57 protein-coding genes and 1 pseudogene (1 of these 58 only partly in view) are annotated in these 55,977 nt (G+C 61.7%); 22 read left to right on the top strand and 36 right to left on the bottom strand.

Going from position 1 to position 55,977, the window contains the following annotated elements; translation table 11 throughout:
- Both dnaB and WA157_RS14955 read left to right on the top strand, forming a co-directional pair.
- A protein-coding gene (dnaB, locus tag WA157_RS14960) for a replicative DNA helicase (protein WP_422621723.1) crosses the window boundary here: on the top strand, positions 1–560 show its 3' end. 847 nt of this gene lie to the left of the window's left edge; 560 of the gene's 1,407 nt are visible here — the last part of the coding sequence; its start codon lies off the left edge, out of view; the stop codon is at positions 558–560.
- A complete protein-coding gene (locus WA157_RS14955; protein WP_422621722.1) occupies positions 523–954 on the top strand; it encodes a YbaN family protein in 432 nt (143 codons plus the stop codon). The genes dnaB and WA157_RS14955 overlap by 38 nt, the downstream gene beginning before the upstream one ends.
- On the opposite strand, the gene WA157_RS14950 is transcribed toward WA157_RS14955, so the two are convergent.
- Positions 951–1,556 carry a CHRD domain-containing protein gene (locus WA157_RS14950; protein ID WP_422621721.1) on the bottom strand — a complete coding sequence of 202 codons (606 nt, stop codon included), beginning with the start codon at positions 1,554–1,556 and terminating at the stop codon, positions 951–953. The genes WA157_RS14955 and WA157_RS14950 overlap by 4 nt on opposite strands.
- 265 nt (positions 1,557–1,821) lie before the next feature.
- Here WA157_RS14950 and WA157_RS14945 point away from each other — a divergent pair, with 265 nt between their 5' ends.
- The 5 genes from WA157_RS14945 (at position 1,822) to WA157_RS14925 (ending at position 5,484) form a co-directional block, all read left to right on the top strand.
- A complete protein-coding gene (locus WA157_RS14945; RefSeq protein WP_422621720.1) occupies positions 1,822–2,247 on the top strand; it encodes a CopG family transcriptional regulator in 426 nt (141 codons plus the stop codon).
- A 44-nt stretch (positions 2,248–2,291) separates the two neighbouring features.
- Positions 2,292–3,482: an alpha/beta hydrolase family esterase gene (locus WA157_RS14940; protein ID WP_422621719.1), complete on the top strand. Its 1,191-nt coding sequence runs from the start codon at positions 2,292–2,294 to the stop codon at positions 3,480–3,482.
- A 196-nt stretch (positions 3,483–3,678) separates the two neighbouring features.
- Positions 3,679–4,380 carry a pirin family protein gene (locus WA157_RS14935; protein WP_422621718.1) on the top strand — a complete coding sequence of 234 codons (702 nt, stop codon included), beginning with the start codon at positions 3,679–3,681 and terminating at the stop codon, positions 4,378–4,380.
- Positions 4,381–4,421: 41 nt separating this feature from the next.
- A complete protein-coding gene (locus WA157_RS14930; RefSeq protein ID WP_422621717.1) occupies positions 4,422–4,832 on the top strand; it encodes a DoxX family protein in 411 nt (136 codons plus the stop codon).
- A gap of 97 nt (positions 4,833–4,929) precedes the next feature.
- On the top strand, positions 4,930–5,484 hold the full coding sequence (locus tag WA157_RS14925; RefSeq protein WP_422621716.1) for a flavodoxin family protein: 555 nt from the start codon (positions 4,930–4,932) through the stop codon (positions 5,482–5,484).
- A gap of 125 nt (positions 5,485–5,609) precedes the next feature.
- On the opposite strand, the gene WA157_RS14920 is transcribed toward WA157_RS14925, so the two are convergent.
- From WA157_RS14920 to WA157_RS14890, 7 genes are all read right to left on the bottom strand, one after another.
- Entirely contained in the window at positions 5,610–6,749 is a 1,140-nt protein-coding gene (locus WA157_RS14920; RefSeq protein WP_422621715.1) for an exonuclease domain-containing protein, read from the bottom strand.
- A gap of 103 nt (positions 6,750–6,852) precedes the next feature.
- Entirely contained in the window at positions 6,853–7,398 is a 546-nt protein-coding gene (locus WA157_RS14915; RefSeq protein ID WP_422621714.1) for an NUDIX hydrolase, read from the bottom strand.
- A 23-nt stretch (positions 7,399–7,421) separates the two neighbouring features.
- Positions 7,422–8,513 (bottom strand): TRAP transporter substrate-binding protein, encoded by a 1,092-nt coding sequence (locus tag WA157_RS14910; protein ID WP_422621713.1) that lies wholly within the window; start codon positions 8,511–8,513, stop codon positions 7,422–7,424.
- An 18-nt stretch (positions 8,514–8,531) separates the two neighbouring features.
- A complete protein-coding gene (locus tag WA157_RS14905; RefSeq protein ID WP_422621712.1) occupies positions 8,532–9,875 on the bottom strand; it encodes a TRAP transporter large permease in 1,344 nt (447 codons plus the stop codon).
- The gene (locus tag WA157_RS14900; RefSeq protein WP_422621711.1) at positions 9,872–10,354 is read right to left on the bottom strand and encodes a TRAP transporter small permease; all 483 of its coding nucleotides are present in this window, start codon (positions 10,352–10,354) and stop codon (positions 9,872–9,874) included. Before WA157_RS14900 ends, WA157_RS14905 begins: the two co-directional genes overlap by 4 nt.
- A gap of 26 nt (positions 10,355–10,380) precedes the next feature.
- Entirely contained in the window at positions 10,381–11,076 is a 696-nt protein-coding gene (locus WA157_RS14895; RefSeq protein WP_422621710.1) for a fumarylacetoacetate hydrolase family protein, read from the bottom strand.
- A gap of 33 nt (positions 11,077–11,109) precedes the next feature.
- Positions 11,110–11,412 carry an antibiotic biosynthesis monooxygenase family protein gene (locus WA157_RS14890; protein ID WP_422621709.1) on the bottom strand — a complete coding sequence of 101 codons (303 nt, stop codon included), beginning with the start codon at positions 11,410–11,412 and terminating at the stop codon, positions 11,110–11,112.
- A 100-nt stretch (positions 11,413–11,512) separates the two neighbouring features.
- Between WA157_RS14890 and ycaO the strand changes: the two genes are divergently transcribed.
- Both ycaO and pgeF read left to right on the top strand, forming a co-directional pair.
- On the top strand, positions 11,513–13,243 hold the full coding sequence (gene ycaO, locus WA157_RS14885; RefSeq protein WP_422621708.1) for a 30S ribosomal protein S12 methylthiotransferase accessory factor YcaO: 1,731 nt from the start codon (positions 11,513–11,515) through the stop codon (positions 13,241–13,243).
- A gap of 48 nt (positions 13,244–13,291) precedes the next feature.
- Positions 13,292–14,071: a peptidoglycan editing factor PgeF gene (gene pgeF, locus WA157_RS14880; protein ID WP_422621740.1), complete on the top strand. Its 780-nt coding sequence runs from the start codon at positions 13,292–13,294 to the stop codon at positions 14,069–14,071.
- On the opposite strand, the gene WA157_RS14875 is transcribed toward pgeF, so the two are convergent.
- Positions 14,003–14,293, bottom strand: a complete 291-nt coding sequence (locus WA157_RS14875) for a hypothetical protein (RefSeq protein WP_011464848.1) — start codon at positions 14,291–14,293, stop codon at positions 14,003–14,005. The two genes, pgeF and WA157_RS14875, sit on opposite strands and share 69 nt — an antisense overlap.
- A 103-nt stretch (positions 14,294–14,396) precedes the next feature.
- Here WA157_RS14875 and WA157_RS14870 point away from each other — a divergent pair, with 103 nt between their 5' ends.
- The 3 genes from WA157_RS14870 (at position 14,397) to phbB (ending at position 18,225) form a co-directional block, all read left to right on the top strand.
- Positions 14,397–16,121 (top strand): PHA/PHB synthase family protein, encoded by a 1,725-nt coding sequence (locus WA157_RS14870; RefSeq protein ID WP_422621707.1) that lies wholly within the window; start codon positions 14,397–14,399, stop codon positions 16,119–16,121.
- 48 nt (positions 16,122–16,169) lie between these two features.
- Entirely contained in the window at positions 16,170–17,348 is a 1,179-nt protein-coding gene (locus WA157_RS14865) for an acetyl-CoA C-acetyltransferase (protein ID WP_011464846.1), read from the top strand.
- A gap of 139 nt (positions 17,349–17,487) precedes the next feature.
- Positions 17,488–18,225, top strand: a complete 738-nt coding sequence (gene phbB, locus WA157_RS14860) for an acetoacetyl-CoA reductase (RefSeq protein WP_422621706.1) — start codon at positions 17,488–17,490, stop codon at positions 18,223–18,225.
- A 27-nt stretch (positions 18,226–18,252) separates the two neighbouring features.
- Here phbB and WA157_RS14855 read toward each other — a convergent pair whose 3' ends face one another.
- The 14 genes from WA157_RS14855 to WA157_RS14790 form a co-directional block, all read right to left on the bottom strand.
- Complete coding sequence (locus WA157_RS14855; protein WP_422621705.1) at positions 18,253–21,147, bottom strand: molybdopterin-dependent oxidoreductase; 2,895 nt, start codon at positions 21,145–21,147, stop codon at positions 18,253–18,255.
- Positions 21,148–21,413: 266 nt separating this feature from the next.
- Positions 21,414–21,761 (bottom strand): nitrite reductase small subunit NirD, encoded by a 348-nt coding sequence (gene nirD, locus WA157_RS14850; RefSeq protein ID WP_422621704.1) that lies wholly within the window; start codon positions 21,759–21,761, stop codon positions 21,414–21,416.
- 146 nt (positions 21,762–21,907) lie between these two features.
- Positions 21,908–24,379: a nitrite reductase large subunit NirB gene (gene nirB / locus WA157_RS14845; RefSeq protein ID WP_422621703.1), complete on the bottom strand. Its 2,472-nt coding sequence runs from the start codon at positions 24,377–24,379 to the stop codon at positions 21,908–21,910.
- Between the two features lie 93 nt (positions 24,380–24,472).
- Positions 24,473–25,309 (bottom strand): ABC transporter ATP-binding protein, encoded by an 837-nt coding sequence (locus WA157_RS14840; RefSeq protein ID WP_422621702.1) that lies wholly within the window; start codon positions 25,307–25,309, stop codon positions 24,473–24,475.
- A 70-nt stretch (positions 25,310–25,379) separates the two neighbouring features.
- Entirely contained in the window at positions 25,380–26,324 is a 945-nt protein-coding gene (ntrB, locus tag WA157_RS14835) for a nitrate ABC transporter permease (protein WP_422621701.1), read from the bottom strand.
- Positions 26,325–26,334: 10 nt separating this feature from the next.
- Complete coding sequence (locus WA157_RS14830) at positions 26,335–27,579, bottom strand: CmpA/NrtA family ABC transporter substrate-binding protein (protein ID WP_422621700.1); 1,245 nt, start codon at positions 27,577–27,579, stop codon at positions 26,335–26,337.
- 325 nt (positions 27,580–27,904) lie between these two features.
- Positions 27,905–28,552: an ANTAR domain-containing response regulator gene (locus WA157_RS14825; protein WP_422621699.1), complete on the bottom strand. Its 648-nt coding sequence runs from the start codon at positions 28,550–28,552 to the stop codon at positions 27,905–27,907.
- An 81-nt stretch (positions 28,553–28,633) separates the two neighbouring features.
- Positions 28,634–29,044, bottom strand: a complete 411-nt coding sequence (gene gloA, locus WA157_RS14820; RefSeq protein WP_011464837.1) for a lactoylglutathione lyase — start codon at positions 29,042–29,044, stop codon at positions 28,634–28,636.
- A 33-nt stretch (positions 29,045–29,077) separates the two neighbouring features.
- A complete protein-coding gene (locus WA157_RS14815) occupies positions 29,078–29,896 on the bottom strand; it encodes an anti-sigma factor family protein (RefSeq protein WP_422621698.1) in 819 nt (272 codons plus the stop codon).
- Positions 29,897–29,912: 16 nt separating this feature from the next.
- Positions 29,913–30,464, bottom strand: coding sequence for an RNA polymerase sigma factor (locus WA157_RS14810; protein WP_422621697.1), 552 nt, complete (start codon positions 30,462–30,464; stop codon positions 29,913–29,915).
- 13 nt (positions 30,465–30,477) lie between these two features.
- The gene (locus WA157_RS14805; RefSeq protein WP_318665310.1) at positions 30,478–30,906 is read right to left on the bottom strand and encodes a hypothetical protein; all 429 of its coding nucleotides are present in this window, start codon (positions 30,904–30,906) and stop codon (positions 30,478–30,480) included.
- A gap of 91 nt (positions 30,907–30,997) precedes the next feature.
- Positions 30,998–31,471, bottom strand: a complete 474-nt coding sequence (gene smpB / locus WA157_RS14800; RefSeq protein WP_422621696.1) for an SsrA-binding protein SmpB — start codon at positions 31,469–31,471, stop codon at positions 30,998–31,000.
- Between the two features lie 44 nt (positions 31,472–31,515).
- Positions 31,516–32,712 carry a lytic murein transglycosylase B gene (mltB, locus tag WA157_RS14795; protein WP_422621695.1) on the bottom strand — a complete coding sequence of 399 codons (1,197 nt, stop codon included), beginning with the start codon at positions 32,710–32,712 and terminating at the stop codon, positions 31,516–31,518.
- A gap of 107 nt (positions 32,713–32,819) precedes the next feature.
- Complete coding sequence (locus WA157_RS14790; protein ID WP_422621694.1) at positions 32,820–34,016, bottom strand: GGDEF domain-containing protein; 1,197 nt, start codon at positions 34,014–34,016, stop codon at positions 32,820–32,822.
- Between the two features lie 466 nt (positions 34,017–34,482).
- Between WA157_RS14790 and WA157_RS14785 the strand changes: the two genes are divergently transcribed.
- From WA157_RS14785 to WA157_RS14775, 3 genes are all read left to right on the top strand, one after another.
- A complete protein-coding gene (locus WA157_RS14785) occupies positions 34,483–35,994 on the top strand; it encodes a sensor histidine kinase (RefSeq protein ID WP_422621693.1) in 1,512 nt (503 codons plus the stop codon).
- Positions 35,991–36,677, top strand: a complete 687-nt coding sequence (locus WA157_RS14780; protein ID WP_422621692.1) for a response regulator — start codon at positions 35,991–35,993, stop codon at positions 36,675–36,677. The genes WA157_RS14785 and WA157_RS14780 overlap by 4 nt, the downstream gene beginning before the upstream one ends.
- A gap of 73 nt (positions 36,678–36,750) precedes the next feature.
- The gene (locus tag WA157_RS14775) at positions 36,751–38,628 is read left to right on the top strand and encodes a potassium transporter Kup (protein ID WP_422621691.1); all 1,878 of its coding nucleotides are present in this window, start codon (positions 36,751–36,753) and stop codon (positions 38,626–38,628) included.
- Between the two features lie 9 nt (positions 38,629–38,637).
- Here the strand turns inward: WA157_RS14775 and WA157_RS14770 are convergent, their stop codons facing one another.
- From WA157_RS14770 to WA157_RS14750, 5 genes are all read right to left on the bottom strand, one after another.
- On the bottom strand, positions 38,638–39,207 hold the full coding sequence (locus tag WA157_RS14770) for a hypothetical protein (protein WP_422621690.1): 570 nt from the start codon (positions 39,205–39,207) through the stop codon (positions 38,638–38,640).
- A 1-nt stretch (position 39,208) separates the two neighbouring features.
- The gene (locus WA157_RS14765) at positions 39,209–39,868 is read right to left on the bottom strand and encodes an alpha/beta hydrolase (protein WP_422621689.1); all 660 of its coding nucleotides are present in this window, start codon (positions 39,866–39,868) and stop codon (positions 39,209–39,211) included.
- Positions 39,868–40,659, bottom strand: coding sequence for a DODA-type extradiol aromatic ring-opening family dioxygenase (locus WA157_RS14760; protein WP_422621688.1), 792 nt, complete (start codon positions 40,657–40,659; stop codon positions 39,868–39,870). The genes WA157_RS14765 and WA157_RS14760 overlap by 1 nt, the downstream gene beginning before the upstream one ends.
- Positions 40,660–40,690: 31 nt before the next feature.
- Complete coding sequence (locus tag WA157_RS14755; RefSeq protein WP_422621687.1) at positions 40,691–41,101, bottom strand: DoxX family protein; 411 nt, start codon at positions 41,099–41,101, stop codon at positions 40,691–40,693.
- Positions 41,102–41,186: 85 nt separating this feature from the next.
- Positions 41,187–41,819, bottom strand: a complete 633-nt coding sequence (locus WA157_RS14750) for an NADPH-dependent F420 reductase (protein ID WP_422621686.1) — start codon at positions 41,817–41,819, stop codon at positions 41,187–41,189.
- Between the two features lie 152 nt (positions 41,820–41,971).
- Here WA157_RS14750 and WA157_RS14745 point away from each other — a divergent pair, with 152 nt between their 5' ends.
- Entirely contained in the window at positions 41,972–42,871 is a 900-nt protein-coding gene (locus tag WA157_RS14745; protein ID WP_422621685.1) for a LysR family transcriptional regulator, read from the top strand.
- A gap of 143 nt (positions 42,872–43,014) precedes the next feature.
- On the opposite strand, the gene WA157_RS14740 is transcribed toward WA157_RS14745, so the two are convergent.
- The 3 genes from WA157_RS14740 to WA157_RS14730 are packed head-to-tail and all read right to left on the bottom strand — an operon-like array spanning position 43,015 to position 46,973.
- Complete coding sequence (locus WA157_RS14740; RefSeq protein ID WP_422621684.1) at positions 43,015–45,036, bottom strand: transglutaminaseTgpA domain-containing protein; 2,022 nt, start codon at positions 45,034–45,036, stop codon at positions 43,015–43,017.
- 16 nt (positions 45,037–45,052) lie between these two features.
- Entirely contained in the window at positions 45,053–46,039 is a 987-nt protein-coding gene (locus WA157_RS14735) for a DUF58 domain-containing protein (protein ID WP_422621683.1), read from the bottom strand.
- Between the two features lie 13 nt (positions 46,040–46,052).
- On the bottom strand, positions 46,053–46,973 hold the full coding sequence (locus tag WA157_RS14730; protein ID WP_422621682.1) for an AAA family ATPase: 921 nt from the start codon (positions 46,971–46,973) through the stop codon (positions 46,053–46,055).
- 42 nt (positions 46,974–47,015) lie between these two features.
- Here WA157_RS14730 and WA157_RS14725 point away from each other — a divergent pair, with 42 nt between their 5' ends.
- From WA157_RS14725 to WA157_RS14705, 5 genes are all read left to right on the top strand, one after another.
- On the top strand, positions 47,016–47,969 hold the full coding sequence (locus tag WA157_RS14725) for a histone deacetylase family protein (RefSeq protein ID WP_422621681.1): 954 nt from the start codon (positions 47,016–47,018) through the stop codon (positions 47,967–47,969).
- On the top strand, positions 47,962–49,242 hold the full coding sequence (locus WA157_RS14720; RefSeq protein ID WP_422621680.1) for a mechanosensitive ion channel family protein: 1,281 nt from the start codon (positions 47,962–47,964) through the stop codon (positions 49,240–49,242). The genes WA157_RS14725 and WA157_RS14720 overlap by 8 nt, the downstream gene beginning before the upstream one ends.
- A gap of 23 nt (positions 49,243–49,265) precedes the next feature.
- Positions 49,266–50,117 (top strand): SirB1 family protein, encoded by an 852-nt coding sequence (locus tag WA157_RS14715; protein ID WP_422621679.1) that lies wholly within the window; start codon positions 49,266–49,268, stop codon positions 50,115–50,117.
- A gap of 112 nt (positions 50,118–50,229) precedes the next feature.
- On the top strand, positions 50,230–50,619 hold the full coding sequence (locus tag WA157_RS14710; RefSeq protein ID WP_422621678.1) for a PA2779 family protein: 390 nt from the start codon (positions 50,230–50,232) through the stop codon (positions 50,617–50,619).
- On the top strand, positions 50,616–51,569 hold the full coding sequence (locus WA157_RS14705) for a PA2778 family cysteine peptidase (protein WP_422621677.1): 954 nt from the start codon (positions 50,616–50,618) through the stop codon (positions 51,567–51,569). Before WA157_RS14710 ends, WA157_RS14705 begins: the two co-directional genes overlap by 4 nt.
- 41 nt (positions 51,570–51,610) lie before the next feature.
- On the opposite strand, the gene WA157_RS14700 is transcribed toward WA157_RS14705, so the two are convergent.
- The 5 genes from WA157_RS14700 to WA157_RS14680 form a co-directional block, all read right to left on the bottom strand.
- Complete coding sequence (locus WA157_RS14700) at positions 51,611–52,600, bottom strand: GlxA family transcriptional regulator (RefSeq protein ID WP_422621676.1); 990 nt, start codon at positions 52,598–52,600, stop codon at positions 51,611–51,613.
- Entirely contained in the window at positions 52,597–53,226 is a 630-nt protein-coding gene (locus WA157_RS14695; RefSeq protein ID WP_422621675.1) for a glutathione S-transferase family protein, read from the bottom strand. The genes WA157_RS14700 and WA157_RS14695 overlap by 4 nt, the downstream gene beginning before the upstream one ends.
- 2 nt (positions 53,227–53,228) lie before the next feature.
- Positions 53,229–53,846, bottom strand: a complete 618-nt coding sequence (locus tag WA157_RS14690) for a DJ-1/PfpI family protein (RefSeq protein ID WP_422621674.1) — start codon at positions 53,844–53,846, stop codon at positions 53,229–53,231.
- Entirely contained in the window at positions 53,843–54,391 is a 549-nt protein-coding gene (locus WA157_RS14685) for an isochorismatase family protein (protein ID WP_422621673.1), read from the bottom strand. The genes WA157_RS14690 and WA157_RS14685 overlap by 4 nt, the downstream gene beginning before the upstream one ends.
- Before the next feature lie 207 nt (positions 54,392–54,598).
- Entirely contained in the window at positions 54,599–55,726 is a 1,128-nt protein-coding gene (locus WA157_RS14680) for a transposase (protein ID WP_422621672.1), read from the bottom strand.
- 127 nt (positions 55,727–55,853) lie between these two features.
- On the opposite strand from WA157_RS14680, the pseudogene WA157_RS14675 reads away from it, so the two are divergent.
- Positions 55,854–55,977 (top strand): annotated as a pseudogene (locus tag WA157_RS14675) (branched-chain amino acid ABC transporter substrate-binding protein); the annotation flags it as partial.

Below are 55,977 nucleotides of genomic sequence, written 5' to 3'. Positions count from 1 at the left end.
GCAAGCTGACGGACGAGGAATGGCCGCGTCTGACCGAGGCGATCGAGAAGCTGCGCACCATTTCCCTGCACATTGACGAAACGGCGGGCTTGACCTCCAGCGAACTGCGCGCCAACGCACGGCGTCTGTCGCGCCAGTGCGGCAAGCTCGGTCTGATCGTGGTCGACTATTTGCAGCTGATGAGTGGGTCCAACAGCGACGGCGAAAACCGCGCTACTGAGCTGGGCGAGATTTCGCGGGGCCTGAAAATGCTGGCCAAAGAATTGCAATGCCCGGTGATTGCGCTGTCGCAGCTCAACCGAAGTGTGGAGACGCGGCCCGACAAACGCCCGATGATGAGTGACTTGCGCGAGTCCGGCGCCATTGAGCAGGACGCCGACATCATCATGTTCATCTACCGCGACGAGTACTACACCAAGGACGCCTGCAAAGAGCCGGGCGTGGCCGAGATCATCATTGCCAAGCAGCGTAACGGCCCCACCGGCGTGGTCAAGCTGGCGTTCCTGAACACCATCACCAAGTTTGAGTCGCTGGCGTCTGGAGGGAGTGGCGATTTTTAAGCCTGCAGCAACAGGGTCACGTCCGCGCTGGCAGCGCTGGATCTGGTTGGTCTGCGGCGCCATCTTTTTGGCCATCGGTGTCATCGGCATCGTGTTGCCCGTATTGCCGACCACCCCGTTTGTTCTGCTGGCGGCGTATTGCATATCCCGTGGCAGTCAGCGTTATGAGCAGTGGTTGCTGACGCATCACCGCTTTGGCCCGATGGTGCGAGACTGGCGCGCCAACCGCGCCGTGCCTTTGCGTGCCAAGCAGTTTGCCTTGGTCATGATGATCCTGAGTTCGGCGCTCGCGTGGTGGATGATGCCTGTGCAGGTGCGCTGGATCCCCGGGATTTGCTGCTCCGGGGTGGCAGCCTGGTTGTGGAGCCTGCCAACGTCGCGCGAGCCCAGCTAATGAAGTGAGGTGCGGTGATTGCGTCTGCTGAGGGCGAGCCCCGCCAGCCCCAGCCCGAGCAACGCCAGGCTGCCCGGTTCGGGCACGGCCTGAACGGCGTGCAGGAATCCGCGAATCTCGCCGCCCGGGAACTCGGACGTGTGGATGTTGAAGTAGGCGCTGTCGGCGAACATGCCGGCGAACAACGCCGCCTCGGCCTGGCTGACACCAGCTTGCGCTGTGATGAAGGCGGGGTTGTAGGAGGCTGCGTCGCTCATGTCAAACAGGTGGCTGTAGGAGCCGGCGGTAACCCCCGATGGGAATCCGGGGAAGGTCGGCGTTGATGTGGCCACGCCGGCGGCGCCGCTGTCCGGGGCGGCGGTGCAGCAGTGAATGTGGGACGTGGTGGTGAGGCCGACAAGCCCCGAGAAGGTGACTGAGACGTCCATGGTGTGCGCCGCCGCGTCAATGATGACGGTTGCGCTGCCGGTCCCCGGCGATGCATTCGGGATTGCCTCGCTTGGTCCGTCCAGGACGGCGGTGAAGGCCACCGGGGATGCCTGGGATGCAGGGGCGCCGAAAAACGCCGCGGCGAAGGCAAAAATCGTCAGAATTTTTTCCATGGCTGATCTCCTTGGTGTCGGGGTGCAGGTCCAGAATTTCACACGCCCTTGAGGACGCCGGCACAAGCAAATTTCACACCAAGGCAGGCCCCTTGTGGCCGCAAGCCAAGCTGGACGGGCCTCGCCGGGCTTTTTGCCGTCAAACGCTGGCTGGCCCCAATGACAGTGTGTAAGCCAATCCGACAAAATGTCTTGGATTTATGACGTGTATTGACCCTTAATGCCATCCATTAACCATCCACATGGATGGTGATAAGATGGCATCATGAATCAAAACATCACACCCCTTGCGGTCAAGCCCAAGCTGGCGGACTCGGAGAAGATCACCATCAACCTTGGATTTGTCGACTTGGGGCACGTTGACCTGATGGTTGCCGAGGGTTTTTACAGCAACCGGACCGACTTCATCCGCACTGCCATCCGCAATCAGCTCGGGGCCCACTCGGAAGCGGTGCGGCAGGTGGTGGCGCGCAAGATGCTGGTGCTGGGTCTGCAGCATTTCAGCGCCGATGACCTGCGCGCGCTGCAGGCGGCCAGGCAGACGCTGCAGATTCGCGTCCTCGGGCTGGTGACGATCGCGCCTGACGTGACGCCTGAGTTGGCCCTGGCCACCATCGACTCGCTGGAAGTCCTGGGCGCGTTGCAGGCCAGCCCGGCGGTGAAGGCTGCGCTGGCCAATCGCCGGCGCTGATCTTCCCCTTGAAGCCCTCGCCACTCCAACCCAAGAAAGTTTGTATGAACAAGACCCTTCAGGAGCTGATGCGCACCGCCACACGATTGACGCAAGCGGGTCGCTTGAATGAAGCGACCCAGGCCATCCAAAGCGCGTTGCGTGGCACGGCCGCCGCGAGCGTGGCGCCCGGCCCCGCCAACCCGTGGGCGGATGCCGGGTGTTACCTGCTCCCCGGCGCCGCGATGCAGGTGCCGTCGCCGTGGATGCTGGATAGCCGTGCGTCCAAGGTGGATGCGCGCAAGCCGGGCGCCCCCGATGCCGGCGCCGGCCAGTTCATCAGCGGCACACACACCCATGCGGCGTTGACGTGCCACTTCAAGCTCTATCTACCGCCGGGTCGTGCCGGCAAACCAATGCCGCTGGTGGTGATGCTGCACGGCTGCACCCAGGACGCGGATGATTTTGCCGCGGGCACCGCCATGAATGAGCGCGCCCGCGAGCAGGGCTTCTTCGTGCTGTACCCGCAGCAGTCCCCGGACGTCAACCCGTCACGCTGCTGGAACTGGTTCGAGCACAAGCACCAGGAGCGCGGCCGGGGTGAACCGGCCCTGATCGCCAGCCTGACGCAGGCGGTGATCCAACAGCACGGCATTGATGCGCGTCGCGTCTATATCGCCGGTTTGTCGGCCGGTGGCGCAATGGCCGTCATCGTCGCGGCGGCCTACCCGGAGCTGTTTGCGGCCGTCGGCGTTCACTCCGGCTTGCCAAGTGGCGCCGCGAGCAATGTCGCGGAGGCGTTCATGGTGATGAAGAGCGGCCAGGTTGGCATCGTCGAGCGGGCCAGGGGTGGGCCCGCTGGCGCGGTGCCGAAATCGCTGCTGCAGCCGCGCACACCCATACCCACCATCGTATTTCACGGTGACCAGGACCAGACCGTGCATCCGCGCAATGGCGAGCAGGTGATTGCCGCTGCCTTGGTCGCTGCCGCCGGCGGGCAGGACTCACATGCTCGCCCCCCAGGCCGTGCGAGGGTGGAGCAGGGCGTCTCGGCCCAGGGGCGGCGCTACACACGTTCCATCCAGCATGGCGACCAAGGCCAGGCTTTGACCGAGCACTGGCTGGTGCATGGGGCCGGGCACGCATGGTCGGGTGGCCACGCCAGTGGCTCCTACACCGATGCGAGCGGCCCCGATGCCACGCTTGAAATGCTGCGTTTCTTTTTTGACCACCCCATGACGCGTGGCGATGTTTAAGACAAATTGGCCGCTAGCCCTCGTGCTGTAAGCCTGTGTAGCTATCGAAATAGCAGTGGATTGGCATGCCTTCAGGATGAGAATTAAGCTTTAAAGGCATTATTAATTCGAATAATTTGAATGATGTCGTCAAAGTGAGGGGGTGTCAGCCGCCCTGGATGCACCTAAAGTACGGGTCATTCAAGGAGTACTTGCTATGTTGACAGTTCGCAAATCGCAGGAACGCGGCTATGCCGACCACGGCTGGCTCAAGTCCTTTCACAGTTTCTCTTTTGCCGGTTATTACGATCCGCAGCACATGGGCTGGGGCAATCTGCGCGTGATCAATGAAGACTGGATCGCGGCCGGCAAGGGCTTTGGCACGCATGGCCATCGCGACATGGAGATCGTCACCTACGTGCTTTCGGGTGAGCTGGCGCACCAGGACAGCATGGGCAACATCAAGGCGATCCCGCCCGGCGATGTGCAGCGCATGAGCGCCGGCACCGGCGTGCAGCACAGCGAGTTCAACCACGCGCCCGATGCCACCACCCATTTGCTGCAAATCTGGATAGCGCCCAATGTGCTGGGTGTCAAACCCAGCTACGAGCAAAAGACCTTTCTTGATACCGAAAAGCAGGGCCAGTTGCGCCTGGTCGCGTCGCCCGATGGTGCCCAGGGCTCGGTCACGATTCATGCCGATGCGCGCCTGTACGCGGGCTTGTTGGACGGCAACCAGTCCGCCCAACTCACGCTGGCGCCCAATCGAAAGAGTTACGTGCATTTGGTGCGCGGTGAACTCGACGTCAATGGCCAACGCTTGGCCGCCGGTGACGCGGCCTTGCTGGCCGACGAAATCCAGGTCAATCTGACACATGGCAAAGATGCTGAAGTGCTGGTGTTCGACCTGACCCTCTGATTATTCAATTTCATTTTTTTAAACTCCAAAAGGACTTCGCTATGTTGACAACTCTTCAAAACCCGCTGACGCTGATCGGTCGCCTGCTGTTCGCCCTGCTGTTCTTACCGGCGGGCATCTCCAAGATCGCGGGCTTTGCCGGCACCGTCGGCTACATCGGCTCCAAAGGCCTGCCGATGCCCGCACTGGGCGCTGTCATTGCCATCATCGTGGAGGTTGGCGGCTCGCTGGCCTTGATCAGTGGTTTTGGAACCCGCTTTGCGGCGCTGGCATTGGCGGCGTTCACGCTGGTCGCCACGTTTTTCTTTCACAACTTCTGGGGCGTGCCGGTTGACCAGGCGATGATGCAGCAACTGATGTTCTACAAAAACATCGCGGTGGTCGGCGGCCTGCTGCTGCTGGCGGCCCATGGCGCGGGTGCCTGGAGCCTGGACGCCAGGCGTCAAGACTGAGTTGACCCACAGGCCCCGGCACGACGCATCACTTTTTTGATCACGGAGGTCTGCGCCGCAGACCTCCTTCTTTCGCACCTCATCAAGGAAATTCCAAATGGCAAAAGTAGCAGTAGTTTTTCACTCGGGTTATGGTCACACCCTGCGCATGGCGCAAGCGGTTGCAGACGGCGCGGGCGCCGAGCTGGTTCCGATTGATGCCGAAGGCAATCTGACGGACGCGGCTTGGGCCACGCTCAATGCCGCCGATGCGATCATCATGGGCAGCCCGACCTACATGGGCAGCGTGAGCTGGCAGTTCAAGAAGTTTGCCGACGCCTCCAGCAAGCCCTGGTACAGCCAGGCCTGGAAAGACAAGGTGTTTGCCGGCTTTACCAACAGCGCCACCATCAATGGCGACAAGCACTCGACCCTGCATTACCTGTTCACCCTGGCGATGCAGCACAGCGGCATCTGGGCGGGCACCGGCATGTTGCCAAACAACGCCAAGGCGGCGCAACGCAACGACGTCAACTACCTGGGTTCTTCGGCTGGTGCCATGGCACAGTCGCCGTCGGACGCATCGCCCGCAGAAATGCCGCAAGGCGACCTCGACACCGCCAAACTGTTTGGCAAGCGCGTGGCCGAGGTGGCTGCGAAGTTCAATGCCTGATGCGAACCGGCCGCGTCGCTGTTGCTCTTTGCAGTGACCGTTGCGTGGCTGTTCGTGATTGGCCCGGCTATATAAGGCTTTTTGGCCTCTAGCCCCCGTATTGCTTGCGTATATAGCTATTATTTTTATAGCGAGTTGAGCGTTTGCTGCTGCTTCTCGGTCCAGTCGATCAACTCGAATTTGCCTTTGCCCGGTGCTGCGATGTGCTTCAGCAGCAGCCGGTAGGTATCGAGGTCAAACGCCGGTGTGCTGCGGCTGCCCAGGGCGTCCGTCAGTTCGGCTTCATCTTGCACCGTGGCCAGGTGACACCACTGATCAAAGATATGGATGTCCGTGCGCTCGCTGCGGGCGTTGTACTCGCGCAGGCCCACCTTGCCGGGATAGGGCCAGACCAGCAACTTTTGCTGCGCCAGCGCCAGTTGCAGGCGCGGTTGGCGGTTGTAGGCGGGCTGCTTTTCTTTCACCAGACGGGCCGCCAGCAGCAGGGCGCCGATTTCACCCGCAGTCTCCAGCCACTCGATGCGCCGGATCTCCTGGGCCATGCGCATCTCACGCGGCGCCCGGCTGGCAGCCTGAAAATGCGCCAGCACCCGGCTGCGCAGATTGATGCTCTTGCCGATGTACAGGGGCAGCGGCCCTTCACCATAAAAAATGTAAACACCAACCGATTCGGGGATGTCAGCCACTCGGGTCTCCAGTTGCGGGGGCAGGGTGGCGCTGCTTTGCAACAGCGCCAGTGCCTGTTGCCCGAGCAAGGCCGTGCCGTGCTCCTGCCGGGCAATCTGGAGCCAGGCTTGCATCACTTCCACATCGCCCATGGCGCGATGGCGCTCCAGCGTGCGGATGCCGTGGCGTTGCATGATGGCGTCCAGACCGTGGCCCTTGTGTTGCGGGTACAGCAGGCGCGACAGGCGCACCGTGCACAGGGTCTTGACCCGCAGCGCCACGTCCAGGCGGGCCAGTTCGTTCAGCAAAAAACCGTGGTCAAAGCGCACGTTGTGGGCCACCAGCACGGCGCCGTCGAGCAGTGCCAGCAAGTGCTGCGCCACTGTCTCAAAGCCGGGGGCGCCGCGCACCATGGCGTTGCTGATACCGGTCAGGTGCTGGATGAACGGGGAGATCGAGCAGCCCGGATTGACCAGCGTGCTCCAGCGCGCCACCTCTTGCCCGTTTTCAATCCGCACGGCGGCAATCTCGGTGATGCGGTCGTGCACCGGATTGCCACCGGTGGTCTCCAGGTCAAGTAAAACGTAGCAGGGCAGCATGGCTCAACAAAACATCAGCGCCAGCCAGGCCGGGTCGTCGAGCACATTGAGCAGCACAAAGCCGCCCACGCGGTAGAACCACAGCTGGCCAAGCTGCAGGATTTCAGTCGATATCAAGGACATGGGTCCCAAAGCGCCCGTTGCGACGGTCGGCAAAGTAGTGTTCCAGCGTTTCCTTGACAGTCCTGAAGGCGATTTCGTCCCAGGGAATTTCATGCTCGGCAAACAGCCGCGTTTCGATGGTCTCGAAACCGGGTACGAACACGTCGCTGAGCAGGCGCGCCAGGTAAAACACATGGACCTGTCCCACGCGGGGCACGTTCAGCAGCGAGAAGAAACCTTCCATGGCAAACTGCGCGCCCGATTCTTCCAGCGTTTCGCGCGCTGCGCCTTCGGCCACGGTCTCGTTCATTTCCATGAAGCCGGCGGGCAGCGTCCATTTGCCAAAGCGCGGCTCGATATTGCGTTTGCACAGCAAGACCTTGTCGCCCCAGTAGGGCACGGTCCCCACCACGTTGAGTGGATTCTCGTAGTGAATGGTGCTGCACGCCGGACACACCGCGCGCTCTTTGGTGTCGCCATCGTCCGGCAGCCGGTAAATCACGGCGGTGCCGCAGTTTTTGCAGTGTTTGATGGGCGTGCGCAGCATGAAGACAGTGTAATTTGAAAAAATTAAGTCTTTTTCGGCCGGGTGATGGCGGGTGCGATGGCTGAAGCCGGGCTTGCCGCCACCTTGCTGTGTTTCGCAATCAGAGCGCGCGCCGTCGTGAGCAACTGACGGCCGTCAAAACCGCGCTGGTTCATGTCTTCGACCCACGCCACTTCAACCACAGCGGCCTTGCGTCTGAACTCTTGCGCCTCCAGCGCCGGGATGGTGTAAATCGTATTTTTGTGCGCCAGCGCGGCCTGCCGACCGGCGGCGTCTCCGGCTTGTTGCACCCGGCCCAGCCAGCCCGAGGTCTGCAGGCCTGAATTGTTGTCGATGATTTTTTTCAAATCAGGTGGCAGTGCCTGGTAGCTGGCCTTGTTCATCGCCAGCACAAAGGTGGCGGTGTAGAGCGCGCCACCGGCAGGGTCAAACTCGCTGTGGAAGCGGGTGAGTTCATGCACCTTGACCGATGGCACCACTTCCCAGGGCAGCGCGGCGCCGTCGATGGTGCCTTTGGACAGCGCGTCAGGAATGGCCGGCAGCGGCATGCCTACCGGTATGGCGCCCAGATAGCCCAGCATTTTGGTCACCTGGCGGGTCGGGCCGCGCATTTTCAGGCCCTTGAGGTCGGCGGCCGTCTTGATTTGTTTGTCTTTGGTGTGGAAGACGCCAGGGCCATGCACCTGCAGCGCCAGCACTTGTGTGTCTTTGAACTCATCCAACGCCATGGTTTGCATGTATTCCCAGCAGGCTCTTGAGGTGGCCTCGGCATTGCTCATCATGAAGGGCAGCTCGAACACTTCGATCCGGGGGAAGCGGCCCGCCGTGTAGCCCGGGATGGTCCAGATAATGTCCACCACGCCGTCTTTGGCCTGGTCGTACAGTTGCGCCGGGCTGCCGCCCAGTTGCATCGCCGGGTAGGCCTCAAACTGGATGCGGCCACCTGACTCCTTGCGGACCTTGTCCATCCAGACCAGGTGCATGTTCTGCCACACGTTGGACTGCGGTGCCATGAAGGTGTGGAACTTGAGCGTGACGGTGGCGGCGGCCTGGCTGAGAGCGGGCGCTGTCAGTGCCAGGGCGGCGCTGGTTTTGAGCAGGGTGCGTCTTTGCATGATGGCGTATTGAAGGTGTCAGGTGATGAATTTAACCAGCCACAGTGAGATGCCGGGAAAGAACAAAAGAAGGAGTGTACGCAACACATCGCTGACCAAAAATGGCAGCACGCCGCGGTAGCTTTCTGCGATCGGCACCCCGGGTGCCAGACTATTGACAACGTACACATTGAGCCCCACCGGTGGCGCCAGCAGGCCAAAGCCGACCGTCATCAGCACCATGATGCCAAACCAGATACCGACCGACTCGGGCGGCATGCCAAAGTCAAGCCCGATCACCAGCGGAAAGAAAATGGGAATGGTGAGTAAGAGCATCGACAGCTCGTCCATCACCGCGCCCAGCACCACATAAAACAGCAAGATGCTTGATACCACCCACAAGGGCGGCAAGCCCCAGCTTTGCACCACGGCGGCGAGCTGGTTGGGCATCTGGGTCAGTGCCAGCGCCGAATTCATCAAGTCGGCGCCCAGAAAGATCAGGAAGATCATGGCCGAGCCTTGCGCCGCGGCGTAAAAGCAATATCTGAGCTTGGCAAAATTGAGTTCACCCTTGAGCAGCGCGACCCCCAATGTGGCCGCCGCGCCCACGGCGGCGCCCTCGGTGGGGGTGAACCAGCCGCCGTAAATGCCGCCAAAAACGGTCAAAAATACCAGCGCGATCGGCACGACGCCGCGCAGCGCCTGTGTCGCGAGGGGGCTGCTGCGATCTCCCTGGGACGGGTTGAGGGGCGCGTCATGGTCTGGTGCATGGCCCGGCACCAGGCGTACATAGACAGCAATGGCGATCATGTAGCCCAGCATGGCGATGAGGCCCGGTACAAAAGCCGCCGCAAACAGCTTGGCAATGTTCTGCTCGGCCAAAATGGCATAGATCACCAGCGGCACCGAGGGCGGTATCAAAATGCCCAGCGTGCCGCCGGCCGCCAGCGTGCCGGTGGCGAGCCGGCCGGAGTAGCCGTGGCGCGTCAGCTCGGGCAGCGCCACCGAGGTGATGGTGGCTGCCGTGGCCACCGACGAGCCACAAATGGCCCCAAACGCCGCACTGGCCAGCACAGTCGCCATCGCCAGGCCACCCTTGAAGCGCGACATCACGGCACTGGCAAAACCAAACAGCGCCTTGGAGATGCCGCCCTGGGTGGCGAAATGGCCCATCAAAATGAACAGGGGAATGACCGACAGCTCGTAGTTGGCCAAGCGGGCAAAAGCCAGGCTGTTGAGAAAATTGCTGAACGGTCCCCAGCCCGCCTGCAGGACGTAGCCCACTGCGCCGGCCACAAACATGGCCACTGCAATCGGCACGCGCAGCCCCATCAGGGCAAGCATCAGGGCAGTGATCATCAGGCTGAGCAGCAGCGGACTCATACACGCCCCTCAGAATGCACGGCGCCGCCACCGAAGCTTTGTGCGAGCGCAATCAGCGCGGTCAGCACCATCGGCGGCACCATGCTGGCATATACCAGCCACTCGGGAAAGTCCAGCAGCATGGTGCCGGAATGGGACTGCAGGGCGTTGAGCGCGCCCACGCCGGTGCGCCAGGCCAGCAGCGCCATCACGCCTGCCAGCAGCAGCGCGCCCAAGCGGTCCAGCAGGAGCGTGGTTTTAATGCTGGCTTTGGCGGTGAAAAAATCGACCGCGATGTTGCCGCGCTGCCATTGGCACCAGGGCAGGAACAAGGCAATCGCCGCGCCGCTGGCTACGCCTGTCAGCTCAAAGTCACCGGCCAGGGTGAGGCCCAGCGTGTTGCGCCCGATCAGGCTGGCGCAGGTCAGCAGGGTGATCGCGGTGAGCAGGCTGCCGCCCAGAATGGCGCACAACCTGGCCAGCGATGCGAGAAGGCGCAAACGGCTTTTTCCGCGGCGTTGGGGCGTTATTCGACCGTGAGCGTGATGGCGCTCAGGCCGGTGACGCCGCCCTGCAGCGTGTCGCCCGTCACCACGGCGCCGACACCTTCGGGCGTGCCGGTGTAGATCAGGTCGCCCGGCTGCAGCGCCCAGGCGGCAGACAGGTGTTCAATGACTTCGGCAATGGACCAGATCAGCTTGGACACCTGGCTGCGTTGGCGATCCTGGCCATTGACCTGCAGATAAATTTCGGCCTGGGCGATGTCGCCGGCCGCCGCTGCCGGGGTGATGGGACCAATCGGCGCCGAGGCATCAAAGCCCTTGCCAATGCACCAGGGGCGGCCCTGTTTTTTCATCTCGTTTTGCAGGTCGCGCCGCGTCATGTCCAGACCCACGGCGTAGCCAAAGATGTGCTGATGGGCATCGGCCGCCTGGATGTTTTTGCCACCCGTGCCAATCGCCACGACCAGTTCGATTTCGTGGTGCAGATTCTTGGTCAGGCTGGGGTAGGGCAGGCGGGCCGTCTCGCCCGCGTTGACGACCAGCACCGCGTCAGCCGGTTTCATGAAGAAAAAGGGTGGCTCGCGGCCGGTAAAGCCCATCTCTTTGGCGTGATCTTCGTAGTTGCGTCCGACGCAATAAATGCGGTGCACCGGAAAGCGCGCGGCGCTCCCCACAACGGGGACGGACACGATGGGGGCTGGATTAAAAACGTAAGGCATGGCGTTTGTCTTTCTGTCAGGCGGTCATCAGATTCAGGCCGATTTGGCGACCAACTCGAAGTGCTCGACGTTCGGCGCGCCCGCAAAGAACGGCCCGACAATCGCGCGCCACTCGGCAAAGGCGGGCGACTGGCGAAAACCCACCGTATGGTCTTCCAGCGTGTCCCAGAAAATCTGCAGAACATAGCGTTCGGCGTTTTCAATCCCCCGGTTGACCTTGTAGCCCTGAAACCCTTTGGCCTCATGGATGACGGTTTTCAAACCACGCTGGATCGCTTCTTCAAAAGCGGCGTTCTGGCCAGGGAGGATGCGGATGTCGGCGAGTTCGAGGATCATGAAAGTCTCCGTTGTTGTGTTCGGTATTGACAGGCAGCGAAGTTTAACGTTAGACCCTCGACCACTCGACGCCTTTGGGCCTGCGGTATGCTGCGACCCCATGCAAACACAAAACTTTATCCCCGGCAAAGATGCCTCTCTTGAATCCACCATCAACAACCATCAAACCAGGCTGCAGGCGCTTGGTTTTCATATTGAGGAGCGCTCCTGGCTGAATCCGGTGGACGGCATCTGGTCGGTGCATATTCGCGACCGCGATTGCCCGCTCATGTTCACCAACGGCAAAGGCGCCACCCGGCTGGCCTGTCTGGCCAGCGCCCTGGGCGAGTTTTTTGAACGGCTCTCGACCAATTATTTCTGGACCCACTATTACCTGGGCCCCGATATTGCCAACCGGCCCTATGTGCACTACCCGCAGGAGCGCTGGTTTGCGCCCGGTGAAGACGGCAGTTGGCCAACTGAATTGCTCAACGCCGATTTGCATCGGTTTTACAACCCCGAAGGTACTATTGAAGCCAGCAGCCTGGTGGAGTTCAACTCCGGCAACTTTGATCGCGGTATTTGCGCCATTCCCTATGTGCGTCAGCGTGACGGCGCGGTGACCTACTTCCCGGTCAATGTGATTGGCAATTTGTATGTCAGCAACGGCATGTCGGCCGGCAACACGCAGGCGGAGGCGCGCACGCAAGCCTTGTCGGAAATATTCGAGCGCCACGTCAAGGCCCGCATCATCAGCGAAGGCATTTGCCTGCCCGATGTGCCGCAGGCTGTGATTGCCCGCTATCCGCGCATTGCGGCTGGTATTGCCGCCCTGCGCGCAGCCGGCTTTGGTATTCTGGTCAAGGATGCCTCGCTGGGCGGCCAATACCCGGTGATGAATGTGACGCTGTTGCACCCCGAAGACCAAGGCTGCTTTGCCAGTTTTGGCGCGCACCCGCGCTTTGAGATTGCGCTGGAGCGTGCGTTGACCGAGCTGCTGCAGGGCCGTGCGCTCGATTCGTTGGCAGGCTTTCCGGCACCGGGCTTTGATCTGGAAGAGGTTGGCAGCTCCACCAACATCGAAATCCATTTTGTCGATTCCAGCGGTGTGATTCACTGGAAGTTTCTGGGCGACGAGCCGGATCACGCGTTTGTCGACTGGAACTTCAGCAACACCACGGCCGAGGATTACGCCTGGGCGGTGGATCGCATTCACAAGGACGGGCGCGACATCTACATTGCCGACTTCACCCACCTGGGCGTCTATGCCTGCCGCATCCTGGTGCCGGGCATGTCCGAGATTTACCCGGTGGATGACCTGGCGTTTGAGAACAACAGCGTGGGCAACAGCATCCGTGAAGCGATTTTGAATCTGCCCGATCTCGACGACGAAGAATGTTCAGACCTCCTCGATACGCTCAACGAGTCGGCGCTGGCCGATCAGCGCCCGGTGGCCGGCGTGATCGGGCTGGCCGCCGATGCCGGCTCATTCTGGAGCGACTTGCGCGTGGGCGAGCTCAAGACCCTGCTGGCGCTGGCCATTGGTGATGAAGCGGCCACGCTGGAGGGCTGTGACTGGATCAAGCACTTTGCGCAACTCAACCCGCAGCGGCGCGCGGTTTACGCCTGCATCGAGAGCATCATCAATCTGGCCGAGATGGGCGACAGTGGACCGTATATGGACGCCTTGCGCCAGTTGTACGGTGCCGGGGCCGTGGCGCAGGCGCACGCGCTCATCATGCAGACCGACCGTTTCATGGGTTTGAATGCGCCGGGCCTGGCGCTTGATGGCTGTGAAATGCACCACAAGTTGTTGGCGGCTTATGACAAGGTCCGTGCCAGCCATGCGTGATGGCAGCAGGGCGCACAGGCTTGAAAAACGACTGAATCAGACGTGAGTTTGCATCCCGACTGGCTGGTTCCCCGTTGGCCCGCTCCCGGCAATGTGCATGCGGTGTGCAGCACGCGCGCCGGTGGCCAGTCGGTGGCACCGTATGACGCGTTCAATCTGGGCGATCACGTGGGCGACGACCCGCTGGCTGTTCAGGCCAATCGCCTCAGACTGGAACAGGCCCTGGGCGCGCGGCCGGTTTTCTTGTCGCAGGTGCATGGTGCGCAGGTCGAACAGGTTTCAGTCGATACCGCACATGGCACTGTGGCCGATGGCTGCCTCACGGCTCAGCCCGGCGTGGCCTGCACCATCATGGTGGCTGATTGCCTGCCGGTGCTCTTGACCAACGCACAGGGCAGTCTGGTGGCGGCGGCGCATGCCGGTTGGCGTGGCTTGGCTGGGCTGGGCGGGCGCGGCATTCTGGAGCAGGTTATAGAGTCTTTCAGGGCTCTAGCCCCCGTGGATAAAGCGTCTATAGCTACTGAAATAATAGCATGGTTAGGCCCCTGCATTGGACCGCGGGCGTTTGAGGTCGGTGATGAGGTGCGCGCGGCGTTTGTGGCGCAGGACGGGCAAGCGCGGGCCATGTTCAGGCCGCAGGGCGACGGCAAATGGCTGGCGGATCTGCAGGGCCTGGCCCGCTTGCGGCTGCGTGCCCTGGGTGTGACCGAAATTTACGGCAACGACGGCACAAGCCCATGGTGCACGGTCGGCCAAACGTCAAGGTTCTTTTCGCACCGGCGTGACCGCGTCAGTGGCCGCATGGCCGCCTGCATCTGGCTGGACTGACGCTTTTCCGGCCGTCATTTTGGCCAACTCTGCGGCCTCTCTGGCCTTGATGGCGCGGCGGCGGGACGGTGCGCCCATCAGGTAAACCACCAGGGCCACCGGAACCAGCCCATACAACACAAAGGTGATGAGCGCGCCCAACAGCGTGCCGTTTGAATTGGTGGCTTCTGCCACGGCCATCATGAGCGCAACATACAACCAGGCAAGGGGCACGATGTACATAAATGAGTAAGTTAGTATCGGATTGAAAAATGTCAGGTTTTGGACGAGCCAGTCCCGGATACTAGAGCGTTTATAAGAACGCGAACATGAGAGAGGACTTCACATGACGCAGGATATCCCGGAAATTCTGGGGCAATCGGCCCAGCAATTTCAACAGACTTTGGGTGAGGGTTGGCGTAACGCTTTCCAGTCGTTCCAGAACATGGATTTGGGTCAGGCAGCAAAGGGTTTGATCCCGCCGGGCAGCCCGCCGCCCAAGATCAGTTTTGCCCCCGAGAAGCTGCAGGCGCTGCAACAGCAGTACCTCCAGGAGGCGGCGACACTCTGGGGCCAAAGCCTGCACGGCACCACACCGCCCAAGGATCGGCGCTTTGCCGACAAGGCCTGGGAAAGCAATCCGATGGCGGCTTTCTCGGCCGCGGCTTACCTGCTCAACACCCGCACCCTGATGGGTCTGGCCGATGCCGTGCAGGCCGATGCCAAGACCCGGGCCCGCATCCGCTTCGCGGTTGAACAGTTGACCGCGGCGGCCGCGCCGAGCAACTTTTTGGCCCTCAACGCCGAGGCGCAGCAAAAGGCGATCGAGTCCCAGGGCGAGAGTATTGCCAAAGGCGTGACCAATCTGATTCATGACCTGCGTCAGGGCCATGTGTCCATGACCGATGAAAGCATTTTCGAAGTCGGTAAAAACGTCGCGACCACCGAGGGCGCGGTGGTGTTCGAGAACGACTTGTTCCAGCTGATCGAATACAAGCCGCTGACCGACAAGGTGTATGAAAAGCCCTTCCTGCTGGTGCCGCCGTGCATCAACAAGTTTTATATCCTGGACCTGCAGCCGGATAACTCGCTGATCCGCTATGCCGTGGCGCAGGGCCACCGGACCTTTGTGGTGAGTTGGCGCAACCCGGACGCCTCGCTGGCGCACAAAACCTGGGATGACTACATTGACGATGCGGTGATCAAAGCCATCACGGTCACGCAGGACATTACCGGGGCCAAGAGCATCAACGCGCTGGGCTTTTGTGTTGGCGGCACCATGCTGGGCACGGCACTGGCGGTGCTGGCGGCGCGCGGCGAAAAGCCCGTTGCCAGTGCCACCTTTCTCACGTCCTTGCTCGATTTCAGCGACACCGGCATTCTGGACGTCTTTATCGACGAGGCGTTTGTCAAATACCGGGAACAGGAGATGGGCCAGGGCGGCTTGATGAAAGGAAAAGACCTGTCAAGCACCTTCAGTTTCCTGCGCCCCAACGACCTGGTGTGGAACTATGTGGTGGGCAACTACCTCAAGGGTGAGACCCCGCCGCCGTTTGACCTGCTGTACTGGAACAGCGATTCCACCAACCTGCCGGGGCCGTACTACGCCTGGTACTTGCGCAATACCTACCTGGAAAACAAGCTGGTCAAGCCCGGCCAGGCGCTTGTCTGTGGTGAAAAGGTCGATCTGGGTCTGGTGGACATGCCGGTCTACATCTATGGTTCGCGCGAAGACCATATCGTGCCGATTGGCGGCGCTTACGCATCGACTCAGGTTTTGCCCGGTAAAAAGCGCTTCGTGATGGGGGCCTCCGGCCACATTGCGGGCGTGATCAACCCACCGGCCAAGAAGAAACGCAGCCACTGGTTACGCGCTGACGGCAAGTTGCCCAAAGCGCACGCCGAATGGCTGGCCGGGGCGACTGAGCAAGCGGGCAGTTGGTGGACGGACTGGTCCCAGTGGTTAGTGAGCCACGCGGGCAAGCAGATTCCTGCGCCCAAGACGTATGGCAAAGGCAAATACAGGGCCATCGAAGCAGCCCCCGGCCGCTATGTCAAGGCCAAAGCATAATTTTTGCTATTTTTTGTAACTACTTTTTTAAACTTCAGGAGATAAAAAATGGAAGACATCGTGATCGTTTCGGCCGCACGCACGGCCGTGGGCAAATTTGGTGGAACCCTGGCCAAAACGCCAGCCCCGGAGCTGGGAGCCGCCGTCATCAAAGCCTTGCTGGCGCGCACGGGCTTGAGCGCTGATCAGATTGGTGAAGTCATTTTGGGCCAGGTGCTGACGGCCGGCTCGGGTCAAAACCCGGCCCGCCAGGCGCTCATCAAGAGTGGCTTGCTGATTGAAACCCCGGCACTGACCGTGAACTGTGTCTGCGGCTCCGGCCTGAAGGCCGTGATGCTGGCCGCGCAAGCGGTGGCTTACGGCGACAGCGACATTGTGATTGCGGGTGGCCAGGAAAACATGAGCGCGTCACCCCATGTGTTGCTCGGCTCGCGGGACGGTCAGCGCATGGGCGACTGGAAGATGATCGACTCCATGATCGTCGACGGCTTGTGGGACGTCTACAACCAGGTCCACATGGGTATCACGGCTGAAAACGTCAACAAAAAATACGGCATCACGCGCGAAATGCAGGACGCGCTGGCATTGGGCAGCCAGCAGAAGGCCGCCGCTGCGCAAGACGCCGGCAAGTTCAAGGACGAAATCGTGCCGCTCAGCATTGCCCAGAAGAAGGGCGATGCTATTGTCTTTGACACCGACGAGTTCTTGAACCGCAAGACCAATGCGGCCGCCCTGGCCGGTCTGCGTCCCGCCTTTGACAAGGCCGGCAGCGTGACCGCCGGCAATGCCTCCGGCATCAACGACGGCGCCGCTGCCGTGATGGTGATGACGGCCAAGAAAGCCGCCGCCCTGGGGCTCAAACCACTGGGCCGCATTGCCAGCTTTGCCACCTCCGGTGTCGATCCGGCCCTGATGGGCATGGGTCCGGTGCCGGCGTCTCAAAAAGCGCTGGCGCGCGCGGGCTGGAAGGCCGCCGACCTTGACTTGATGGAAATCAACGAAGCGTTTGCAGCGCAGGCTTGTGCCGTCAATCAGCAAATGGGTTGGGACACCTCCAAACTCAACGTCAACGGCGGTGCGATTGCCATCGGGCACCCGGTGGGTGCGTCCGGTTGCCGTATTCTGGTCACGCTGTTGCATGAAATGCAGCGCCGCGACGCCAGGAAGGGCCTTGCTTCTCTGTGCATTGGCGGTGGCATGGGCGTGGCGCTGACGATCGAGCGTTAAGGGACACCGCAGGCGCTGCTGGAGTTTGTGCCCGGTGCGGTGCTCGCGTTAGTGTTTTCCGCAATGCGACGGGCGGGATTAGTCGCTATAGTGTTTTACAGTCGTACAAGTGGATTCGTTCAATCAAAGGAGAAAAAATATGAATCAAAAAGTAGCCTATGTCACGGGGGGCATGGGGGGCATCGGTACCGCCATTTGCCAGCGTTTGCACAAAGAGGGCTTCAAGGTCATTGCAGGCTGCGGCCCGACACGTGACCATGCCAAATGGCTGGCCGAACAGCAGGCACTGGGCTTTACGTTTTATGCCTCAGTCGGTAACGTCGGCAATTGGGATTCCACCGTCGACGCCTTTACCAAGGCCAAGGCCGAGCACGGCAGCATTGATCTGCTGGTGAACAACGCCGGCATCACGCGCGACCGCATGTTCGTCAAGATGACCCGTGATGACTGGGATGCGGTGATTGAAACCAACCTGAACTCCATGTTCAACGTCACCAAGCAAGTGGTGGCCGACATGGTGGAAAAAGGCTGGGGCCGCATCATCAATATTTCGTCCGTCAATGGCGCCAAGGGCCAGGCCGGCCAGACCAACTATTCGGCCGCCAAGGCCGGCATGCACGGCTTCACCATGGCGCTGGCGCAAGAGCTGGCCACCAAGGGCGTCACCGTCAATACCGTGAGCCCGGGCTACATCGGAACCGACATGGTCAAGGCCATTCGTCAGGATGTGCTCGACAAGATCATTGCCACGGTGCCGGTCAAGCGTCTGGGCGAGCCAAGTGAAATTGCCTCCATCATTGCCTGGATTGCCTCCGACGAGGGTGGCTACTCAACCGGCGCCGATTTCTCGGTGAACGGCGGCCTGCACATGGGCTGATGCGGCAGGGCTGAATCGGCTGCATCGTCACCCTGAGAGCACTGGTGCTCTCAGGGTGTTTTTTTGAGCTGCGCCTGAAGGCGTCAGGTCCCGAGCGTCAATTTCCGGGCTATCGCGCACCATGCGCTGCAACTGGGGCATGCAGGAGCCGCAATTGGTGCCGCATTTCAGTGCGGCCTGCAGCGAGCCCAGCCGTTCCTGCGCCGTTCCCTTGCTTTGGCGCAACTGCGCCTCAATCGCCACATCGGTCACATTAAAGCAAGCGCACACAGGCTTGCCGCGGGACACCACCTGCACCGGGGGCCTGGCGCCGGGCAGCAGCAGGGCGCGGCCATAAGATTGGGCTGGCAACTCGTCTTGCAGCAGCGTGCTGATCCAGCTTTGGGCGCGGGTGTCACCCGCCAGCATGAACCCTTCCAGCGTGGTGCAGGTGTCAAGGTGCTGCAACAGCGCAGCGCGGCGCTGGCCGCGCTTTTTGTCGGCGTAGCGCAAGACGTAGGGGCTGTCCAGGTTGAGCAGGGACTCGATCTGGGCCAGCAGCGCGTCCGTCGGCGCTTCAAACGCGGTGGCCCGAAACAGCAGACCGCTGCGCTCCTGGCCGGCAGCATCCAGCGTGGTGTTGTTGCTGAAAGGCACGCAGCTCGCATGGTCAAAGTGCAGCATCAACTGCTGCAGTTCATGACGAGCCGACTGCAGCTGGCTGGCGGGCAGCCAGGCCATGGCCAGCAGGGACCAGGGCAGTTCCGCCTTCAGGACCTTGACCGCTGCGTGCTTGAATTCGGGTTGTTTGGAGTCGGGGCAAAAAGCCGAAGTGGTCAGGGCATTGACGCCGGCCAGCCGCTGGCCGGTGGCGCTGATGCCGCTCAGGAATTCTTCACCCCAGTGCATCGCCATGAAGACCTGGCTGAGTCCCTGCTCGGCACTGGCTTGCACCGGCACCAGAATCGAGCCGCGTTTGCTGGTGACGTGCACCAGATCACCCTCCGTGAGGAGTCGGCGTGCCATGTCTTGCGGGTGCATTTGCAGGGCGGGCTCACGCACATGGCCGAACAAGCGCCCGAGCGTGCCGGTGCGACTCATGCCGTGCCACTGGTCGCGCAGGCGCCCGGTGCTGAGTGAAAACGGGTAGCGTGCTTCGCGCGGCTCGGCCACGGGCTGGTAGACCGTGTTGACAAAGCGGGCGCGGCCGTCGGGCGTGGGGAAGAGGCCGTCCTCGTACAGTCTTGCCTTGCCTTGCGTGGCGCCCTCGGGCAGGGGCCACTGCTGGGGGGCGTGCGCCAGCAGGGCATAGGACATGCCGGTGATGTCGAGGTCGCGGCCGCGCGTGGATTCGCGGTGCTCGTTCCAGATCGATTCGGGGCTGGGGTAGGGAAAGAGGGTGGTTTCGGATCCGACCCCGATGGCTTGCAGTCGTTGCGCAAAATCGACGACGATTTGCCAGTCGTGCCGGGTCTCGCCCGGCGGCGCCACCGCGGCGCGCACGCGGCTGATGCGGCGTTCGCTGTTGGTCACCGTGCCTTCTTTTTCGCCCCAGGTGGTGGCGGGCAGCAGCAGGTCCGCAAAGACACAGGTGGCGGTGCTGGCAAAGGCTTCCTGCACGACGACAAACTCGGCGCGCTGCAGGGCGCGGCGCACGGTGGCCTGGTCGGGCATGGATTGCGCGGGGTTGGTGCAGGCAATCCACAAGGCCTTGATTTCGCCATCGGCGGCGGCTTGGAACATCTCTACCGCCGTTTTACCGGGTTTGGACGGCACGGATGGCAGGCCCCACAGCGCGGCAACTTCGGCGCGGTGCGCCGGGTTGTTCAAGTCGCGGTGGCTTGAGAGCAGATTGGCCATGCCACCCACTTCGCGTCCGCCCATGGCGTTGGGCTGGCCGGTGAGTGAGAACGGCCCGGCACCCCTCTTGCCAATCTGGCCGGTGGCCAGGTGCAGGTTGATCAGCGCGGCATTCTTGGCGGTGCCGCTGCTGGACTGGTTCAGGCCCTGGCAGTACAGGCTGAGCGTCGGTGCGCGTGTGCCTTGGGTCGGGTCGTCGGCGTTGATACCGGCAAACAGGCGCGCCGCCTGCAGCAGGTCGTCCTTGCCGATGCCGCAGGTCTGCGCCACCACGTCGGGTGTGTAGTCGCGCAGCGTGGCCTTGAGTGTGTCAAAGCCCTTGGTGTGGGCGGCCATATAGGCGGTATCGAGCCATCCCTCCCACAACATGACGTGCAGCATGCCGTTGAACAGCATCACATCGGTGCCGGGCTGGATCGGCAGAAACAGGTCGGCAATTTCAGCCGTATCGGTGCGGCGCGGATCACACAGCACAATCTTCAGGTCCGGGCGCGCCTGGCGTGCGGCTTCAATGCGGCGAAACAAAACCGGGTGTGCGTAGGCCGGGTTGGCGCCGACGATAAAGATGGTGCCAGCGTGGTTGACGTCGTCGTAGCAGGCCGGTGGCGCGTCAGACCCCAGCGTCTGCTTGTAGCCCGCCACCGCGCTGCTCATGCACAGGCGCGAGTTGCTGTCGATGTTGTTGGTGCCGATCAGCCCCTTGGCGAGTTTGTTGAAGACGTAATAGTCCTCGGTCAGCAACTGGCCGGAGATATAAAAACCGACCGCATCGGGGCCGTGCGTCTGGATGATGTTGGCAAATTTTTCGGCTGCTGTGTCCAGCGCGGCGTCCCAGCCGATGCGCTTGGGCTGCTGGCCACGAGTCAAACGCTGCATCGGGTGCAGCAGCCTGCTTTGTTGGGTGATGGCTGCGCTGGCCGTGAGGTGCAAGGTGGCGCCCTTCGTGCAGAGCCGCCCGAAATTGGCCGGGTGTGCTGGGTCGCCGTGCACGCCGGTGATTTGATTGCCCTGCGACTCGATGATGACGCCGCAGCCGACCCCGCAATAAGGACAGGTGGATTTGGTTTCTTTGAGCTGTTTCACTGGGGTTCAAGCGCCTGCATATCGGTCTGTGGACGCCCAAGAAACTGGGGTGGATGGCGCCGCGAATGTCCCCCGTCCTTCGTCCTCCTCCTTGACTTCGCTATGCCACCCACCCCAGTTTCTGGGGCTGCGAGCATGGCTGGCTGGCACACCTCGCAAGATCAGGTCGCTGTGGCGCTCAGCGTAGCGGCGTAAAGGAGGAGGACGAAGGACGGAGGACAGCCGCGCAGCTGAGCGGCGCAGCGGCCTGAGCCACCCACTGAACGTCATGCGGGCTCCCCCACCGCAAGCGCCGCCAACTCCTCCAAATCCAAATGCACCGCATCACCCTGCACCATGACGCTAAACCTCTGCACACAACCCGCGTCCGGGGCCTGCGCACAGCCAGTGTCCAGACCAATGGTCCAGTTGTGCAGCGGGCAGGCCACGCTGCTGCCAAACACAATGCCTTGCGACAGCGGGCCTCCTTTGTGCGGGCAGCGGTCCAGCAGGGCAAAGACTTCATCCTGCGCATTGCGAAACACCGCCACGTCCGTGCCTTGCGGCCGTTGGATGCAACGCGATCCCAACACGGGGATGTCAGTGACTTGGCAGATCTTTTTCCAGTTGCTCATGATGACTCCTTTTGCTATTATTTAGATAGCTGTATAAGCAAATAACACGGGGGCTAGAAGCCAATTAGCCATAAATTCTTATCAAGCAGACCGGTAGGCCGCCGATTCCGGCTTGCGTTGGCGACGAGGTAGAAACCCATCAGGACTCAGGCGGGAACAGCCAGTTTGTCGAACTGGCGCAGATCCACCTCGGCCCGGCTGTACTCAAACCAGGGATCAGGCTCGCCATCCAGGCTGAACTGCAGCCGCGCCCACAGCGCCTGGCGGTTCTCGGTGTCCTCCAGAATCTTCTTCTTCACGTAGTCCATGCCGACGCGGTTGAGGTAATGCACGGTGCGCTCCAGGTACCAGCCTTCCTCGCGGTACAACTGCATGAAGGCGCCGGTGTACTCCAGCACTTCCTGCGCCGTTTTGAGCTTGGTGAAGAACTGCGCCACCTCGGTCTTGATGCCGCCGTTGCCGCCAATGTGCATTTCCCAGCCGCTGTCGACGCCGATGATGCCGACGTCCTTGATTCCGGCCTCGGCGCAATTGCGCGGGCAGCCGCTCACCGCGAACTTGACCTTGTGCGGGGCGTACATGCGCCACATGGCTCGTTCCAGGTCCTTGCCCATCTGCGTGCTGTCCTGCGTGCCCATGCGGCACCACTCCGAGCCGACGCAGGTTTTGACGGTGCGCAAGGCCTTGGCGTAGGCGTGGCCGCTGGGCATGCCGATGTCCTTCCAGACGCTGACCAGGTCTTCCTTCTTCACGCCCAGCAGGTCAATGCGCTGGCCGCCAGTGACCTTGACGGTGGGAATCTTGTACTTGTCGACCGCGTCGGCAATGCGGCGCAGTTCGCTGGCCGTGGTCTCGCCGCCCCACATGCGCGGAATCACGCTGTAGGTGCCGTCCTTCTGGATGTTGGCGTGGCTGCGCTCGTTGATGAAGCGGCTCTGCGGATCGTCCTTGGCCTCCTTGGGCCAGCTGCTGATCAGGTAGTAGTTGACGGCGGGTCGGCAGGAGGCACAGCCATTGGGCGTTTTCCATTCCATGAAGTTGAAGACCTGGGCAATGCTCAGCAGCTTGTTGGCCACAATGGCATCGCGCACCGCCTGGTGGCCGTGCTCGGTGCAGGCGCACATGGCTTTCATCTTCGGCGTCGCTGAGTAGTCACCGCCGGCGGTGAACATCAACAGCTGCTCAACCAGCCCCGTGCACGAGCCACACGACGCGCTGGCCTTGGTGTGCTTGCGCACCTCGTCGAGCGTGAACAGGCCTTTCTCCTTGATGGCCTTGCAGATGGTGCCCTTGGTGACACCGTTACAGCCACACACTTCGTCGCTGTCGGCCATGCTGGCGGCCTTGTTGTGGCCTTCAACACCGGCGTCGCCAATATTGCTTTCCCCAAACATCAGCTTGTCGCGGATGTCGGTGATTGAGCGGCCGTTGCGCAGCAACTTGAAGTACCAGCTGCCGTCCACCGTGTCGCCGTACAGGCAGGCACCCACCAGTTTGTCGTTTTTGATGACGAGCTTTTTGTAGACGCCCGCATAGGGGTCGCTCAGCACCAGCTCTTCGGTGCCGTCGCCGCCCAGAAAGTCCCCGGCTGAGAACAGGTCGATGCCGGTGACCTTGAGTTTGGTCGAGGTCAGCGAGCCGACATAGCGGCCAATGCCGTACTGCGCCAGATGGTTGGCCGCCACCTTGGCCTGCTCGAACAGGGGCGCTACCAGACCGTAGGCGATACCCCGGTGCGCCGCGCACTCACCCACCGAGTAAATGCGCGCGTCGGTGACGGTCTGCAGCGTGTCGGTCACCACAATGCCCTTGTTGCAGTGCAGGCGCATGGCTTCGGCCAGTTCGGTGTTGGGGCGGATGCCCACGGCCATCACCACCAGATCGGCGGCAACTGAAGTGCCGTCCTTGAACTTGATGCTCTTGACGCGGCCATCGTCGCTTGCGACCAGTTCCTGCGTTTGCGCGCCAATCAGGAATTTCAGGCCTCGGTCCTCCAGTGACTTTTGCAGCATCTTGCCCGCGACGTTGTCGAGCTGGCGCTCCATCAGCGTCGGCATCACGTGCACCACGCTGACGTTCATGCCCCGGCGCATCAGGCCGTTGGCCGCTTCCAGCCCGAGCAGACCGCCGCCGATGACGACGGCATTTTTGTACTTGGTGGCCGCGTCGATCATGGCGTTGGTGTCGGCAATGTCGCGGTAGGCAATCACACCTTCCAGATCCTTGCCGGGAATGGGCAGGATGAAAGGCTTGGAGCCGGTGGCCATCAACAGCCGGTCGTAGGGAACTTCGGTGACCTTGTTGTCAGCGTCGAGGGCACGTACCAGTCGTCTGGCGCGGTCCACCGCCACCACTTTTTTGCCGGCGTGCAGGGTGATGCCGTGGTCGGTGTACCAGTCCCATGAGTTGAGAACAATCTCGTCAATCGTTTGCTCACCGGCCAGCACCGGCGACAGCAAGATGCGGTTGTAGTTGGGGTGTGGCTCGGCGCCAAAGACGGTGATGTCGTACAGGTCGGGCGCGATTTTCAGCAGCTCTTCAAGCGTGCGCACGCCGGCCATGCCGTTGCCGATCATCACCAGTTTCATTTTGACCTTGGGTTCTACACGCATGTCCATGAGTTTCTCCTTGTTGATGCCAGCTGGCGATCTAAACGGTTGAGGACAGAGCAAAGTTCATTGCGTGTAACTCTTGGTCTGTCCCGCAATGTCTCAGGCGGCCTTTTCCACGTGCGCCTGGCGCGTGTAGAGAAAGTCAATCACGGCCTTGCGGAAATGCAGGTAGTGCGTGCTCTCGGCCAGTTCAACCCGCTGGCGCGGACGCGGCAGGTCAACGCGCAGCACCTCGCCGATGGTCGCGGCCGGGCCGTTGGTCAGCATCACAATCCGGTCGGATAGCAGCACCGCTTCATCGACATCGTGTGTGACCATCACCACGGTGCTGTGGGTGCGGGCGACGATCTCCAGCAGTTCGTCCTGCAGCTTGGCGCGGGTCAGGGCGTCCAGCGCGCCAAAAGGTTCGTCCATCAGCAGCACCTTGGGTTCCATCGCCAGGGCGCGTGCAATGCCCACGCGCTGCTTCATGCCGCCCGATATCTCGCCGGGACGCTTTTGCGCGGCGGAGCTCAGGCCCACCATCGCCAACACGGCGTCGGTGCGCGCCGTGAGCTGGGCTTTGCTTTCGGACCCGGCGCCCGTGCTGCGGTTGGCGGCACCAAAGACGCGCTCGACACCGAGGTAGACGTTCTCAAAACAGGTGAGCCAGGGCAGCAGCGAGTGGTTCTGGAACACCACGGCGCGCTCCGGGCCGGGGCCGGCGATTTCGCGATTCGCACACAGCAGGTGGCCTTGCGTGGGAACAGTCAGGCCGGCGATCAGATTGAGCAGCGTGGACTTGCCGCAGCCCGAGTGGCCGATGAGGGTCACAAACTCGCCCTTGGCCACCGTCAGGTTGATGTTCTGCAGTGCGCAGAAGAGTCCTTTTTTGGTTTTGAAGGTCTGTTCGACGCCGGAAATTTCGATGTAGTTGGTCTTCAGCTTATCGCTCATGATGTTCTCCATAACCGTTCGCCTTGAGCCTGTCGAAAGGCTTCGACAGGCTCAGCCCGAACGGAGGTTGTTAGCTCTTCACTTCTTCAAACGTGAATGCCGTGGCAATTTTGATCAGGGCGTATTCGAGCATCAGGCCGACGATGCCGATCACAAAAATGGCGATGATGATGTTCTTGACGTTCAGGTTGTTCCACTCGTCCCAGACCCAGAAGCCGATGCCGACACCGCCGGTCAGCATCTCGGCCGCCACGATCACCAGCCAGGCCGTGCCGACCGCGAGGCGCACACCGGTCAGCATGTAGGGCAGCACCGAGGGGAACAAAATCTTGGTGACGATCTTCCACTCAGACAGGTTCAACACGCGCGCCACGTTCATGTAGTCCTGCGGCACGCGCTGCACGCCGACCGCCGTGTTGATGATCATGGGCCAGATCGAGCAGATGAAGATGGTCCAGATCGCCGCCGGGTTGGCGCCCTTGAACACCAAGAGGCCAATCGGCAACCAGGCCAGCGGCGAGACCGGGCGCAGCAGGCTGATGAGTGGATTGAACATGCGGCTCAGGAACTCGAAACGCCCAATCATGAAGCCGGCCGGAATGCCCACCGCCGCCGCCAGCCCGAAGCCCAGCGCCACGCGCTCCAGCGACATCAGGATGTTCCAGCCCACGCCCTGGTCATTGGGACCGTTGCTGTAAAACGGGTCGCTGAAAATGATGACCGCCTGTTTGAAGGTCTCGGTCGGCGAAGGGATGCTGCTGGCCGTCGAGATCGACACCAGCGCCCATACGCCAATCATCAGAGCCAGGCCCAACACCGGCGGCAGCACCACCAGCCAGAAGCCGCGCCAGTCGATGCCGGCACCCGCAGGCCTTGTCTTGCGTTCAATGACTTTTTGGCCTCTAGACCGCATGCTGTCTGACGATGTGGCTACTTTTTTAGTAGCATTTTCAAGGGCCGGCGCAGTCGGCGCCACCCGTGGTTCAAGGGGAGAGTGAAAAACTGCGCTAACCATGATGGACTCCTTAAGCTTTGATCTTGAAACCGTCGGCGTATTTTTTCGGGTCTTTTCCGTCCCACACGACACCGTCCATCAGCTTGCTGCTACGCATCACATCCTTGGGCACGCTGATCTTCAGCGCACCAGCGGCCTGCTTGTAGAGATCGATTTGATTGACCTGCTTGGCCACCGCGAGGTAATCGGGATGTTCCTTCAGCAAGCCCCAGCGCTTGTGCTGGGTCAGGAACCACATGCCGTCGGACAGGTAGGGGAAGTTCACCGCACCATCGTTGAAGAACTTCATGTGGTTCGGGTCGTCCCAGCTCTTGCCCATGCCGTTTTGGTAGCGGCCCAGGATGCGCTCATTGATGGCGTCAGCGCTGGTGTTGATGTAGGACTTCTGCGCCACGGTCTCGGCCATCTTCATCTTGTTGGCCAGGCTTGCGTCGATCCAGCGGCTGGCTTCGAGCACGGCCATCATCACGGCGCGGCAGGTGTTCGGGTTGTTCTTGGCAAATTCGCCGCTGGCGCCCAGCACCTTCTCGGGGTGGTCTTTCCAGATGTCCTGCGTCGTGATCGCCGTGACACCGATTTTGTCCATGATCGCGCGCTGGTTCCAGGGTTCCCCAACGCAGAAGCCGTCCATGTTGCCCACGCGCATGTTCGCCACCATTTGGGGCGGCGGCACGGTGATCAGCTTCGCGCCTTGCAGCGGGTTGATGCCCGAGGCCGCGAGCCAGTAGTGCAGCCACATGGTGTGCGTGCCGGTCGGGAAGGTGCCGGCAAAGGTGTATTCGCGTTTTTCCTTCGCCATCAGTTTTGCCAGCGAGGGGCCGTCGACCGCACCCTTGTCGGCCAGCGCCTTTGACAATGAGATGGCCTGGCCGTTGTTGTTCAGGCTCATCAGCACGGCCATGTCCTTCTTGGGACCCGCCGTGCCGAGGTGCACGCCATAAATCAGGCCATACAGCACATGCGCCATGTCGAGCTCGCCGCTGACGAGTTTGTCGCGCACGCCGGCCCACGAGGCCTCCTTGGTCGGGATGATCTTGATGCCGTATTTTTTGTCAAAGCCCAGGCTTGATGCCATGACCACGCTGGCGCAGTCGGTCAACGGGATGAAGCCGATCTTGACTTCGGCTTTTTCCGGGGCGTCGGAGCCCGCGGCATAGACGGCGGCGCGCAGGGCCGGGTTGATGCCGATGGCACCTACCGCGGCGGTTTGCAGCACAGCGCGGCGATTGAGGCTGGATTTCAAAAGGTCGGTCATGGCAGGCTTCCTTGGCAAGGTTTCAGAAAAAAAGAAACAAAAAAAGGCGTCCTCACGAAGCCGGTACGCGACGGTTTGCCGCTGCCTGCTTGTGGGGACGCCTTTGTCCTGGTTGAGCCGACCCCACCCGCCATTGGGAGAAGTCGGCTACGTGACCTTCATGGGTCTTGTTTTATCAACGCAAGGTGTGTGCCAGGTTCAGTTCTTTTGTTAATGCTATAGATATAATAGCTATCTAACCAATATAGACGGGGGCTGCACGGTCATTTGCTGCCTATTTCTTGAGCAGGACGGGTTTGGCACCAGTTTTGTGCAGTGCACCAAATCAGGCCAGCAAATCAGCCACATCAAGCATGCGCTGCGCCACATCGGCCAGCTTCAAGCCTTTGTCCATGGCGGTTTTCCGCATTTTTTTGAAGGCATCTTCTTCACTCAAGCCCTGGCGCTGCATCAGCAGGCCTTTGGCGCGGTCAATCACCTTGCGGTCTTTGAGCTCGGCGCTGAGTTCATCGCGCTCACTTTGGGTGCTGGCCAGCGTTTGCAGCAGCGCTTGCTCGTGCTGAAAGCGCGCCAGCGCCACATCCAGAATCGGTCGAATGCGCTCTGGCGACAAGCCCGCCACGATGTAGGCCGACACGCCCGCCGCCACTGCGTCTTTCACATGGCGGGTGTCGTCGTCGTTGGTGAACATGACGATGGGGCGGCGTTCATCGCGCGTGGCCATCACCACGTGCTCCAGCGAGTCGCGGGCATCGCTTTCGGCGTCCACAATGATCAAGTCGGGCTGTAGCTGGGCAATGCGCTCGGTCAGAAACACGTCGGCTGGCAGCGTGGCCACCAGATTGAAGCCGTTTTCCAGCAGGCCGATACGCAGGTTGCGCGAGCGCTCGGCCTGGCGAATGGCTTGCTCGTCCTCAGGATTGGCAACGTCCAGATCAGGGGCAACAACGACGATGCGCAGCGATGGGTTCATGCGCTGGACTGCCGCAAGATTTGCGCCAACTGCGCTCGGGTTCCATGGTTCGGCCCGCTGCCAGGCTTTTCCTCTTGAATGTCAACGCAGGCCAGCGCCGCTGGCCTGGTCGGCGCGTTCAATCAGCTCAATTTTGTAACCATCGGGATCGGTGACAAAGGCAATCACCGTCGTGCCGCCTTTGACGGGCCCGGCCTCACGCGTGACCTGGCCGCCCGCGGCTTTGATTTGATCGCAGGCGCGACGGCAGTCGGGCACAGCCAGTGCCAGGTGGCCAAAGGCGTTGCCCAGGTCGTACGAATCCACGCCCCAGTTGTAGGTGAGTTCGATCTCGGCGTGCTCCGGGTTGCTGCCGAAGCCGACGAAGGCCAGGGAGTATTTGTACTCGGGGTTTTCCGAGGTGCGCAGCAGTTTCATGCCCAGCACCTGGGTGTAGAAATCAATCGAGCGTTGAAGGTTGCCAACGCGCAGCATGGTGTGTAGAAATCTCATGTTTTGAATTATGTTGCAAGTTCAAACCGATCACTACAGCTGGTGATACACCGCTTCAGCCAGTTTCATGAGCGCGTCACGCGGCACCGGCCCGGACAGCGCATAGCCAAAGCCCTGGTCGATCCAGTAAAAACTCGGTATCGGCCCGTCAGCGCGAAACTGGAAGCCGGTCTCACGGATGTCAGCGCCAGCCCCGGACTTGTCCATTGCGCCGAGATAAAGCGTGATGCGGGTTCCGGCCGCATTCTGGAACATGAACTGCGCCCGCGCACCGGCTTCACCTGGCAGCAGGCGTCCGCCCACGAGCTCATAACCTTGCGCCGCCAAATGCGGCACCTTGAGCGGCTTGCCGACACGCTTGGACAGCCACTGAACCAGGTGCTCCTGCTCCGCTGCAGTTACCTCCACCGGGTGCCGGATTTCCGGGGCGTACACCGCGTGTGCAAAGCTGGCCTGTCGCACAAAATCCGGCGCCCCTGACGCTCTCGCCAGGGTGGAGGAGGGCTGCCTTTCACCCTGCCACGCTGTATGGGAAAACCAGCCCACACCAAACGCCAGCATGACCCCGGCGGCCATGCCGCCCCAGCGCCACCACTGGTTGATGTCCTGCTGCGAGGCCGCGGTCTGTCGCGCCGCGGTCATCAGCGTGGCGGGGACCGGCTGGTCCACAAGGTGCTGATGCAGGCTGCGCAGGGCGTCACGCTGGCGGCGCCATTTCGTCACCGTGGCCTGCGCTGCCGGGTCTTGTGCCAGCCGCGTCTGCAGGGCGGTCAGCGCGTCGGGCGCCAGCTGATCATCCACCAGTGTGTGGATTTCGTCTTCCGTCAGCGGGCGAGAGGGGGTCCTGTTCATGGTGTTTTCCGGTAGCTCATTTCAGGCGGCGAAGGGACGGTAAGGGGCTTGTCGGTGCGTCGCTTGCCGGCTGCGGGGCGGCGCTGCGGGCTGGTGCATCCATCAAGGTCTGCAAGCGGTGGCGGGCACGCGACAGGCGCGACATCACGGTGCCAATCGGAACCCCGGTAATCCGGGCCACTTCGGCATAGCTCATCTCCTCGATGCTGACCAGCAGCACAACAGCGCGCTGGTCCAGCGGCAAGCGCAGCAGGCAACGCTGCAAATCGAGCGCCGGCCCCGGATCGGCCTCGGGTGCCACCAACTCGTGGGCCACATCGTCGATATCCACGGTGCTGCCGCTTGCTTGCCTTGTGGAGCGGCGCACCTGGTTGGCAAACAGGTTGTGCATCACGGTGAACAACCAGGCCCGTAAGTCAGAACCCACTGCCCACAAACGCCACTTGCTGCAGGCGCGCTCCAGCGTGTCCTGCACCAGATCATCGGCCGCCCAGGCGTCGCCCGTCAGCGCGCGCGCATTACGGCGCAGCGCGGGGATTTGATCGACGATGGGTTCGCGATTGACCAAGGCAAGCTTCGCGTCAATAGCTAGAAGGCGCGGGTTTCGGCGCAGGCGCTGGCATGGCCGATGGTTTGGCCGCCTTCCAGACTTGATTTACGCCGTCGCCGGTCTTATCGCCGGGCTTGGCGTCCTTGGACCAGTAGTACAGGGGCTTGCCCATCGCTGCCCACTGTTTCGCGCCGTCGTCACGCGTGATGACGGTGTAGCCGCCCGAGGCTTTGTCGGATTCGGCGGCCATGAAGGGTGGCCAGTTGGTCGCGCACGGACCAGTGCAGGCCGATTTGCCGCTGCCGGCCGTGTCTTTGTCGAACGTGTAGAGCGTCATGCCGTTGGGGCCGACCAGCACGCCGTCGGCCACCGTGGGCGGGGCGGCATAGAGGGCGCCGCAAGCACCCAAAAGGGCGAGCGTCAGGGACCGGGAAAGGGTGGCGCGAGAGCTAAGTTTCATGATGAACTCCTGAGTTGATGAACGCAAACAAGCGTTTGCACAGGGATAAACACCCATGGCACCCCCTTTATTCCCTGCGCCGGAAAAAAACTTACCGGTGATTGGTCTTCATCGCCCGCTCCACCTCACGTTTGCCTTCACGGTCCTTGATGGTGTCGCGCTTGTCGTGCTCGGCCTTGCCCTTGGCCAGCGCAATTTCGCATTTGATCTTGCCGGCTTTCCAATGCAGGTTCAACGGCACCAGGGTGTAACCTTTTTGCTCGACCTTGCCAATCAAACGCTTGATTTCTTCCTTGTGCATCAGGAGTTTCTTGGTGCGCTGCTTGTCGGGGCTGATATGGGTCGAGGCGGTGCCCAGCGGATTGATCTGCAGACCGATGACAAACAACTCACCATTGCGAATGACCACGTAACCGTCGGTGATCTGGACCTTGCCTTCGCGCAGCGACTTGACCTCCCAGCCTTCGAGCACCAGGCCGGCTTCAAAGCGTTCTTCGAAAAAATAGTTGTAGGCCGCCTTCTTGTTGTCGGCGATGCGGGAAGCGGTTTCAGGTTTCTTGGCCATAAAGTAAAAATCAGGTGGTAATCAGGGGGGGCAGGGCGGGTCAACTAGGGATTGCGGGCGCGTGCCATTTCTTGCGCCACTTCCTGGCCCAGTTCAATCACGGCCATGGCATAGTAGCTGCTCCAGTTGTAGCGCGTGATGGCATAGAAGTTTTCGGTGCCGGCCACATAGCTGGGGGGCGCATCGCCATTTTGCAACTCCACCAGCGCCAGCTTCCCCGGATGCTGCCATGCGCCGCCTTCAAGCACGACGCCGTGGGCCATCAAGCTGTCGACGCTGAAGGTGGGCAGGATGTCGGGTGCCAGCAGCGCCGGCAGGCTCAAAGTGGCGCTGTCAAAACGCACAGCGTAATGGGTTGGCAGGCCGGGTTGCCAGTTGAAGGCCTTGAAATAGTTGGCGACCGAACCAATGGCGTCGGCCGCGCTGTTGAACAGGTCCACCCGGTCGTCGCCGTCAAAGTCAATCGCGTACTTCACCCAGCTCGACGGCATGAATTGCGCCATGCCCATGGCCCCGGCAAAGCTGCCCAGGGGCATCAAGGGGTCCACGCCGGTGCTGTGGGTCAGGCTCAAGAACTGTTCCAGCTCGGCCTTGAAGAACTCGCTGCGGGCTGCCGCGCGGGGATGGCTGGCGGGAAAATCAAAAGCCAGTGTCGTCAAAGCGTCGATGACCCGAAAGCTGCCCATCTGCTGACCATAGATGGTTTCTACGCCGAGGATGCCGACGATGATCTCGGCGGGCACACCGGTCTGCTCTTGCGCACGCGTGAGCGTCTGCTGGTTTTCTTGCCAGAACCGGACCCCGGCCTTGATGCGCACCGGGTCGATGAAGCGGCTGCGGTAAACCTGCCAGTTTTTGGGCGTGCCGGGTGGCGGTGGCTGGATGTATTTGGCCACTTGCGGCAAGTAGCGGGCTTGGCCAATGGCCTGGCGCACCCAGTCAGGCGGCAGATCGCGGCGCGCAGCGATGTCATCGGCGACCTGCATGGCGTCCGTGCGCTGCGCGTAGACTGGCCCGGGCAGCGCGGGCTGCCTGCTGGCCGCCTGGTGGAGGGCGACGCGGCGGTGACGGATGGCGCGCTTCGCGGGCCTCGTCTTGTGCGCCGTCTTGACTATTTTTGACGTCGGCGCGGCGGCCAGGACCATCGCTTCAGGTTTGGAGCCATTCAGGGCTCTAGCCCCCGTGGACAGGGCGTAAGCAGCTATAAAAAATGCAGTAAGAAAAAGAAACTTTGAAGTCACGTGGGCCAGCGCAGTAGTTTGGATTGACTTTGCAGTGTAGCGAGGCGGCTGTGCTGGGCAGCGGCCATTCGCAAGCGCTTAATGGGCAGCAAGCTTCCCGTTCTCCGTCAAGTGGGCAATTCCTCATCCCTGAATACCGTGACTTGATTGCGGCCGTTGCATTTGGATTGGTATAAAGCCTTGTCGGCCTTGACGATGATTTGTTCCCATTGCTGCCCATGATCGGGGTAGGCCGCCACGCCAAATGACAGCATCACAGCAATATCTTTTCCTTCATGCTGGATGCTCAGCGCAGCACAATTTTGTTGGATTTCTGCTGCCCGCTTGCGGGCAAGTTCCAGGCTTGTTCCGGGAAACACCAGCAGGAATTCTTCGCCGCCGTAGCGGCACGCAATGTCGGAACCGCGGGCATGCTTTTTCAGGAGACTGGCAACCTGCACCAGGACTTCGTCGCCCGCCTGATGTCCGTAGCTGTCGTTGACAAATTTGAAGTGATCGATGTCTGCCATGACAAAGGTGAGCGTACTGTTCGCGCGCTGGGCCTGCATGATTTCGCGCGCCAGCGCATCGCTCAGATAGCGGCGGTTATAAAGACCCGTGAGTGGGTCATGAATCGCCTGCTCGTGCAATTCGGCCTGCAGTCTTTGCACTTCAAACACACGCAAATGCAGTTCCTCATTGGCGGCTTTGAGCGACTGTTCAGCTTGCCTGCGTTGTTCGATTTCCTTTCTGGCAAGTGCCAGCGCCCTTTTTGTGCCTTGGTTGATGTAATAAGTGAGACCGCTGGTGAATCCGAACAGGGCGGTGAAGGTGACCCATTGCGTCACGCCAACGTCGTAAGAAGGCGGCCTCAGCCACCCGGCGTTCTCGGCCACGATCAAGCCCAGCACCGCCAGCGAGGCGGCGATGGTGCCGATCACAATGCCGCGCCGGTCAAAGATCAAGCCTGTCATGAGCACCCAAAACAGCAAGATGGCGGCCGTCGGCGTGCGAATGGTTCCTATGTTGGCAGTAACCGCGGTGATGAAAACAAGGCCGAAGATGACCATTCCGAACCGCGCCAGCATCACCCTGCCGCTGCGCAGCCAGTGGCGAAACTGCAGGGTCACTGCGCACGCAACCAAGTCGATGATCAGGGTGCTCATCGGGGTTTTTCCGCCCATCAAAGCACCCACCATGACTGCCAGCGTAAATGCCAGGGAGGAGATGCAGACCATGTTGATCAAACTCGCCTGGCGCGTTTTCTCCTCAGCGCCTTCAAAAACGGGCGGTGCCAGCCAGCGCTTGATCGAAGTCACCAACATTTGGAGTCCCCTCATTTTTTATCGTTGTCTCTTTGGGAACAGTACAAAACCTAAAGGGGTCAATGCTAGCCCAAGTGGGCGGTATGCGTAAGCTGACTCGGTCTTGTTTGATGTGGCGCAACTCCAACAAAAAGTGAGAGGCGACTGCCGAGGGGTCATATCGACTACTTCACTGCAATGACGGCGGCGCTGAGGTAGATGAAGCTGTTGATCAGCCAGGCGGGCGCGTGTTCCATGGTGGGAAATGGTAGTCGCAAATCCTGATGGGTGCGCTTCGGTTTTTTGCGAAAGACGGACGCAACAGCTTGCCTTCTCCGGCCCATCTCGCGGGTAGCTGCTTCGGGTTGGATCGTATGGTTGCGTTAGCGCCGTGACTTGATGGGCGAAACGGCGTGACACCTGGATTCGATGGCCAGGCACTTTCCTAATGCGATCCTGACACGGCAGGTGGTACGCTGATTCCATTATGAATTCTCCAGCGTTATCTGCATCCAACCGCCAGCCAGCCCGAGGTTGGGTCATCGTCGCGCTTCTGCTGACGGCCGCCACCGCTTGCAGCTTCTTGCTCGATCGCTATGTATCGCTGACCAGCCAGGCCATGATTTATGTGCTGGCGGTGGTGATTGCCTCCTACAAACTGGACTGGATTGAGTCGGCCGTCTGCGCCGTGGTGGCGGTCACCGCATTGAACTTCTTTTTTGTGCCGCCGCGCTGGACCTTTGAGGTCGAAAACCAGGAACACTTTATTGCGTTGGGCACGATGCTGGTGCTGGCTCTGGTGATCAGCCACCTGGCGAAGGGCGTGCGGCGCGAGACTGAGCTGGCGCATCTGAACGAGCGGCGCGCCCGGCAATTGCAGGCACTGGCCACCGACCTGTCCAACGTCAATTCGCCGGCTGATATTGAGGCCCTCGGTCACAAGGCGCTGGACGCCGCCTTTGCCGGACCTTGTTCGCTGGCCCTGACCCAGGACGGGCGTGAACTCGATTTCGCCGCGGACCTGGACGCCGCCGTGCGCGACGGCATGCGCTGCTGCATGAGGGAGGCGGCAGTGCTGGGGCCGGGCACCGGGCGCTGGCCCGGGCTGCTGGCCTGGTACCTGCCTCTGGGCGAGCGCGGTCATGTGACCGGCGCGGCCTGCGTCCGCCCGGCTTTGGCAGCGGATGAGGCTGGCCGCGAGCACGCCCAGGCGCTGTGTGCGCTGCTGGCGCAGGCGCTGTGGCGTCTGCGTGTGACCGCGTCGATGCTCGCGGCGCAAAGCGAAGCGCAACGCCAGCAGTTGCAGAGCACTTTTTTGGCCGCGATCTCGCATGATCTGCGCACACCACTGGCGGCCATCGTGGGTGCCGCGTCTTCCTTGCAAACCCAACGCGACAAACTCAGCGAGCCGGAGCAGGACCGCCTGCTCGGCAGCATTGTCAGCGAGGCGTCCTACCTGTCCACCGTGACCGAGAACACCTTGCAGCTGGTGCAGCTCACCGGCGCGGCGCAGGCGCTTAAACGGGATTGGGAATCGATGGAAGAAATCGTGGGCGCCGTGCTGGCGCGCGTGCGCCAGCGCGACGCCCAGCGCCGCATCAAGTCCAATGTGCCCGAACACTTGCCGCTGGTGAAGGCAGACCCGGTGCTGCTCGCCCAGTTGATCAGCAATTTGCTGGACAACGCGCTGCAATACAGCGACGGCGCGATTGACCTGAGCGTCAGCGTTGAGGCCCAGGAACTGCTCGTTTCCGTCAAGGATCGGGGTCCCGGCATTCCTGAAGCCGAGCAAAAAGTCATCTTCGAGGCCTATACCCGCGGCGATCAGTCGGGCCAGCGTGGTGCCGGTCTGGGCCTGGCCCTGTGCCGGGCCATCGCGCTCGCGCATGGCGGGCGTCTGACGCTGCGCCCGCGCCGGGGCGGCGGCAGCAATTTTGTGCTCGCCTTGCCGCTCGATGCCCAGCAACCTGGCCAAGAGCTGAACCAGGAGCTGCCATGACACTTCGGGTGCTGGTGGTCGAGGACGACCGCGAGATACGGGCGCTGATGCAGTCCTCCTTGTCGGTGGAGGGCTTTGAGGTGCAGACCGCCGTGTCGCTGAGCGAGGCCGGCGCGCTCTTACGCCACAGCCCGCCCGATGTCATCGTGCTGGATCTGGGCCTGCCCGACGGCGATGGCGTGCAACTGGTGCGCGAGGTGCGCACGCGCCATTCGCTGCCCATCATCGTGGTGTCCGCCCGGCATCAGGAGGCGCAAAAAATCCAGCTGCTTGATGCCGGTGCCGACGATTACCTGACCAAACCATTCAGCGTGGGCGAACTGCTGGCCCGCATTCGGGTGGCGCTGCGCCATCGCGGCACCGCGCTGGCCGCGGCGGTCACGGTGCATGAGCTGGACGATCTGCGCATTGATCTGGCTGCCCACAGCGTCCTGCGCAGCGGTGAGGTGCTGCATCTCACGCCGACCGAGTTCAAGCTGCTCGCGCGCTTGGTGCGCAGTGCGGGCCGCGTGGTGACGCACCGGCAGTTGCTGCTCGATGTCTGGGGCCCCGAGTTCACGGAGCACACGCACTATTTGCGGCTCTACATGGCCCAGTTGCGGGCCAAGATCGAGCGCGACCCGGCCGAGCCGCGCCATCTGCTGACCGAGACCGGTGTCGGTTATCGCCTGGCAGCCGTTTGAGTGCACCCTTCCTTATGCGTTCCTGATGCGCCGGTAGCGATAGTGACGCCCTGTTTACAGCCAATGGATTGCAATGAGTAGAACTTCGAATCGGGAAAGCCTGGCCGCGCTCACGCTCGGTGCCATGGGGGTGGTGTACGGGGATATCGGTACCAGTCCCCTGTACACCATGAAGGAAGTCTTCAGCCCTGCCACCGGCGTGCCGCTGGACGGCGTCCACCTCATTGGCGCTGTGTCTGTCATTTTTTGGGGCCTGATGATGGTCGTGACGCTGAAATATGTGTTGCTGATCCTGCGTGCCGACAACCGCGGCGAAGGCGGCATCATGGCGCTGACGGCGCTTGCCGCCAACGCGGCCGGCAAAACGGCGCGGCGGCGCACCGTTTTGCTGCTGATGGGCGTGTTTGGCGCCGCCCTGTTTTATGGCGACAGCGTGATTACCCCGGCCATCTCCGTGCTCAGTGCGGTCGAAGGTCTGGAGGTGGCGACGCCGGCCTTCAAATCCTATGTGCTCCCGATTTCAGTGGCGGTTCTCGTCGGCCTGTTTGCGGTCCAGCGTTTTGGCACCAGCCTCGTCGGCAAGCTGTTCGGGCCGGTCATCCTGTTGTGGTTTGCCGTGCTGACCATCACCGGAGTGACAGAGATCATTCAGCAGCCGGCCATTCTGGCGGCGCTCAACCCATTGAACGCTTTTGAATTTTTGCGCTCACAGGGCTGGCACATGTTTGTGGCGGTGGGCGCCATCGTGCTGGCGTTCACCGGTGTCGAGGCGCTCTACGCCGACATGGGGCACTTTGGCAAACGACCGATCCAGCTGGCCTGGCTGGGACTGGTGTTGCCGGCCCTGGCCATCAATTACATGGGGCAAGGCGCGCTGCTGATGCGCGACCCCTCCGCGCTGGAGAATCCGTTTTATCGCCTGTTCCCCCAAGCCTGGCTCATACCGGCAGTCGTTTTGGCCACACTGGCCACCGTCATCGCGTCCCAGGCGGTGATTTCGGGGGCCTACTCCATGACCAAACAAGCGGTCTTGCTGGGGCTGCTGCCGCGCATGCAGGTGCAATACACCTCGGCCAAGGAAATCGGGCAGATTTACATGCCGGAAGTGAACTGGCTGCTGCTGGTCTCGGTTTTGCTGGCCGTCGTTGGCTTCGGCAGTTCTTCCGCGCTGGCGTCGGCCTATGGCATCGCGGTGACCATGACGATGTTGATCACCACCGCGTTGACTTTTTTTGTCGTGCGCGATGGCTGGGGCTACCCGTTGCCGGTGGCGCTGGCGGCCACCGCTGTGTTTTTGGCCCTCGACACGCTGTTGGTCGTGTCCTGCTCGCTCAAGTTCTTTCAGGGTGGCTGGTTCCCGCTGGTGCTGGGCGTGGTCATCTTCACGGTCATGGCGACCTGGCGGCGCGGTCGCGAACTGTTGATTGACAACATCCGCCACGATGACCCCGAATTGTTGCCCTTCATCACGGCTTTGTCCGCCGATGTCGTGCATCGCGTCCCGCGGACCGCCATCTACACAGTTGCCAACCCGGACACGGTGCCGCAGGCACTCATGCACAACCTGAAACACAACCAGGTGCTGCACGAGCGTAATGTGATCCTCACTGTCGTGTTCCATGACGTGCCATGGATTGCGTTCGACGAGCGCGTTCAAGTCAAGCCTTTGGTGCCCGGTTTCTGGAAGGTACAGGTGAACTACGGCTTCAAGAATGCTCCGGATATTCCGCGGGCGCTGGAGCTCTGTCAATCCCAAGGCTTGTCCATCAACCTGTTTGAGACTTCATATTTCCTCAGTCGGGAAATTGTGGTGCCGACCAAAGGCGCCGGCATGGCCCACTGGCGTGAAGCGCTTTTTGCCATCATGTCCCGCAACGCAGGCAGTGTGGCGGACTTCTTTCGTCTGCCGAACAATTGCGTGATCGAATTGGGAACCCGGGTGCAAATTTGACGTTGCGGATCAGATGGGTCGATGGGTGTCGTTGACCGGGTTCCCCGTTGGTTCCGACTTTCGTCTGAATTTGATGTCGTCAAATTGCAGGTGATGCATGAACTCTCGCAGGATCAACAGGGTTGCAGCGAATTTTGGGTCATCCGGTATGTCCACTTGCGATGATGGCCTGCCTTCGGATCTGGCAGCAAGCTGGTCAAACAGCTTTTCAACCTGTTCAATCGTCAGCGTGATGGCCAATTTTTCCGAACAGTCCGCCATCTTGGCTATCTCGTAAACCAGTTCATCTGTGGAATAAAGTGATGCGCGTCCGACGGTTATCTCACGGGCACGCGTCACTTCGTCCTCAACGACCATAATGGCGTTCTCGATCTCAAGCGGTGATGGCGGATTGTGTCTAAAGAAATCGTTTGACGTCCGCGTCGACCCAATCTTTAGTATCAGAATTTGCTCGGGTTCGACGCCCGTGCCTGCTGCGACACAGGTCCGATCTTCGCCGATGTGCAGAAGCACCATGGGGGTTGCTGGCGGCTCCTGCCTGCGAACAGCTGCGTAGCTCTGATGAATGGCGTCATGCATATCAAACCCCTGAAGTGATGCTCTGCAACCAGGACAAGAAGTCTGCCTGCATTTCCGCGCTGATTCCATGGTCAATGGGGTACAGACGGGTCAGGTGCGCCACGCCCAAGTCACTGAGAAGTTGGTCCGAGCGCTGTGCCCACATCACGGGCAACTTGCTATCGTACTCGCCATGTCCAATGAATGCGTGAAGGTTTTTCAACCGCGCCTTGTCGGCAACATGTGGTTCGAGTTCAGGCAGGATGCGCCCCGACAAGACCCCAAATCCGGCAACGAGCTCGGGCGCGCTCAGCGCAACGCTGGCACTCAAAATACCACCTTGGCTGAATCCGGCAATCACCGTTTTCCGCGGTGCAATGCTGTAGACCGACTGCAGTTGCGCCACAAATCGGAGCAAGGTCTGGCGACTTTGCTCGGCCTCGGTCTCGACGATAAGCGGACCGGCGCTGGTGAAGTTCACCCGAAACCAGCCATACTGCCCCGCGCCCAAGGTCATGGGGCCGCGCGGCATGACGACGAGCGTTTCCGGGCTGATGGCGGCGGCCAAATCGACAAGATTGGTCTCGCAGCCGCCCACACCATGCAAGAGCACCACCAGTGCTTTGGGGTTCGCAGGCTGCGGTTGTTTCGATAAAAACGTCAAATCAAAGTGTGCACTCATCACTCAATCCCCCATGCGTAGGATTCCATTGACAAAACGCCGTTGGTGATACCCCCTTGGAGCAGAGTCACTTCATCCGCCTCGGCGACTGCCCCCATGGCGATCAGCAGGGGGAGAAAATGCTCTTCACTTGGATGCGCCCGTTCGGCGTAGGGTGCCTCAGCACGGTAGTCAAGCAACTGTTTGACCCCATTGGCCAGCACGGCGGTTCGCACCCAGGTGGCAAATTCCTGGGCATAGGCTTCGGGCTGCGCGCCGGATTGACGGACGTCGTACAGGTTATGGGTCATGCTGCCGGAGGCAACAATGAGTACGCCCTGGTTGCGCAGCGGTGCCAGAGCCTGGCCCAACTTCATCGCCTGCTGGGTCGTCAAGCCCAAAGGCATGGAGACCTGAAAAACCGGCACTTTGGCCTCAGGCAGCAGGTGGAGCAGTGGAACCCAGGCACCGTGATCGAGCCCGCGACGGTCGTCGCAATTTGCAGCGAAACCTGCCGCATTCAGCAGGCGGGCCGCCTCTTGGGCCAGTTCTGGCTGACCGGCAGCCCGATATTGCAGTGCATACAGGCTGGACGGAAAACCGCCAAAGTCGTGCACCGTCTCTGGCAACGCCGTGCTCATGACCATCACGTCCTTTGTTTGCCAGTGGGGTGACACCACCAACACCGCCTTGAGTTCAGGCAGTTGCCTGCCCAGGGTTCGCAGCCGGGGGCCAAGAAGTCCAGGCTCAAGGGCAAAGGTTGGTGCCCCATGCGAGATGAAGAGAACAGGGGCTTTGGCTGGGGAGGTCATGACGATTCCAGTGCTTTGTTTTCAGTTTGAATCAAGGTTCGTTGCGCGCATCCAGGCTCCAGGCGCCTGCGCCGTTGGCCGCCAGTGCCAGCAAACCGCCAACCACGGCAATATTCTTGAAGAACAGCAGTTGTGTGACAAATGCCTGGTCAGCAGGAACTGCCCAGTAGGCGTGGAAGAAGAAGCTGGCCACCAGCGTGAACGCCGCCAGAATCAGGGCCGCAAGCCGGGTCTTGAGCCCCGCCAGAAGTGCCAGGCTACCCAGGATTTCAACCGCCAGCGCCAAAACGGCACCCAGGGTGGCAAGCGGCAAGCCCACCGACGAGATGTAGCCCACGGTGCCGGCAAAGCCGGTGAGTTTGCCAAAGCCCGCAGGCAGAAAGAACACGACAAACAACAGGCGAGAAGCCAGGGCGAGTGTGTTTTGAAAGGTCTTGGACATGGTGGTTTCCTGGAAATGAGATGTGTTGATGGATAGGGTCGGTTGATCTGCAAGCCTTAGGCGCTTGCAGATCGCGGGTCTTGGATCAGGCGCGCTTGATCCAGGTCGGCGCAATCGACGTGCCCAGACCTGCGCCGTAGCCCAGGTAAATGTTGAACCCAGCCACGGGCTCCAGGTAGCGAGCATTCTTCAGGCCACCGGCATCCACCGTAGAAAATCCCATACTCTCGGCCAGCGCCTTGGCGGTCTGCTTGGCACGCTCACTGTCACTGGCGACAAATACCGGAACGATTTGACCGTTACCGAAATCAGCGCCGTCGGAAAGCACTTGGGCGAATACGGTATTGAATGCTTTGACAACATCAGCCTCCGGGATGGCCTTGGCGATTTCTTCCGCAGCGGAGTTGCTGTGACCGAGGGTCAATCCCATGAAATCGGCCGTCAGGGGGTTGGTGATGTCGATGACCACCTTGCCGTTCAGATTACCGACACTTTTCAACGCATTGACGGCGTCGGCATAGCCGGTCGCCAGAATGACGACATCAGCTTGAGCGGCTGCGTTGGAGGTGGCGACGGCGGTTGCGCCGATGTTGGCTGCGGCCACCGCTTGTGCTTTTTCAAAACTGCGGGCGGTCACTGTGACTTGATGGCCAGCGTGGGTGAGTTGTTTGACGAAGGCTGCGCCCATATTGCCGGCGCCGATAACTGTGACTTTCATGATGCTTCCTTTGGGTGGGTTGAATTTGTCTGTTGCAGACACTGCATGGGCTGGACCGTGTGTGTTTTGCAGTGCATGGGATGGACTTTATTGGAAATGTGGGAGAAGATAAACACCGTTGAATGTGATTAATTGTCTCGATTGGAGGAATAATGGATCGGTTTCTTGAAATGCAGACTTTCAATGCGGTGGTTGACGCTGGGAGCTTTGTCAAAGCCGCCGACGCGCTGGCGATGTCCAAGGCGGCCGTCTCGCGTTATGTGGTCGACATGGAAACCCGCCTGGGTGTGCGCTTGCTGCACCGCACGACACGGCGGCTTTCACTGACAGATGAAGGACAGATTTTTTATGTTCGCAGCAAGGAGCTGCTGGCCGAACTGGCAGAGGCTGAGGATGAAATCACGTCCCGTAGCGATGCCGCGAGCGGGTTGCTGCGAATCAATGCACCATTTACCTTTGGCGTTTTGCATCTGGCCCCGCTGTGGGGTGCCTTCCGAGTCCGGCACCCTAACGTCAAGCTGGACGTGACGCTGGCAGATCGCCTGGTCGATCTGGTGGAGGAGGGTTATGACGTGGCGATCCGCATCGCCAATCTGGAAAATTCAACCCTGGTCAGCAAGCGGCTGGCGACCACACGCATGGTGCTGTGTGCCTCACCGCAGTATCTCAAGCTGCACGGCACACCCAAGCACCCCGGCGAACTGGCTGACCATGCTGTGATCTCGTACAGCTACTGGTCCACCAAGGACGAATGGCCCTTCAAGGGACCCCTGGGGCCGGTCAGTGTCAAAACCAATCCCTGCATCCATACCAATAATGGGGACACCTGCCGCGCGGCGGCACTCGCCAGCCAAGGCATCATCTTGCAGCCCAGCTTCCTGGTGGGTGACGATTTGGCCTCTGGGGCATTGGTCGAGTTGATGCCCGAATTTCGTTCGCTTGAGCTTGGCATTTATGCGGTGTATCCAAGCCGCAAACATGTCTCGCCCAAGGTTCGCGCGCTCATCGATTTTTTGACAAATCATTTCTCGCAACCAGGGATGGCTTGGTAGATGGACGTCCGGTTTATCCGTCCATCCATCGTCACCATGCCCGGCGTCTTTGTCAGCGTCTTCCTTATCGTCGTCATCGTCAATGACGGACTCCGGTGCGCGGGTTTTAGGCCGGTTTGGAATGCGATGCCTGGGCTGATGCGTCACGTGGGCCAGTGCAGTCGCTTGAATTCACGCTGCAGTGTCGCAAGGCGGCTGCGCTGGGCGGCGGGCGGCGCGTAGCGCAGCGCTTCCAGGCGCAAGAGCCAGTCGCCGATGCGCCGAGCCGCTGGGTGCTCGGGGCCGAGCTGCGCGCGCAGCTGCTCGGCCATGCGGCGCGGCGGGCTGTTCGGGGCCAGTGGGACGCCCGCTTTTTGCAGCCGCGCGCAAGCTTGCGCCAGCAGCCGCAGCCACGGGTCCTGGCGGGTGCGCTCCCACAGGGTCCAGGCTGCGGCGCCCAGGCTGGCCAGCACCACGATGCCGATCAGCAGGTAGATCAGGTCTTCCCAGTTGGGCGACTCAAAGCCCAGGTTTTCCAGCAGGTTGAGCTGCTTGCGCTGTGTGTAGTTCAACACCGACTGGTTCCAGCGGTTGTTGACGGCGTCCCACACCGCGCGCAGGTTCAGGGCCAGCGCCGGGCTGACGTTGCCGAGCAAGGCCTCGGTGATGACGCCACGCGGCGCCTGCAAGCGCTGCAAGCTGCCCACCCGGCCCGGCGCCACGGCGGCGGTGGGGTCCACGCGCACCCAGCCGCGCCCGTTCAGCCAGACTTCGGCCCAGGCGTGGGCGTCGCTCTGGCGCACGGTCCAGAAACCATCGACGGGATTTTGTTCGCCACCCTGGTAGCCGGTGACGACACGCGCGGGCAGCTTGAGCGCGCGCAGCAGGATGACGAAGCTGGACGCGATGTGTTTGCAAAATCCTTCGTTGCGGTCAAACCAGAACTCGTCGGCGCTGTCGCGGCCGTACACGCCGGGGTCCAGCGTGTAGACGTAGCCGCCGCTGCGCAGGCGCTCCAGCACGGCCGCGATCAGTTGCGTCCCGTCGTCCGCGGCATAACGCGGGTCGCGCCTCAGCTCGGCGGCCAGTTGCAGCGTGCGCGGGTTGAAACCAAAGGGCAATTCCAGGTAGTCCTGCAGACCCGCCACCGGGCGCAGTGGGCCATGGCTGAAGTCGGGGTAGCTGCGGGCGGTGTAGCGCAGCAGGTCGGTGATCGGGCGCTCCACCAGCCATTGCAGCTCGGGTGTCATGCGGGCCTCGAAGCCCGTCAGCAGGGGTGCGTTGGGCGTGGCGTCCAGCAGCAGCAACCAGGGGCGCTGATTGGGCTCCAGCGTCACCTGGTAGTTGACCGGCGCGCCCTGCACTTGCAGATCGGGGAGCGGCCGCAGCTGTGCTGGTAGCCCTGAGCGCAGCGGCTGCCAGTTGCGCCCGTCAAAGCTTGAGAGCACCGGCCCGCGAAAATAAAGATCCGACTGACGCGGTGGCGCGCCCTCGAAGCGGATGCGCATGGCAATGCTGTCATCGAGGGCCAGGCTGGCGATATTGCCGACCTGCATCGTGGCCGACAAGCCGCTGCGCCCGCTCATGGCGTCGCTGGGCACGCCCCACAGCGGCGCCAGACGCGGAAACAACATGAACAGTATGACCATGATCGGGGCGCCCAGCAGGGTCATCGAGCCCGCGATGCGGGCCGCCTGCAGCAGGGGCGGCTTGCCCACCGGCATATGGGCATTGACCAGGGCGGTCAGCAGGCCCAGCAGCGCGATCAGCATGGCGCCGGCGGTCAAGAGCGACTGCGAGAAGAAAAAGTTGCTCAGCATCATGAAGAAGCTCAGAAAAAACACCACGAAGGCATCACGGCGGGCGCGCAGCTCCAGCGTCTTCAGGGCCAGCAGCACCACGATCAGGGTCAGGCCGGCATCGCGCCCGAGCAGGGTCTTGTGGGTGAACAGTGTGGCGCCCACGGTCAGCACCAGCAGCAACCAGAGCCACCAGCGCGCGGGCAAGGGCCGCAGCGTGACGGCGAGCCAGCCGCGCCACAGCATGACCGCGCCGCTGAGCAGACTGCACCACAAGGGCAAATGGCTCACCTGCGGCAACACCACCCAGGCGATTACTCCCAGCAGGAACAGGGTGTCGCGGCTGTCGCGCGGCAGCGGGCGCAGGTGATGCAGCAGGTTCAACATGGCGGCAGCCTCAAGCTCAGCACAGCGCCAGCGCTTGCAGGCAGCGACGTTTTTGCGCCTCACCGTGGGCTGGCTTGATTTCCAGGCCACCCAGGCGCAAGCCGTAATCCAGCCCCTGCTGCTCGGCCTGCAGCACCCAGGCGCACAGGCGCGACAACTGCTGTTCCGGCTGGGGCAGGCCGGTCCTGTGCGGCTCCAGCCACAGTTCATGGCGCTGCACCTGCTGCGTGTCGCGGCTGACCAACTCATCGGCCTTGGCGGCCTTTTTCCAGACCACGAGTTTGAGCGGGTCGCCGCGGCGGTAGGCGCGGATGCCATCGTAGTCACCGTTAGCGGGTCCGGGCGCCGCGGCGGCGTCGCCCGCGCGGGGTTCACCCATCGGCAAGGCGGGCGCATGGGCTTCGGGGGCCGGATAAACCAGCACCTGGGCGGCGGGCCGCCAGACCGTCCAGACCCGAAAGGTACCGAGTGGAAAGTGGGTTTCCGCCGTCAGCGCGGGCACGCGGTGCAGGCCGCGGCGCGGCGGCTTGAAGGCCACATGCACCGTGGCGTTCGCTTGCGCGGGCACATCGGTCCAGCTCCAGTGGCTTGAGCCCAGCAGTGCCAGCCCAATGCCAAACCGGGTGCTTGGGCGCCGGTTTTCAAGGTTTATGCCAATAATGGCTGTAGCCCCCGTAAACACTGGGTCAGGCGCTATTAAATGCATAGTTAGTCCGCGCAAGGTCGCGTGGCACACGTGCATGGCAACCAGGCTGCAGCCGGCCAGCAAGAAGGTCAGCAGGTAGCCCAGATTGAGCTGGTAGTTGATGGATGCCACCAGCAGCACCAGCAGCGTGACGCCCAGTATGAGGCCGGGGCGCGTCGGCAAAATGTAGACGTTGCGCTGGGTCAGGGTGAAGCTGTCGGTCAGCGGCAGCCGGGCCTGCCACCAGCGCTGGAATTGCGCGCGCACATGCGCCGCCGGATGCAGCAGCGGGTGGGGCAATGACGGTGCGACGGACATCGGCGCAAGGCGTTCAGGGCAGCGGCACGGCATCGAGCAGGGCGCGCACCTGCTCGACCGCGCCGCGGCCCGCATCCCCCAGCGGCAGCAGGCGATGCGCCACGGTTTGCGCCAGGATGGCCTGCACGTCGTCGGGTGCCACGTAGTCGCGTCCGCTCAGCAAGGCCTGCGCTTTGGCCGCGCGCACCACGGCAATACCGGCGCGCGGGCTCAGGCCCTGCAAAAACCACTTGCCCGAGCGGGTCGCCGCGATCAGGTCCTGCACGTAGTCCAGCAGCGGCGCGGCCGCATGGATGGCCAGCACCTGCTGCTGCAGCATTTTCAGCTCAGTCGCATTCAGCAAGCTGGGCAACTCCTCCACCATGTCGCGCCGGTCCCGACCGGCCAGCAAGGTGCGTTCGGTGGCGCGATCCGGGTAACCCAGTGAGATGCGCATCAGGAACCGGTCCAGCTGCGACTCCGGCAGCGCGTAGGTGCCCAACTGGTCATGCGGGTTTTGCGTGGCAATGACAAAGAACGGTGCCGGCAAGGGGCGGGTGTCGCCGTCCACGGTGACCTGCTTCTCTTCCATGGCCTCCAGCAGCGCACTTTGGGTTTTGGGGCTGGCGCGGTTGATTTCGTCGGCCAGCAGCACCTGCGCAAACAGCGGGCCGGGGTGGAAGACAAAGCTTTCCTTGGCCCGCTCATAAACGCTGACGCCCGTGAGGTCTGTGGGCATCAGGTCAGCGGTGAATTGCACCCTGGAGAACTGCAGACCAAAGGTTTTGGCCAGTGCCAGGGCCAAGGTGGTCTTGCCCACGCCGGGCACGTCCTCAATCAGCAAGTGGCCCCCCGCCAGCAGGCAGGCCACGCAATCTTGCGTTTGCTCAGGCTTGCCGACAATCACCGTGTTAAGCTGATTCAGTATTGATTCAAGTTTTTTTTGTGCATCCATAGCACGACGTTACCAAAATAATTCGAGAGGCAGGCGCTCACCGTGACAATGACCGGCTACTACACCCATCCCGATTGCCGCAAACATGAAATGGGTCCGGGCCACCCCGAATGCCCAGAGCGGCTCGATGCGATCGAAGACCGGCTGCTAATCACCGGCTTGGGGCTGGCGCTGGAGCGGCGCGAGGCGCCTGCGGCCTCGCTGGCCGACATTGAGCTGGCGCACAGCCGCACGCATGTGGCGGCGCTGCGCGGCTTGAGCGATGTGCTGAAAGAAGACATTCTGGCCGGTGGCCCGCCCTATGCCCAGGTGGACCCCGACACCTCCATCAACGTCTACACCTGGGACGCCGCCCTGCACGCGGCCGGCGCGGCGTTGGCCGCGACCGACGCGGTGATTGCGGGCGAATTTGAAAACGCGTTTTGCGCCATTCGCCCGCCCGGCCACCATGCTTGCCGCGAACAAGCCATGGGCTTCTGCTTTTTCAACAACGTGGCGCTGGCCGCCAAGTACGCGCTGGAGCGCCATGGCTTGAAGCGGGTCGCCATTGTTGATTTTGATGTGCACCACGGCAACGGCACCGAAGACATCGTGGCGGGCGACAAGCGTATTTTGATGGTGAGCTTTTACCAGTATCCGTTTTATCCGCTCGATCACGTTCACTCCAACGCGGCCAACCTGGTCAATCTGCCGGTACCGGCCTACACCAAGGGCATGGAGATCAGGGAGCTGATCGAAAGCGCCTGGATGCCGCGGCTGGAGGCTTTCCGGCCCGAGATGATCTTCATCAGCGCCGGTTTCGACTCGCACCGGGAGGACGACATGGGCCAGTTGGGCCTGGTCGAGCAGGACTACATCTGGATCACGCATCGCCTGAAAGACGTGGCGCGCCGCCACGGCAAGGGACGTATTGTCTCGTGTCTGGAAGGTGGCTATGCCTTGAGCGCGCTCGGTCGCAGTGTGGAGGGACATATTCGGGTGCTGGCCGATGTTTGAATTCCGTAGCACCGACCTGGACGGCTGGGTTGCGGCGCTGACCCAAACGGCCGCGCTGATCGAACTCGGCGCACTGGCCTTGTGCGGCCTTGCCGCGTGGGTGCTGGCCGTGCTGTTGCGCCGGACGCTGGGCTCGAACCTGACGAGTTCCATCATGTTTGGCCGACGCATTGTGGACGGGGTGCTGTTTCCGCTGCTGCTGCTGTGCCTGGCCTACGCGGCCAGGGCCCTGCTGCTGGGCCGGGTGCCGCTGGCCGTTTTCAAAATTGCGCTGCCGGTCCTGATTGCCCTGCTGGTCATTCGCCTGGGGGTCAAGGTGCTGCACGCCGCCTTCAGTGAGACGCCGCTGGTGCGTCTGCTGGAGCGCAGCATTTCATGGCTGGCGTGGCTGGCCATGGTGTTGTGGGTCAGTGGCCTGCTGCCGCTGCTGCTGGAACAGCTCGACCAGATCACCTGGAAGATGGGGGGCGCCAGGATGTCGGTACGCACCCTGATCGAGGGGGGCTTGACGGCGGGGGCCGTGCTGATCTTCACCTTGTGGATTTCCGCCGCCATTGAGACCCGTTTGCTGCGCTCCGCCACCGGTGGCGAGTTGTCGCTGCGCAAGGCGGCGAGCAACGCCACACGGGTCTTGTTGATGTTTGTCGGCCTGTTGATGGCGCTGTCAGCGGTGGGGATTGACCTGACCGCGCTGTCGGTGCTCGGTGGTGCCATTGGCGTGGGGGTGGGTTTTGGCCTGCAAAAGCTGGCGGCCAACTATGTCAGCGGCTTTGTCATCCTGGCCGAACGCAGCATGCGGATTGGCGACAACGTGCGGGTGGATAATTTTGAGGGCATTGTGATGCAAATCAACGCCCGCTACACCGTCATCCGCTCACTCGCCGGGCGGGAGTCGATTGTTCCCAACGAGTTGCTGATCACCACACGGGTCGAAAACCTGTCGCTGGCGGATTCGCGGGTCTGGCTCCATACCGTGGTCTCGGTCGCTTATGACAGCGATGTGGACCAGGTGATGCGCTTGTTGAAACAGGCGGCCGTGAACCAGGAGCGTGTGTTGCGTGAGCCTGCGCCTTCGGTCAACCTGGCGGCCTTTGGTGCCGACGGGCTGGAGTTCAAGGTGGGGTTCTGGATCGCCGACCCCGAGAACGGCAGTGACAACTTGAAGTCCTTGATCAACCTGGCCATACTTAAGGCATTGCGAGAAAACCGGATCGAGATTCCCTATCCGCAGCGGGTTGTGCACACGCGCGACGTGGCGGCGAATCCGGCCTGATAATTTTGACCAAGGAGGTTCGCATGACTTTATCTTTGGCTGTGCCCACCCCGCTGGAGTACTTTGCATCGGTGGTGCACAGCGATGCCGACTTTGCCCTGCTGGAGGCGGCTGCCTGCCTGGCGCAGGACGAATACCCTGAACTGGACGTGCAACAAGTGCTGGGTGAAGTTGATCAACTCCTGGAACGACTCAAACATCGCCTTGCGGCTGATGCCGGCCCCTTGCAAAAGCTGCGCGTCCTGCATCAGTTTTTTTACCGGGATTTGGGTTTTGCCGGCAACGTCAATCATTACTATGACCCGGACAACAGCTTTGTGAGTGTGATTCTGCACACGCGCCGCGGCATTCCGATCTCGCTGGCGGTGCTGTGGCTGGAGTTGGCGCAAGGCTTGGGGCTGGCGGCGCGGGGCGTCGGATTTCCGGGCCACTTCATGGTCAAGGTGAATTTGCCCGAAGGCCAGGTCGTGATGGACCCGCTGGACGGCCAGTCGCTGACCCGCGAGGCGTTGGCCGAGCGGCTGGAGCCTTTCCGGCGACGCAGTGGCTTGATGGATGAGTTCGAAGTGCCGCTGGGCCTGTATTTGCAGGCTACCCCGCCGCGCGACATCATTGCCCGGATGTTGCGCAACCTGAAAGAAATCCACACCGGCCAGGAAGACTGGCTGCGCCTGATTGCGGTGCAGGATCGGCTGATTGTGCTGCTGCCGCAAGCCTGGGACGAGTACCGGGATCGCGGCCTGGCCCATGCCGAGCTGGGCCATGCGGGAAGAGCGCTGGAAGACCTGGAAACCTATCTGGGCAACGCCGAACAGGGGCACGACACGTCCGCCATCGCCAGGCGTGTGGCCGAATTGCGGCGCGCCATCAACTGATGTTTCAGGTTGTAATGGATTTTGACTTTTGCAACCGGCGTGGGTCCAATGCGAAACATGAAGCGCAGTGTCGGCAGAGACTGCGCCTGCCCACAACCCAGGAGAGAAACCCATGAAAAGCTTTAAACAAATCGTTTCCACTTGCCTGATCGTCTGCATCACCGCCGCGGGCTTTCCCCTCGCTGCCCAAGCCCGCATCGTGGGCACCGAAGAAATCACAGCGCCCGTGCAGGCAAGCACCAGCCGCGACACCGTGAACCGTTTTCTGGCGCGTGATGACGTGCGCCAGGCCATCTTGGGCCAGGGCGTCAGCCCGCAGGCAGCGGCCGAGCGGGTCGCAGCCATGTCGGACACTGAAGTGGCGCAACTGGCAGGCCGCATTGAGCAGGCCCCGGCCGGTGGCGATGTGTTGGGCATCTTGTTCACCGTGTTCATCGTGCTGCTGGTGACTGACATCATGGGCCTCACCAAGGTGTTTCCGTTCACACGATCGGTTCGATGATCAAGCGACTCATTGGTCTGCGAGCCCCCGTCTTGACGGGGGTTTTTGTTTGGGCGGTGCTGCTTCTGGGTGGCTGCGCCACACCGCAGGTGGCGATGCTGGATGCACGCTGGCCAACTGAACTTCCCGCGCAAGTCGAACTTGCCGATGTTCCGTTTTTTCCGCAGGAAGATTATGAATGTGGTCCTGCCGCGCTGGCGATGGTGGCCACTGCTGCGGGTGTCGATGTGACGCCGGATGCGCTGGTGGATCAGGTTTACCTGCCGGGTCGCAAAGGCTCGCTGCAGCCCGAAATGCTGGCCGCCACGCGTCGGCAGGGCTTGTTGGCTTATCCATTGAAGCCGAAGGTGGAAGACATACTGCGCGAAGTGGCGGCAGGCCACCCGGTGCTGGTGTTCCAGAATTTGGCGTTCTCAATCTACCCGGTGTGGCACTACGCCGTGGTGATGGGTTTTGACCGCGAGCGCCACGTGTTGCTGCTGCATTCCGGGCGCACGGCGCGCATGGAGATTTCAATGTTTGCCTTTGAGCGCACCTGGGCGCGCGGGCAGTACTGGGCCATGCTGGCCCTGAAACCCGGGCAACTGCCCGCCACCGCCGAGCCCCAGGCTTACACCGCCGCAGCGGCCACGCTGGAACGCACGGATGCACGCGGCGCGCAGCAAGCTTTTGCGGCCGCAGTGCAACGCTGGCCGGACGACCGTGCGGCCTTGCTGGGCGCGGGCAACACCGCTTATGCGTTGGGCCAGCGTGACGCAGCGGCCAAGGCCTACCGCCAGGCGGTTCTCAAGCACCCCGATTTTGCCGACGGCTGGAACAATCTGGCGCAAGTGCTGCTGGAGCTGAACCGTCGCCAGGAGGCCAGTCAAGCGATTGCACGCGCGGTGGCCTTGGGCGGTGAGCGCCTGCCGGCGTATTTGGCCTTGCAGGCAAAAATTTATAAGAAATAGGGCTGTAGACCCCGTCAACAAAGCGCTAGTAGCTATTATTTTTATAGTAATTTGGGGTTCGACGGGGTGCCGGCTTCGCCCAGTTGGTGCCAGGCGCGGCGCAGTTGCGTGTCCGAACTGAAGCCCGCCAAAGCGGCCGCTTGGGTGACATTGCGGCCTGACTGCAACGCTGTTTGCGCCAGGGCCAGGCGAATGCGGCGCAGGTACTGCAGCGGCGCAATGCCGGCATGGTCCATAAACAAGCGCGTCAAGTGCCGGGGTGAGGTGCAGGCCACCGTCGCCATGCTGGCCAGGTGCCAGTCTTGTGCGGGCTGGCTGCTGACGGCGTCCTGCACGCGGTGCAGGGCCGGGTGCAGGTGGTTGCGGTAAGCCAGAAACGGTGACAACTCCGGGTCCTGCGGGCCGCGACGCAGGGCCACCACCATGGCTTGCGCCACCTGCGCGGCGATCGGTTCGCCACACAGCTGGGCAATGCGGTGCAAGGTCAGGTCCACGCCGGTGGTCACGCCTGCGCTGCTGTACACCGGTGCGTCTTCCACAAAGACCCGGTTCTCCACCACCTGGCAGTCGGGCTCTACCGACCGCAATTCAGCCAAATGATGGTGGTGCGTGGTCACATGCCGCCCAGCCAGCAAACCCGCATGAGCCGCCAGCACCGCGCCGGCGCACACGGTCATCAGCTCCAGCCGGTGGGTTTGCAGCCGCAGGCCGCGCAGCCAGTGCAGCAGCGCTTGAGCAGCCTCGGTTTGCACAGAAATGGTGGCGCCTGGCTGGCCAACCAGCACCACCCAGGCCGGCGCTGGCAGCGTGTCAGGCAGCGCCTCAAGACCACTGAGTTTGAGCCCCACCGAGCTGACCGTCTCGCTGCTGGGACCGACAAAGCGCAACACAAAGCGCGGCGGCTGGCCCTGCGCCTGCAACGCCTGGTTGGCGATGCGCAAGGCCTCAGCCGGCCCGGCCCAATCCAGCGCCAGGCTGTCGGGTTGCAAGGCAAACAGCACCTGAATCGGCGCGTGTGGCGCGGCGGTCATCGCGCCTCTGCGGAGCGCGCCAACAAGGTGTAAGGCGCGGCCCAGCCAGGCAGTTGACTGATGTTTGCCAGCCACGCGGCAACCGTGGGCGGCACAGCGACTTGGGCCTGGTCGGCCCAATACAAATAACCGCAAAGGCTGAAGTCTGCGATGCTGGGTTCGTCATCCAGGACAAAACGGCGACCATCGCGCAATTCGTACGCCAGTCGCTCAATGTCTGCGTCATAACGCCGCTCAAACCAGACCAGCGATCCCGCTGGATAAGCCAGGGCATCAAAGCGACGGGCGAAACGCAGGTGCGCCAGACTCAAGCCCAGACGATTGGCTTCCCAGAACAGCCACTCCCGCGCACGGGCCAGACGGGCACTGGATTCGCCACCGAAACGCCCGGTTTGCTCTGCCAAAAAGAGAAGAATGGCATTGGACTGAACATAGGCCTGTCCTTGATGCAGCAGAAGGGGCACTTCGCCAAACTTTGCCAGGCTGCGAAAGGGTTCCGGCCGCGCCTGGTGAGGCAAACCGATGTCGATGACCTGGTAATGGTGGGGAATCTGCGCCACTTCCAGCGCCAGTTTGACTTTGTATGAGTGACCCGACTCGGGGTGTCCAAACAAGGTGTAGTCCATTTTTAATCCTCAAACGAGCCGTGGTAATCCATCTGCCGTGCGGTCAACTGGGCCAAATCACGCCCGCCCAGCCGAGCCACCAGGTGCAGGCACATGTCGATGCCCGCACTGATGCCGGCCGAGGTGACGACCTGGCCGTTGTCAATCCAGCGCGGGTCGTCGCAGACGGTCAGGGCAGGGAAGCGCGTCTGCAAATCGCTGCTGTCTTCCCAGTGGGTGGTGACGCGCCCGGTGCGCACCACACCACTGGCCGCCAGCAAAAATGCGCCGGTGCACACCGATGCCGTGATCTGCGCCTGGGTGGCGGTGCGGGCGATCCACGCCAGCGTTTGCGGACAGGCCATGGCAGCGTCCACCACGCCGCCGGGCACCAGCAGCAGGTCGCAGCGCGGGTGGTCAGCAAAGCTGTGTTCGGGCAGCACACGCAGCCCGGCACGCGCCTGAATCGGCTGACCATCACGCGACACGCAGGCCACGTCAAACAGCGCCGCCGCGCCCGGGTTGCGCTTGCCATGCACCCGGCTGGCGGTGGTGAACACCTCATAAGGTCCGGCAAAGTCCAGTACCTCGACCGCATCAAACACCAGGATGCAGACCGACACAGGCGGGCGCTGACTCATGCCGCTCCTGTAGCCCGTTCAAGCGCCTGCGCGACGCTGCAAATGGTGGCAAAGCGGTCTTTCAGCACGGTGGCGGTGCGCGCCTTGATGTCGACCGCACTCAGGGTGGATCCATCAAGTTGTTGCATGTCCCAGGTGAGCGTGGCGTCCAGGCAGTAGTCCACCTGCCAGCCCAGATCAGAGGCGTGGCGGGTGGTGGTCTCGCAGCATTGCTCGGTGCGGATGCCGCTGATAATCAGCCTTTGAATGCCGTTCTGCGTCAGCCACACGTCCAGTCCCGTGCCCACCAGCGCGCTGTGGCGGCTCTTGTGAAAGGTGGCGGCGGCGTCAAACGGGTGCAGTTGGGCCAGCGGCTGCACAAAGCCCGATTCGAGCGCAAACGGGTTGCTGGCGGTCTTGGGGCCGTCGACGTGAAAGACACGCACGATCGGCAGGCCGCGCGCCACGCAGCCGTCAATCAGCGCGTTTTGTGCGTTGAGGTAGGCGGGCAGATCGGTCGCCGTGAAGTACGGGCGCTGGCGGAACGACTCTTGCGCGTCAATCAAAATAAGACATGTGAGGGACTTGCAGAATTCAAAATAGCAGCAGGCTGGGATTCGCTCGATGCTCAAATTTTGAGCACTTTTCAACGACCATGAAGAACCCAGAGCGTTATCGCATCGATTTCCCCTTGTTTGGCCCACAGTTCATCCTCGCAAGGCGCTGCGAACTGGGTTTGAAGTGCGTTTGCTCTGAGGTGTTGCGTTTTTGACTCATACCAGCAGTCTCGTGAATTGATCAGCGCACAGCGCCACCACCCCCAGCATCAGGTGGCACATCACCTTGGCGTGTCCACGCACCTGGACATGGCGGGCGCCAAATTCATCCTTGAGCCGCGCGTTGCAACGCTCGGCTCCTGATCTGGTTTTGTAGCGTTGTGCCTCGTGCGGGGCAAACTCCTGCTTTTGCCCTTTGCGCGGGTTGTGATCGATCAAGGGCACGCGCCCCGCAGCCTCGATTTCTTCACGGATCACCGTGCTGCAATAGGCTGCATCCATCAATTCATAGCAGGCATCGACCCGCTGCGCGCTGATGCGCATGAGCGGTAATGCGACCCGGCTGTCATGCACATTCGCCCCCGTCAGCACGGCGCTGATGGGTACGCCACAGCAAGCCGTGTCCAGATGCAGTTTGTAGCCCTTCCAACTGATCTTGTAGCCCTGCGCGTTCTTCTTGGTGCCTGTGGCGCAAGCAGTGTCGAGCTCAAAGAGCATTTGCTCAAGCGTCTGGCTGCGCTGGCGCTGCAGTGGGCTTGGCTCGGGGCTGGGGCGAACTTCACCTTTTTTGGGCCGCCCGGGTTTGTTTTTGGGCTTGGCTTGGGCTGCCTCGACTTTGTCTTTCTTTGCAATCGATTCCCGTGCCTCTATGGCCGTGGAGTCGCGGCTGATGTGACCAATGAGCTGGTCGCCCAAGGTGTCCGTGATCATGCGGGCATGCACGCGTTCAATGAGTGCACTGGTGGCAAACTCTTCAAACGCGCGGCTGAAGGTGGACTCGCTGGGCAGCGCAAAACGCAGATCAAAGCCGCACAGGCGGCGCAGCTTGCTGTCGGCTTGCAGGCGATCCATCAGCGCTCTGGTGGTCTTCAAGTCCAGTACCGCTTTGGCCAGAAACGCACAGGCCAGCGCGCAACGATCCATCTCGGGTTGTCCCACGCCACGGCCTTGTGCGTAGCCCCGATCTCGGTAAACCTCTAACTCGATTTGCGTGAACTCGAAGGCTCGGATGATTTGTTCAAGCTTGGGGGTCAGGCCCGTGTAGTCTTGCTCCACCAGCCCTATGAGGTCTCTTTGCAAGGCAGAAAATCTTTGGGCAGTAACGGGACTCAGGGTAGTATGCATGGGCGGGCATCAAGTTCATGATTCAATACCCTGATCTTCCAGCCTTTTGGGCGGTGCCCGCATCTTTTTTTTCTGCATCAGATCGCGGGTAATTCGGCAGGTTTGGGGAATTCTGCAAGTCCCTCAAATGAAATTGAAAATTACTATGGTGGCTGCCATTGCTGCTGCCGCCGGTGTTGCCATGGCCCAGGAGACGGTCGTCAAGATCGGGCACGTTGCTCCGATTTCCGGTGCCCAGGCGACTTATGGCC

The organism is Rhodoferax ferrireducens, assembly GCF_049302455.1.
Classification (GTDB): Bacteria; Pseudomonadota; Gammaproteobacteria; order Burkholderiales; family Burkholderiaceae_C; genus Rhodoferax; species Rhodoferax ferrireducens_B.
This window is presented reverse-complemented; position numbering and strand designations above follow the sequence as displayed.

Coding starts and splice junctions, on each gene's coding strand:
- WA157_RS14950 (WP_422621721.1), bottom strand. CDS start 1,556: ATGGAAAAAATTCTGACGATTTTTGCCTTCGCCGCGGCGTTTTTCGGC.
- WA157_RS14945 (WP_422621720.1), top strand. CDS start 1,822: ATGAATCAAAACATCACACCCCTTGCGGTCAAGCCCAAGCTGGCGGAC.
- WA157_RS14940 (WP_422621719.1), top strand. CDS start 2,292: ATGAACAAGACCCTTCAGGAGCTGATGCGCACCGCCACACGATTGACG.
- WA157_RS14935 (WP_422621718.1), top strand. CDS start 3,679: ATGTTGACAGTTCGCAAATCGCAGGAACGCGGCTATGCCGACCACGGC.
- WA157_RS14930 (WP_422621717.1), top strand. CDS start 4,422: ATGTTGACAACTCTTCAAAACCCGCTGACGCTGATCGGTCGCCTGCTG.
- WA157_RS14925 (WP_422621716.1), top strand. CDS start 4,930: ATGGCAAAAGTAGCAGTAGTTTTTCACTCGGGTTATGGTCACACCCTG.
- WA157_RS14920 (WP_422621715.1), bottom strand. CDS start 6,749: ATGCTGCCCTGCTACGTTTTACTTGACCTGGAGACCACCGGTGGCAAT.
- WA157_RS14915 (WP_422621714.1), bottom strand. CDS start 7,398: ATGCTGCGCACGCCCATCAAACACTGCAAAAACTGCGGCACCGCCGTG.
- WA157_RS14910 (WP_422621713.1), bottom strand. CDS start 8,513: ATGCAAAGACGCACCCTGCTCAAAACCAGCGCCGCCCTGGCACTGACA.
- WA157_RS14905 (WP_422621712.1), bottom strand. CDS start 9,875: ATGAGTCCGCTGCTGCTCAGCCTGATGATCACTGCCCTGATGCTTGCC.
- WA157_RS14895 (WP_422621710.1), bottom strand. CDS start 11,076: ATGCCTTACGTTTTTAATCCAGCCCCCATCGTGTCCGTCCCCGTTGTG.
- WA157_RS14890 (WP_422621709.1), bottom strand. CDS start 11,412: ATGATCCTCGAACTCGCCGACATCCGCATCCTCCCTGGCCAGAACGCC.
- ycaO (WP_422621708.1), top strand. CDS start 11,513: ATGCAAACACAAAACTTTATCCCCGGCAAAGATGCCTCTCTTGAATCC.
- WA157_RS14875 (WP_011464848.1), bottom strand. CDS start 14,293: ATGTACATCGTGCCCCTTGCCTGGTTGTATGTTGCGCTCATGATGGCC.
- WA157_RS14870 (WP_422621707.1), top strand. CDS start 14,397: ATGACGCAGGATATCCCGGAAATTCTGGGGCAATCGGCCCAGCAATTT.
- WA157_RS14865 (WP_011464846.1), top strand. CDS start 16,170: ATGGAAGACATCGTGATCGTTTCGGCCGCACGCACGGCCGTGGGCAAA.
- phbB (WP_422621706.1), top strand. CDS start 17,488: ATGAATCAAAAAGTAGCCTATGTCACGGGGGGCATGGGGGGCATCGGT.
- nirD (WP_422621704.1), bottom strand. CDS start 21,761: ATGAGCAACTGGAAAAAGATCTGCCAAGTCACTGACATCCCCGTGTTG.
- nirB (WP_422621703.1), bottom strand. CDS start 24,379: ATGGACATGCGTGTAGAACCCAAGGTCAAAATGAAACTGGTGATGATC.
- WA157_RS14840 (WP_422621702.1), bottom strand. CDS start 25,309: ATGAGCGATAAGCTGAAGACCAACTACATCGAAATTTCCGGCGTCGAA.
- ntrB (WP_422621701.1), bottom strand. CDS start 26,324: ATGGTTAGCGCAGTTTTTCACTCTCCCCTTGAACCACGGGTGGCGCCG.
- WA157_RS14830 (WP_422621700.1), bottom strand. CDS start 27,579: ATGACCGACCTTTTGAAATCCAGCCTCAATCGCCGCGCTGTGCTGCAA.
- WA157_RS14825 (WP_422621699.1), bottom strand. CDS start 28,552: ATGAACCCATCGCTGCGCATCGTCGTTGTTGCCCCTGATCTGGACGTT.
- gloA (WP_011464837.1), bottom strand. CDS start 29,044: ATGAGATTTCTACACACCATGCTGCGCGTTGGCAACCTTCAACGCTCG.
- WA157_RS14815 (WP_422621698.1), bottom strand. CDS start 29,896: ATGAACAGGACCCCCTCTCGCCCGCTGACGGAAGACGAAATCCACACA.
- WA157_RS14805 (WP_318665310.1), bottom strand. CDS start 30,906: ATGAAACTTAGCTCTCGCGCCACCCTTTCCCGGTCCCTGACGCTCGCC.
- smpB (WP_422621696.1), bottom strand. CDS start 31,471: ATGGCCAAGAAACCTGAAACCGCTTCCCGCATCGCCGACAACAAGAAG.
- WA157_RS14790 (WP_422621694.1), bottom strand. CDS start 34,016: ATGTTGGTGACTTCGATCAAGCGCTGGCTGGCACCGCCCGTTTTTGAA.
- WA157_RS14785 (WP_422621693.1), top strand. CDS start 34,483: ATGAATTCTCCAGCGTTATCTGCATCCAACCGCCAGCCAGCCCGAGGT.
- WA157_RS14780 (WP_422621692.1), top strand. CDS start 35,991: ATGACACTTCGGGTGCTGGTGGTCGAGGACGACCGCGAGATACGGGCG.
- WA157_RS14775 (WP_422621691.1), top strand. CDS start 36,751: ATGAGTAGAACTTCGAATCGGGAAAGCCTGGCCGCGCTCACGCTCGGT.
- WA157_RS14770 (WP_422621690.1), bottom strand. CDS start 39,207: ATGCATGACGCCATTCATCAGAGCTACGCAGCTGTTCGCAGGCAGGAG.
- WA157_RS14765 (WP_422621689.1), bottom strand. CDS start 39,868: ATGAGTGCACACTTTGATTTGACGTTTTTATCGAAACAACCGCAGCCT.
- WA157_RS14760 (WP_422621688.1), bottom strand. CDS start 40,659: ATGACCTCCCCAGCCAAAGCCCCTGTTCTCTTCATCTCGCATGGGGCA.
- WA157_RS14755 (WP_422621687.1), bottom strand. CDS start 41,101: ATGTCCAAGACCTTTCAAAACACACTCGCCCTGGCTTCTCGCCTGTTG.
- WA157_RS14750 (WP_422621686.1), bottom strand. CDS start 41,819: ATGAAAGTCACAGTTATCGGCGCCGGCAATATGGGCGCAGCCTTCGTC.
- WA157_RS14745 (WP_422621685.1), top strand. CDS start 41,972: ATGGATCGGTTTCTTGAAATGCAGACTTTCAATGCGGTGGTTGACGCT.
- WA157_RS14740 (WP_422621684.1), bottom strand. CDS start 45,036: ATGTTGAACCTGCTGCATCACCTGCGCCCGCTGCCGCGCGACAGCCGC.
- WA157_RS14735 (WP_422621683.1), bottom strand. CDS start 46,039: ATGTCCGTCGCACCGTCATTGCCCCACCCGCTGCTGCATCCGGCGGCG.
- WA157_RS14730 (WP_422621682.1), bottom strand. CDS start 46,973: ATGGATGCACAAAAAAAACTTGAATCAATACTGAATCAGCTTAACACG.
- WA157_RS14720 (WP_422621680.1), top strand. CDS start 47,962: ATGTTTGAATTCCGTAGCACCGACCTGGACGGCTGGGTTGCGGCGCTG.
- WA157_RS14715 (WP_422621679.1), top strand. CDS start 49,266: ATGACTTTATCTTTGGCTGTGCCCACCCCGCTGGAGTACTTTGCATCG.
- WA157_RS14710 (WP_422621678.1), top strand. CDS start 50,230: ATGAAAAGCTTTAAACAAATCGTTTCCACTTGCCTGATCGTCTGCATC.
- WA157_RS14705 (WP_422621677.1), top strand. CDS start 50,616: ATGATCAAGCGACTCATTGGTCTGCGAGCCCCCGTCTTGACGGGGGTT.
- WA157_RS14700 (WP_422621676.1), bottom strand. CDS start 52,600: ATGACCGCCGCGCCACACGCGCCGATTCAGGTGCTGTTTGCCTTGCAA.
- WA157_RS14695 (WP_422621675.1), bottom strand. CDS start 53,226: ATGGACTACACCTTGTTTGGACACCCCGAGTCGGGTCACTCATACAAA.
- WA157_RS14690 (WP_422621674.1), bottom strand. CDS start 53,846: ATGAGTCAGCGCCCGCCTGTGTCGGTCTGCATCCTGGTGTTTGATGCG.
- WA157_RS14680 (WP_422621672.1), bottom strand. CDS start 55,726: ATGCATACTACCCTGAGTCCCGTTACTGCCCAAAGATTTTCTGCCTTG.